The organism is Haemophilus parainfluenzae (genome assembly GCF_036288925.1).
Taxonomy (GTDB): Bacteria; Pseudomonadota; Gammaproteobacteria; order Enterobacterales; family Pasteurellaceae; genus Haemophilus_D.
Map to the genome: position 1 here is coordinate 688,896 of NZ_CP127167.1, position 53,282 is coordinate 742,177.

The 53,282-nt window shown below is 39.5% G+C and carries 74 protein-coding genes (2 of these 74 cut by a window edge); 50 read left to right on the top strand and 24 right to left on the bottom strand.

What is annotated here, in order from left to right; genetic code table 11:
- Nucleotides 1-146, top strand: the final stretch of a protein-coding gene (trkA, locus tag QQS40_RS03460; protein ID WP_289902161.1) for a Trk system potassium transporter TrkA. The gene continues 1,231 nt to the left of window position 1, outside the view; only the last 146 of its 1,377 coding nucleotides appear in the window; its start codon lies off the left edge, out of view; its stop codon occupies nt 144-146.
- 76 nt (nt 147-222) lie between these two features.
- A complete protein-coding gene (gene mscL / locus QQS40_RS03465; RefSeq protein WP_289902160.1) occupies nt 223-606 on the top strand; it encodes a large-conductance mechanosensitive channel protein MscL in 384 nt (127 codons plus the stop codon).
- A gap of 62 nt (nt 607-668) precedes the next feature.
- Here mscL and ispF read toward each other — a convergent pair whose 3' ends face one another.
- Genes ispF through ftsB form a run of 3 tightly spaced genes read right to left on the bottom strand, consistent with a single transcriptional unit; the run spans nt 669 to nt 2,103 of the window.
- Nucleotides 669-1,145 carry a 2-C-methyl-D-erythritol 2,4-cyclodiphosphate synthase gene (gene ispF, locus QQS40_RS03470; protein ID WP_070776266.1) on the bottom strand — a complete coding sequence of 159 codons (477 nt, stop codon included), beginning with the start codon at nt 1,143-1,145 and terminating at the stop codon, nt 669-671.
- On the bottom strand, nt 1,142-1,825 hold the full coding sequence (gene ispD / locus QQS40_RS03475; RefSeq protein ID WP_289902159.1) for a 2-C-methyl-D-erythritol 4-phosphate cytidylyltransferase: 684 nt from the start codon (nt 1,823-1,825) through the stop codon (nt 1,142-1,144). The genes ispF and ispD overlap by 4 nt, the downstream gene beginning before the upstream one ends.
- The gene (gene ftsB, locus QQS40_RS03480) at nt 1,825-2,103 is read right to left on the bottom strand and encodes a cell division protein FtsB (RefSeq protein WP_289902158.1); all 279 of its coding nucleotides are present in this window, start codon (nt 2,101-2,103) and stop codon (nt 1,825-1,827) included. Before ftsB ends, ispD begins: the two co-directional genes overlap by 1 nt.
- A gap of 251 nt (nt 2,104-2,354) precedes the next feature.
- On the opposite strand from ftsB, the gene QQS40_RS03485 reads away from it, so the two are divergent.
- On the top strand, nt 2,355-3,173 hold the full coding sequence (locus tag QQS40_RS03485) for a 5'-nucleotidase, lipoprotein e(P4) family (protein ID WP_128787954.1): 819 nt from the start codon (nt 2,355-2,357) through the stop codon (nt 3,171-3,173).
- A 66-nt stretch (nt 3,174-3,239) separates the two neighbouring features.
- Here QQS40_RS03485 and fabR read toward each other — a convergent pair whose 3' ends face one another.
- Both fabR and oxyR read right to left on the bottom strand, forming a co-directional pair.
- The gene (gene fabR / locus QQS40_RS03490; protein ID WP_128787955.1) at nt 3,240-3,863 is read right to left on the bottom strand and encodes an HTH-type transcriptional repressor FabR; all 624 of its coding nucleotides are present in this window, start codon (nt 3,861-3,863) and stop codon (nt 3,240-3,242) included.
- A 24-nt stretch (nt 3,864-3,887) separates the two neighbouring features.
- A complete protein-coding gene (gene oxyR / locus QQS40_RS03495) occupies nt 3,888-4,793 on the bottom strand; it encodes a DNA-binding transcriptional regulator OxyR (protein WP_289902157.1) in 906 nt (301 codons plus the stop codon).
- Nucleotides 4,794-4,924: 131 nt separating this feature from the next.
- On the opposite strand from oxyR, the gene pgdx reads away from it, so the two are divergent.
- Complete coding sequence (pgdx, locus tag QQS40_RS03500; protein WP_128787957.1) at nt 4,925-5,650, top strand: hybrid peroxiredoxin PGdx; 726 nt, start codon at nt 4,925-4,927, stop codon at nt 5,648-5,650.
- Between the two features lie 105 nt (nt 5,651-5,755).
- Here the strand turns inward: pgdx and QQS40_RS03505 are convergent, their stop codons facing one another.
- Complete coding sequence (locus QQS40_RS03505) at nt 5,756-6,073, bottom strand: DUF5389 domain-containing protein (RefSeq protein WP_128787958.1); 318 nt, start codon at nt 6,071-6,073, stop codon at nt 5,756-5,758.
- A 96-nt stretch (nt 6,074-6,169) separates the two neighbouring features.
- On the opposite strand from QQS40_RS03505, the gene QQS40_RS03510 reads away from it, so the two are divergent.
- Together QQS40_RS03510 and QQS40_RS03515 are read left to right on the top strand one after the other, a co-directional pair.
- Complete coding sequence (locus QQS40_RS03510; RefSeq protein ID WP_172622040.1) at nt 6,170-6,745, top strand: rhomboid family intramembrane serine protease; 576 nt, start codon at nt 6,170-6,172, stop codon at nt 6,743-6,745.
- A 21-nt stretch (nt 6,746-6,766) separates the two neighbouring features.
- Nucleotides 6,767-7,522 (top strand): DeoR/GlpR family transcriptional regulator, encoded by a 756-nt coding sequence (locus tag QQS40_RS03515; RefSeq protein ID WP_049357243.1) that lies wholly within the window; start codon nt 6,767-6,769, stop codon nt 7,520-7,522.
- A 430-nt stretch (nt 7,523-7,952) separates the two neighbouring features.
- Here the strand turns inward: QQS40_RS03515 and trmL are convergent, their stop codons facing one another.
- On the bottom strand, nt 7,953-8,429 hold the full coding sequence (gene trmL / locus QQS40_RS03520) for a tRNA (uridine(34)/cytosine(34)/5-carboxymethylaminomethyluridine(34)-2'-O)-methyltransferase TrmL (RefSeq protein WP_065244056.1): 477 nt from the start codon (nt 8,427-8,429) through the stop codon (nt 7,953-7,955).
- Between the two features lie 9 nt (nt 8,430-8,438).
- Nucleotides 8,439-9,023: a 16S rRNA (guanine(966)-N(2))-methyltransferase RsmD gene (rsmD, locus tag QQS40_RS03525; RefSeq protein WP_297569421.1), complete on the bottom strand. Its 585-nt coding sequence runs from the start codon at nt 9,021-9,023 to the stop codon at nt 8,439-8,441.
- A 98-nt stretch (nt 9,024-9,121) separates the two neighbouring features.
- Here rsmD and ftsY point away from each other — a divergent pair, with 98 nt between their 5' ends.
- The 34 genes from ftsY (at nt 9,122) to rplQ (ending at nt 29,089) form a co-directional block, all read left to right on the top strand.
- A complete protein-coding gene (gene ftsY, locus QQS40_RS03530; protein ID WP_329506137.1) occupies nt 9,122-10,579 on the top strand; it encodes a signal recognition particle-docking protein FtsY in 1,458 nt (485 codons plus the stop codon).
- 14 nt (nt 10,580-10,593) lie between these two features.
- Complete coding sequence (gene ftsE, locus QQS40_RS03535; protein WP_297569427.1) at nt 10,594-11,250, top strand: cell division ATP-binding protein FtsE; 657 nt, start codon at nt 10,594-10,596, stop codon at nt 11,248-11,250.
- 9 nt (nt 11,251-11,259) lie between these two features.
- Entirely contained in the window at nt 11,260-12,192 is a 933-nt protein-coding gene (gene ftsX / locus QQS40_RS03540) for a permease-like cell division protein FtsX (protein WP_329506139.1), read from the top strand.
- Between the two features lie 331 nt (nt 12,193-12,523).
- The gene (rpsJ, locus tag QQS40_RS03545; protein WP_001181005.1) at nt 12,524-12,835 is read left to right on the top strand and encodes a 30S ribosomal protein S10; all 312 of its coding nucleotides are present in this window, start codon (nt 12,524-12,526) and stop codon (nt 12,833-12,835) included.
- A 16-nt stretch (nt 12,836-12,851) separates the two neighbouring features.
- On the top strand, nt 12,852-13,478 hold the full coding sequence (rplC, locus tag QQS40_RS03550) for a 50S ribosomal protein L3 (RefSeq protein WP_005632753.1): 627 nt from the start codon (nt 12,852-12,854) through the stop codon (nt 13,476-13,478).
- A 15-nt stretch (nt 13,479-13,493) separates the two neighbouring features.
- The gene (rplD, locus tag QQS40_RS03555) at nt 13,494-14,096 is read left to right on the top strand and encodes a 50S ribosomal protein L4 (RefSeq protein WP_005695085.1); all 603 of its coding nucleotides are present in this window, start codon (nt 13,494-13,496) and stop codon (nt 14,094-14,096) included.
- Complete coding sequence (gene rplW, locus QQS40_RS03560) at nt 14,093-14,392, top strand: 50S ribosomal protein L23 (protein ID WP_005632756.1); 300 nt, start codon at nt 14,093-14,095, stop codon at nt 14,390-14,392. The genes rplD and rplW overlap by 4 nt, the downstream gene beginning before the upstream one ends.
- A 17-nt stretch (nt 14,393-14,409) precedes the next feature.
- A complete protein-coding gene (gene rplB / locus QQS40_RS03565; protein WP_014064570.1) occupies nt 14,410-15,231 on the top strand; it encodes a 50S ribosomal protein L2 in 822 nt (273 codons plus the stop codon).
- 24 nt (nt 15,232-15,255) lie between these two features.
- Nucleotides 15,256-15,531 carry a 30S ribosomal protein S19 gene (gene rpsS, locus QQS40_RS03570; protein ID WP_005539416.1) on the top strand — a complete coding sequence of 92 codons (276 nt, stop codon included), beginning with the start codon at nt 15,256-15,258 and terminating at the stop codon, nt 15,529-15,531.
- Nucleotides 15,532-15,542: 11 nt separating this feature from the next.
- Complete coding sequence (gene rplV, locus QQS40_RS03575) at nt 15,543-15,875, top strand: 50S ribosomal protein L22 (protein WP_005625897.1); 333 nt, start codon at nt 15,543-15,545, stop codon at nt 15,873-15,875.
- 17 nt (nt 15,876-15,892) lie between these two features.
- On the top strand, nt 15,893-16,600 hold the full coding sequence (gene rpsC, locus QQS40_RS03580) for a 30S ribosomal protein S3 (RefSeq protein ID WP_005640982.1): 708 nt from the start codon (nt 15,893-15,895) through the stop codon (nt 16,598-16,600).
- Between the two features lie 13 nt (nt 16,601-16,613).
- Nucleotides 16,614-17,024 (top strand): 50S ribosomal protein L16, encoded by a 411-nt coding sequence (gene rplP, locus QQS40_RS03585; RefSeq protein ID WP_005695088.1) that lies wholly within the window; start codon nt 16,614-16,616, stop codon nt 17,022-17,024.
- The gene (gene rpmC / locus QQS40_RS03590) at nt 17,024-17,215 is read left to right on the top strand and encodes a 50S ribosomal protein L29 (protein ID WP_014064571.1); all 192 of its coding nucleotides are present in this window, start codon (nt 17,024-17,026) and stop codon (nt 17,213-17,215) included. The genes rplP and rpmC overlap by 1 nt, the downstream gene beginning before the upstream one ends.
- Nucleotides 17,215-17,472, top strand: a complete 258-nt coding sequence (rpsQ, locus tag QQS40_RS03595) for a 30S ribosomal protein S17 (RefSeq protein WP_005695091.1) — start codon at nt 17,215-17,217, stop codon at nt 17,470-17,472. The genes rpmC and rpsQ overlap by 1 nt, the downstream gene beginning before the upstream one ends.
- Before the next feature lie 324 nt (nt 17,473-17,796).
- Nucleotides 17,797-18,891 (top strand): NOC3 family protein, encoded by a 1,095-nt coding sequence (locus QQS40_RS03600; protein ID WP_329506159.1) that lies wholly within the window; start codon nt 17,797-17,799, stop codon nt 18,889-18,891.
- A gap of 74 nt (nt 18,892-18,965) precedes the next feature.
- On the top strand, nt 18,966-19,619 hold the full coding sequence (locus QQS40_RS03605; protein WP_329506161.1) for a hypothetical protein: 654 nt from the start codon (nt 18,966-18,968) through the stop codon (nt 19,617-19,619).
- 11 nt (nt 19,620-19,630) lie between these two features.
- Nucleotides 19,631-20,314, top strand: coding sequence for a hypothetical protein (locus tag QQS40_RS03610; RefSeq protein ID WP_329506163.1), 684 nt, complete (start codon nt 19,631-19,633; stop codon nt 20,312-20,314).
- A gap of 245 nt (nt 20,315-20,559) precedes the next feature.
- Nucleotides 20,560-20,931, top strand: a complete 372-nt coding sequence (gene rplN / locus QQS40_RS03615) for a 50S ribosomal protein L14 (protein ID WP_005619403.1) — start codon at nt 20,560-20,562, stop codon at nt 20,929-20,931.
- Between the two features lie 13 nt (nt 20,932-20,944).
- Complete coding sequence (rplX, locus tag QQS40_RS03620; protein ID WP_005695092.1) at nt 20,945-21,256, top strand: 50S ribosomal protein L24; 312 nt, start codon at nt 20,945-20,947, stop codon at nt 21,254-21,256.
- A 17-nt stretch (nt 21,257-21,273) separates the two neighbouring features.
- A complete protein-coding gene (gene rplE / locus QQS40_RS03625) occupies nt 21,274-21,813 on the top strand; it encodes a 50S ribosomal protein L5 (protein ID WP_005695093.1) in 540 nt (179 codons plus the stop codon).
- A gap of 11 nt (nt 21,814-21,824) precedes the next feature.
- A complete protein-coding gene (gene rpsN, locus QQS40_RS03630) occupies nt 21,825-22,130 on the top strand; it encodes a 30S ribosomal protein S14 (RefSeq protein ID WP_005695094.1) in 306 nt (101 codons plus the stop codon).
- A gap of 36 nt (nt 22,131-22,166) precedes the next feature.
- Nucleotides 22,167-22,559, top strand: coding sequence for a 30S ribosomal protein S8 (gene rpsH / locus QQS40_RS03635; RefSeq protein WP_005625877.1), 393 nt, complete (start codon nt 22,167-22,169; stop codon nt 22,557-22,559).
- 15 nt (nt 22,560-22,574) lie between these two features.
- The gene (gene rplF, locus QQS40_RS03640; RefSeq protein ID WP_005698881.1) at nt 22,575-23,108 is read left to right on the top strand and encodes a 50S ribosomal protein L6; all 534 of its coding nucleotides are present in this window, start codon (nt 22,575-22,577) and stop codon (nt 23,106-23,108) included.
- A gap of 13 nt (nt 23,109-23,121) precedes the next feature.
- A complete protein-coding gene (gene rplR / locus QQS40_RS03645) occupies nt 23,122-23,475 on the top strand; it encodes a 50S ribosomal protein L18 (protein ID WP_005695097.1) in 354 nt (117 codons plus the stop codon).
- Nucleotides 23,476-23,489: 14 nt separating this feature from the next.
- A complete protein-coding gene (gene rpsE / locus QQS40_RS03650) occupies nt 23,490-23,990 on the top strand; it encodes a 30S ribosomal protein S5 (RefSeq protein ID WP_005695098.1) in 501 nt (166 codons plus the stop codon).
- A 6-nt stretch (nt 23,991-23,996) separates the two neighbouring features.
- Nucleotides 23,997-24,176 (top strand): 50S ribosomal protein L30, encoded by a 180-nt coding sequence (gene rpmD, locus QQS40_RS03655; RefSeq protein ID WP_005543631.1) that lies wholly within the window; start codon nt 23,997-23,999, stop codon nt 24,174-24,176.
- Between the two features lie 4 nt (nt 24,177-24,180).
- On the top strand, nt 24,181-24,615 hold the full coding sequence (gene rplO / locus QQS40_RS03660; RefSeq protein WP_005695100.1) for a 50S ribosomal protein L15: 435 nt from the start codon (nt 24,181-24,183) through the stop codon (nt 24,613-24,615).
- Nucleotides 24,616-24,622: 7 nt separating this feature from the next.
- Nucleotides 24,623-25,948, top strand: a complete 1,326-nt coding sequence (secY, locus tag QQS40_RS03665; protein ID WP_005695101.1) for a preprotein translocase subunit SecY — start codon at nt 24,623-24,625, stop codon at nt 25,946-25,948.
- A gap of 28 nt (nt 25,949-25,976) precedes the next feature.
- Entirely contained in the window at nt 25,977-26,090 is a 114-nt protein-coding gene (gene rpmJ, locus QQS40_RS03670) for a 50S ribosomal protein L36 (RefSeq protein ID WP_005625868.1), read from the top strand.
- Between the two features lie 141 nt (nt 26,091-26,231).
- Nucleotides 26,232-26,588 carry a 30S ribosomal protein S13 gene (gene rpsM / locus QQS40_RS03675; RefSeq protein ID WP_005548758.1) on the top strand — a complete coding sequence of 119 codons (357 nt, stop codon included), beginning with the start codon at nt 26,232-26,234 and terminating at the stop codon, nt 26,586-26,588.
- A gap of 16 nt (nt 26,589-26,604) precedes the next feature.
- Nucleotides 26,605-26,994 carry a 30S ribosomal protein S11 gene (gene rpsK, locus QQS40_RS03680; RefSeq protein ID WP_005543603.1) on the top strand — a complete coding sequence of 130 codons (390 nt, stop codon included), beginning with the start codon at nt 26,605-26,607 and terminating at the stop codon, nt 26,992-26,994.
- 29 nt (nt 26,995-27,023) lie between these two features.
- On the top strand, nt 27,024-27,644 hold the full coding sequence (gene rpsD / locus QQS40_RS03685; RefSeq protein ID WP_005625866.1) for a 30S ribosomal protein S4: 621 nt from the start codon (nt 27,024-27,026) through the stop codon (nt 27,642-27,644).
- 31 nt (nt 27,645-27,675) lie between these two features.
- On the top strand, nt 27,676-28,665 hold the full coding sequence (locus QQS40_RS03690) for a DNA-directed RNA polymerase subunit alpha (protein WP_005695102.1): 990 nt from the start codon (nt 27,676-27,678) through the stop codon (nt 28,663-28,665).
- Nucleotides 28,666-28,705: 40 nt separating this feature from the next.
- On the top strand, nt 28,706-29,089 hold the full coding sequence (gene rplQ, locus QQS40_RS03695; RefSeq protein WP_005695104.1) for a 50S ribosomal protein L17: 384 nt from the start codon (nt 28,706-28,708) through the stop codon (nt 29,087-29,089).
- Between the two features lie 58 nt (nt 29,090-29,147).
- Here the strand turns inward: rplQ and rluA are convergent, their stop codons facing one another.
- Together rluA and rapA are read right to left on the bottom strand one after the other, a co-directional pair.
- Nucleotides 29,148-29,807 carry a bifunctional tRNA pseudouridine(32) synthase/23S rRNA pseudouridine(746) synthase RluA gene (rluA, locus tag QQS40_RS03700; RefSeq protein WP_329506171.1) on the bottom strand — a complete coding sequence of 220 codons (660 nt, stop codon included), beginning with the start codon at nt 29,805-29,807 and terminating at the stop codon, nt 29,148-29,150.
- Between the two features lies 1 nt (nt 29,808).
- Complete coding sequence (rapA, locus tag QQS40_RS03705; RefSeq protein ID WP_329506714.1) at nt 29,809-32,571, bottom strand: RNA polymerase-associated protein RapA; 2,763 nt, start codon at nt 32,569-32,571, stop codon at nt 29,809-29,811.
- Nucleotides 32,572-32,770: 199 nt separating this feature from the next.
- Here rapA and pnuC point away from each other — a divergent pair, with 199 nt between their 5' ends.
- Nucleotides 32,771-33,454, top strand: coding sequence for a nicotinamide riboside transporter PnuC (gene pnuC / locus QQS40_RS03710; protein WP_329506173.1), 684 nt, complete (start codon nt 32,771-32,773; stop codon nt 33,452-33,454).
- A gap of 34 nt (nt 33,455-33,488) precedes the next feature.
- On the opposite strand, the gene QQS40_RS03715 is transcribed toward pnuC, so the two are convergent.
- Entirely contained in the window at nt 33,489-34,187 is a 699-nt protein-coding gene (locus QQS40_RS03715) for a tRNA1(Val) (adenine(37)-N6)-methyltransferase (protein ID WP_329506175.1), read from the bottom strand.
- 70 nt (nt 34,188-34,257) lie between these two features.
- Here QQS40_RS03715 and srmB point away from each other — a divergent pair, with 70 nt between their 5' ends.
- Nucleotides 34,258-35,586 (top strand): ATP-dependent RNA helicase SrmB, encoded by a 1,329-nt coding sequence (srmB, locus tag QQS40_RS03720; RefSeq protein WP_329506177.1) that lies wholly within the window; start codon nt 34,258-34,260, stop codon nt 35,584-35,586.
- Between the two features lie 41 nt (nt 35,587-35,627).
- On the opposite strand, the gene QQS40_RS03725 is transcribed toward srmB, so the two are convergent.
- The 10 genes from QQS40_RS03725 to nudE all read right to left on the bottom strand — a co-directional run bounded on the left by QQS40_RS03725 (nt 35,628) and on the right by nudE (nt 44,634).
- Complete coding sequence (locus tag QQS40_RS03725) at nt 35,628-35,798, bottom strand: YMGG-like glycine zipper-containing protein (RefSeq protein WP_521705705.1); 171 nt, start codon at nt 35,796-35,798, stop codon at nt 35,628-35,630.
- 162 nt (nt 35,799-35,960) lie between these two features.
- Entirely contained in the window at nt 35,961-36,281 is a 321-nt protein-coding gene (locus QQS40_RS03730) for a DUF4298 domain-containing protein (protein ID WP_049357286.1), read from the bottom strand.
- A 79-nt stretch (nt 36,282-36,360) separates the two neighbouring features.
- Nucleotides 36,361-37,815, bottom strand: coding sequence for a decarboxylating NADP(+)-dependent phosphogluconate dehydrogenase (gene gnd, locus QQS40_RS03735; protein WP_329506181.1), 1,455 nt, complete (start codon nt 37,813-37,815; stop codon nt 36,361-36,363).
- An 87-nt stretch (nt 37,816-37,902) separates the two neighbouring features.
- On the bottom strand, nt 37,903-38,319 hold the full coding sequence (locus tag QQS40_RS03740; protein WP_289902151.1) for a hypothetical protein: 417 nt from the start codon (nt 38,317-38,319) through the stop codon (nt 37,903-37,905).
- A gap of 26 nt (nt 38,320-38,345) precedes the next feature.
- Nucleotides 38,346-38,738 carry a GNAT family N-acetyltransferase gene (locus QQS40_RS03745; RefSeq protein WP_126470165.1) on the bottom strand — a complete coding sequence of 131 codons (393 nt, stop codon included), beginning with the start codon at nt 38,736-38,738 and terminating at the stop codon, nt 38,346-38,348.
- A gap of 33 nt (nt 38,739-38,771) precedes the next feature.
- Nucleotides 38,772-39,470, bottom strand: a complete 699-nt coding sequence (pgl, locus tag QQS40_RS03750) for a 6-phosphogluconolactonase (RefSeq protein ID WP_329506184.1) — start codon at nt 39,468-39,470, stop codon at nt 38,772-38,774.
- A gap of 88 nt (nt 39,471-39,558) precedes the next feature.
- Nucleotides 39,559-41,040 (bottom strand): glucose-6-phosphate dehydrogenase, encoded by a 1,482-nt coding sequence (gene zwf / locus QQS40_RS03755; protein WP_126470169.1) that lies wholly within the window; start codon nt 41,038-41,040, stop codon nt 39,559-39,561.
- 73 nt (nt 41,041-41,113) lie between these two features.
- Nucleotides 41,114-41,923, bottom strand: a complete 810-nt coding sequence (gene cysQ / locus QQS40_RS03760) for a 3'(2'),5'-bisphosphate nucleotidase CysQ (protein WP_289902169.1) — start codon at nt 41,921-41,923, stop codon at nt 41,114-41,116.
- A gap of 47 nt (nt 41,924-41,970) precedes the next feature.
- The gene (locus QQS40_RS03765) at nt 41,971-43,971 is read right to left on the bottom strand and encodes an OPT family oligopeptide transporter (RefSeq protein ID WP_289902149.1); all 2,001 of its coding nucleotides are present in this window, start codon (nt 43,969-43,971) and stop codon (nt 41,971-41,973) included.
- A 114-nt stretch (nt 43,972-44,085) separates the two neighbouring features.
- Nucleotides 44,086-44,634, bottom strand: a complete 549-nt coding sequence (nudE, locus tag QQS40_RS03770; protein ID WP_128787967.1) for an ADP compounds hydrolase NudE — start codon at nt 44,632-44,634, stop codon at nt 44,086-44,088.
- Between the two features lie 65 nt (nt 44,635-44,699).
- Here nudE and hslR point away from each other — a divergent pair, with 65 nt between their 5' ends.
- The 3 genes from hslR to QQS40_RS03785 all read left to right on the top strand — a co-directional run bounded on the left by hslR (nt 44,700) and on the right by QQS40_RS03785 (nt 47,449).
- A complete protein-coding gene (hslR, locus tag QQS40_RS03775) occupies nt 44,700-45,095 on the top strand; it encodes a ribosome-associated heat shock protein Hsp15 (protein WP_128787968.1) in 396 nt (131 codons plus the stop codon).
- A 116-nt stretch (nt 45,096-45,211) separates the two neighbouring features.
- Nucleotides 45,212-46,822, top strand: coding sequence for a DNA recombination protein RmuC (locus tag QQS40_RS03780; RefSeq protein WP_329506188.1), 1,611 nt, complete (start codon nt 45,212-45,214; stop codon nt 46,820-46,822).
- Nucleotides 46,823-46,891: 69 nt separating this feature from the next.
- A complete protein-coding gene (locus QQS40_RS03785; protein WP_420485559.1) occupies nt 46,892-47,449 on the top strand; it encodes a TIGR00645 family protein in 558 nt (185 codons plus the stop codon).
- Nucleotides 47,450-47,499: 50 nt separating this feature from the next.
- Here the strand turns inward: QQS40_RS03785 and slyD are convergent, their stop codons facing one another.
- From slyD to rraB, 3 genes are all read right to left on the bottom strand, one after another.
- Complete coding sequence (gene slyD, locus QQS40_RS03790) at nt 47,500-48,144, bottom strand: peptidylprolyl isomerase (RefSeq protein WP_289902146.1); 645 nt, start codon at nt 48,142-48,144, stop codon at nt 47,500-47,502.
- Between the two features lie 44 nt (nt 48,145-48,188).
- Nucleotides 48,189-48,902, bottom strand: a complete 714-nt coding sequence (locus tag QQS40_RS03795; protein WP_289902145.1) for an SIMPL domain-containing protein — start codon at nt 48,900-48,902, stop codon at nt 48,189-48,191.
- 62 nt (nt 48,903-48,964) lie between these two features.
- Nucleotides 48,965-49,393 (bottom strand): ribonuclease E inhibitor RraB, encoded by a 429-nt coding sequence (rraB, locus tag QQS40_RS03800; protein WP_049363970.1) that lies wholly within the window; start codon nt 49,391-49,393, stop codon nt 48,965-48,967.
- Between the two features lie 207 nt (nt 49,394-49,600).
- On the opposite strand from rraB, the gene truD reads away from it, so the two are divergent.
- The 5 genes in view from truD to nlpD are tightly spaced (at most 53 nt apart) and all read left to right on the top strand, a layout consistent with a single transcriptional unit that may run on beyond the window.
- Entirely contained in the window at nt 49,601-50,623 is a 1,023-nt protein-coding gene (gene truD / locus QQS40_RS03805; RefSeq protein WP_289902144.1) for a tRNA pseudouridine(13) synthase TruD, read from the top strand.
- Nucleotides 50,623-51,363, top strand: coding sequence for a 5'/3'-nucleotidase SurE (gene surE / locus QQS40_RS03810; protein WP_329506192.1), 741 nt, complete (start codon nt 50,623-50,625; stop codon nt 51,361-51,363). Before truD ends, surE begins: the two co-directional genes overlap by 1 nt.
- Before the next feature lie 53 nt (nt 51,364-51,416).
- Entirely contained in the window at nt 51,417-51,992 is a 576-nt protein-coding gene (locus QQS40_RS03815) for a YqaA family protein (protein WP_297569480.1), read from the top strand.
- A gap of 16 nt (nt 51,993-52,008) precedes the next feature.
- Nucleotides 52,009-52,197 carry a hypothetical protein gene (locus QQS40_RS03820; RefSeq protein ID WP_049357322.1) on the top strand — a complete coding sequence of 63 codons (189 nt, stop codon included), beginning with the start codon at nt 52,009-52,011 and terminating at the stop codon, nt 52,195-52,197.
- A gap of 23 nt (nt 52,198-52,220) precedes the next feature.
- Nucleotides 52,221-53,282, top strand: partial view of a murein hydrolase activator NlpD gene (gene nlpD, locus QQS40_RS03825; RefSeq protein WP_289902141.1) — the 5' portion only. It continues 168 nt past the right edge of the window; 1,062 of the gene's 1,230 nt are visible here — the first part of the coding sequence; the start codon lies at nt 52,221-52,223; its stop codon lies off the right edge, out of view.

Here is a 53,282-nt window from a genome sequence, read left to right on the forward strand (position 1 = left end):
CAGCAATTTTACGTAAAAATGAGGTTATCATTGCACGTCGTCAGGTGACCATTGAAGAAGGTGATAGTGTCATTGTTTATATTAATGACAAGAAATCTGTGTCAGAAATAGAAAAATTATTCCAACCGAGCGCATTTTTTATTTAAATAACAATTTACTTTTTAATCTTAAAACCTATAATACGCATTCTTTTAATTTTTAAACCAATATAAAGGAATATTTATGAGTTTTATTAAAGAATTCCGCGAATTTGCAATGCGCGGCAACGTAGTAGACATGGCAGTCGGTGTGATCATCGGTGGTGCTTTTGGTAAAATCGTAAGTTCACTGGTCGGTGACGTAGCAATGCCTGTATTAGGTATTTTAACTGGTGGCGTAGATTTCAAAGATTTAAAAATCACGTTAGCAGAAGCAGTAGGCGACACTCCAGCAGTAACATTAAACTACGGTGTATTTATTCAAAACGTCTTTGATTTCATCATCATTGCATTCGCAATCTTCATGATGATCAAAGGTATCAACAAAGTGAAAAAACCAGTAGAAAAAGTAAAAGGTCCTTCACAAGAAGAATTACTTACTGAGATTCGCGATTTATTAAAAAAATAATAAGAATTTAATCTAAATAAAGAAAGGTTGGTATTTTACCAACCTTTTCTTTTACTTAAAATTTAAGCTTTGAGTAACAATGCAACGGCTTCGCAAGCAATACCTTCGCTTCTACCTGTAAAGCCAAGTTTTTCTGTTGTGGTTGCTTTCACGTTCACTTGCTCAATATCACAATGTAAATCTTCCGCAATCTTCGCTCGCATTGCATCGATATGAGGACGCATTTTAGGGGCTTGTGCAATAATGGTTACATCCACATTGCCCACCTTATAGCCTTTTGCTTGTACTTGGCGGAATGCTTCTCGTAATAAAACACGGCTATCTGCATTTTTATATTGCATATCGGTATCGGGGAAGAGTTTACCGATATCCCCTAATGCTGCCGCACCTAATAAGGCATCTGTTAAGGCATGTAAGGCAACATCACCGTCAGAATGAGCAATAAATCCAGTATGGTAAGGCACTTCAACGCCACCAATAATTAAAGGGCGATCTTCACCAAAGGCATGAACATCAAACCCATGTCCAATTCGTATCATAGCGTTTTCCTTGTTAAATAAAATTCGGCTAAAGCTAAATCTTCTGGACGCGTGACTTTAATATTATCACTTCGTCCTGCGATTAAGTGTGGTTGAAATCCCGCGAGTTCCATCGCAGAGGCTTCATCTGTAATATTGGCACCTTGAGAGAGCCCCTGTTCAAGCGCATTTCTTAATAGATCGCAACGGAAAAATTGAGGTGTTTGTGCAAGCCAAAGTTCAGTGCGATCTTCTGTTTTAATAATATCTTGTTGTTTATTCGCGCGTTTAATCGTATCGACTGCCGGAATGGCCAAAATAGCACCTTGTTCATCATCGATTTGGAGCAATTTATCTAAATCTTGATGTGTTAAACAAGGTCTAGCCGCATCATGCACTAACACCCATGCTTGGTTATTTTTAATTGCTTTTAGTCCATTTAGAACTGACTCAGCTCGTGCTTCTCCCCCTTCAACGAGGGTGATGTTTTGATGAGGAAATAAAGCCATTTCTGAAAGATAGGGATCATTTTTTCCTACTGCAAGAATAACGTGATTAATTGCAGGGTGGGATAGAATGACAGAGAGTGTATGTTCCAGAATCGTCTTGTCTAAAATTTTCAGATATTGCTTAGGTTTATTTGCTTGCATACGGCTTCCAACACCCGCAGCAGGTATGACGGCAATAATTTCGCGGCTCATTATTTATGCTCTTTGACGATGTGATAGAACACTTCGTTTGGTTTGACCATATCATGGCTCATGCGTGCACGTTCTTCAATAGATTCAAAGCCTTTTGTTAAGCCTTGAATTTCGGCAGAAATCATCTGATTTCTTTGTGAGAGCTTTTCATTTTCAGCTTTATTCTCTTTGATTTGAGCTGCGATATCTTTGTAATCAAAATATCCGTTTTTACCAAACCAAAGATCGTACTGAAATAGCACGAGAACACCCACTAAAATTCCAATGAAAAGACGCATAAATTACCTATTATTTCTGAAAACTTGGGATAGTTTACCGTGAAATACAGCGAAATGCGATGAAAAAGTGCGGTTAAAAATTAGATGATTTTGGAAAATGATTTCATCAGTCTTGTTGGATAACTTAAAAATAAAAAATGTGATCTATCTCACAAATTAGTTATAAAGTTTGATAAAGCCGTAGCCACTGCCTGAATAGGCTTGTTATACTTTTGTCTGTCATTATGACTTTTTAACAGAAGGAACAATCAATGAAAACAACATTAAAACTTACCGCTATTGCAGCGATGTCAGCATTTATTTTAACTGGTTGTGCGACTCAAGATAAGAGTGCAGAAGCGGATGCGCAGCTTCAACAACAAGCGGTATTAGGTCTTAACTGGATTCAACAATCAGGTGAATACCAAGCCCTTTCTTACCAAGCATACAATGCGGCAAAAGTAGCATTTGATCACGCTAAAGTGAAAAAAGGTAAGAAAAAAGCGGTTGTGGTGGATTTAGATGAAACCATGTTAGATAACAGCCCTTATGCTGGCTGGCAAGTGCAAAACAATAAGCCATTTGATGGTAAAGATTGGACTCGTTGGGTAGAAGCTCGTCAATCAGGTGTAGTACCAGGCGCAGTAGAATTCAATAACTATGTAAATACCCACGGCGGTAAAATGTTCTATGTGTCTAACCGCAAAGACAGCAATGAAAAAGCGGGTACGATTGATGACATGAAACGTTTAGGTTTTAATGGTGTTGAAGATTCAGCGTTTTACTTGAAAAAAGATAAATCACCAAAAGCAGCACGTTTTGAAGAAATTGAAAAACAAGGCTATGAAATCGTCGTTTATGTGGGTGATAACCTTGATGACTTCGGTGATGCAATCTATGGTAAACAAAATGCAGAACGTCGTGATTTTGTTGTTCAAAATAAAGCGAAATTTGGTAAAACATTCATCGTATTACCTAACCCGAACTACGGTGGCTTTGAAGGCGGCTTAGCAAAAGATTATTTCAAAGGCGATTCAAGCAGCAAAGTGAAAGCACGTTTAGATGCAGTTAAAGCTTGGGATGGTAAATAATTCCCTTCTTGAGATAAACAAACACCCGCAGAGATGCGGGTGTTTGTTTTAGTCAGAAAGTGCGGTCTATTTTCGCATCATTTTTTCTTTATGAGATGCGAAGTCCGCACCTTTCGCCAGCATACGAAGTTGTAAAATAACACGCTCTTTTAGTAAATCTTGTTCGGCCTTAGTCATATCTAAAGCATTGGAGCCAGCCGTGAATACGATGGTTACCATGCCTTCTGCCTGTACATAAGACACATATTGCGAGTAGTGATTTTTCTTTGCAATATATTCAGTCAATTCATCAATAAAGTGTTTGATTTCACGAGCGGCTGCGGTACGGAAAGCTTGAGAAGTACCCGAACTTTCACGTAAGAGCAAACGGAACACGTTGGTGCTGTGAGTGATAAATTCAAAAAAGGTTTCAACAGAAACACGGATGACACTGCCGCCTGCATCAATACGTTTACGAGCTTGGCGCATTAATTGACGGAGGGTTAAACCTGCTTCATCTACCATTTCTAATCCGAGCTCATCCATATCGCTAAAGTGGCGATAGAAAGAAGTGGGTGCAATGCCCGCTTCACGGGCAACTTCACGCAAGCTTAAATTAGAAAAGCTTTTTTCTGCATTCAATTGATTGAATGCGGCGTCAATTAAAGCTCGACGGGTTTTTTCTTTTTGAATTGCTCGAACACCAGCCATTGGGTTTCCTCAGCTTATGATAAATTATTTTTTATTCGCTAAAATCGATTTAACTCGTTCACTGACCGCACTTGCAACGCGTTCATAGCGATTACGTAATGGTGAACCTGGTCGGTAAACGAGAGCAATAGTACGAGACGGTTCTGGCGAATGACAAGGAATATATTTTACACCTGCACGTGTGCCTTCATTTAATACCGCAAGTTCAGGCATAAAGGTGATACCCGCATTGGCTGCCACCATATTGCGCAACGTTTCAAGGCTAGTGGCTTGGAAGTGAGAATCTTCTTTGGCACCAGCAGTGAAACAATAATCGAGTGCTTGATTACGTAAGCAGTGCCCGTCATCTAGCATGAGCATTTCTTGCCCTTTTAAAGTATTCATAGAAATTTTACTTTCTGAAGCCCAAGGATGTTGGTCGGATACAGCGAGTAACATTTTTTCATCAAAAATAGGCACTTCGATAAACGCTTCAGTTTCGGGTACGCGAGCCACAATCGCACAATCTAATCGACCAGTTTCTAATTGCTCTAATAATTGATGAGTTTGGGCTTCGTAAAGAAATACTTCTAAATCTGGGAAAGTTTCTTTCAATGTTGGTACAATATAAGGAAGTAGGTAAGGGCCAACAGTCGGGATTAATCCAATGTGTAATGGACCTGTCATTTCTTTACCTTGATTGCTGGCCATTTCTTTGAGTAATTTTACTTCGCGTAATACAGTGCGAGCTTGATCGACAAGTAACATACCAGATTGCGTGAAGAGTACTTTACGGCTAGTACGCTCAAGTAAAATAATGCCTAATTCATCTTCTAGTTTGCGAATTTGGCCACTTAAAGTAGGTTGGCTAACATTGCAAAAATCCGCCGCTCGACGGAAATGTTTAAACTCGGAAAGGGCTACTAAGTATTCTAAATCACGAATATTCATAGGGTTCTCACTTTATAGAATATGTCAATTAAAAGGATAGAATTAATTGATTATGACTATATCACAAAACTTTCTATAATGCCTATTAAGTTTTTAGGACTAATTAATTTAACTCACAGAGGAGACACATTATGTCTAATATGGAAGGAAAAAAAGTTCCACAAGTTACATTCCGCACTCGCCAAGGCGATCAATGGGTTGATGTGACTACATCTGAATTATTTGATAACAAAACTGTTGTTGTTTTCTCATTACCGGGGGCGTTCACGCCAACTTGTTCATCTTCTCACTTACCACGTTATAATGAACTTGCACCTGTTTTCAAGCAATATGGTGTGGATGATATTTTAGTGGTGTCAGTAAATGATACTTTCGTTATGAATGCCTGGAAAGAGGCAGAAGAAGCACACAATGTAAAATTCATCCCTGATGGTAATGGTACCTTTACTGAAGGTATGGGGATGTTAGTCGGAAAAGATGATTTAGGTTTTGGTAAACGTTCTTGGCGTTATTCTATGCTCGTGAAAAATGGCGTAGTGGAAAAAATGTTTATTGAACCAAATGAGCCAGGCGATCCATTTAAAGTATCTGATGCTGATACCATGTTGAAATATATTGCACCCGATTTCCAAGTGCAAAAATCAATCACCATTTTCACAAAACCAGGTTGCCCATATTGCGCGAAAGCAAAACAACTTTTACATGATAAAGGCTTAAGCTTTGAAGAAATCGTATTAGGTCATGATGCCACAATCGTGAGTGTGCGTGCAGTTTCTGGCCGAGCCACTGTGCCACAAATCTTTATTGGGGGTAAACACATAGGTGGTAGTGACGATTTAGAAAAATACTTTGCTTAATTGATTGTTAGGTAGGAAATTTTTTATATTTTTGATTATTAGGAACATAAGTTAAAAGGGAGCGAAAGCTCCCTTTTTGTTGTTTGTGATTTTGTTTTTATATTCTTAAGCATTAAAGCCAATGTAGCAAACTGAAACTAAAACAATGTAAAAAATGACCGCACTTAGTAGCAATAATTTTACGGCAAGTTTAGGTTTGTACTGATGTAATTTATAAAGTAAACGTGCAATCAAAACTAAAACAAAGGGATACACCCAAAAGATAATCGAGAAAAGATCGATCTGAAAATCGCTCAGTGTAGGGTTTTTCACAAAAGCAGTGGAAAGCAGAGAGGCCATCGGCCACAGTAAAATGGGTAAACAAAATGCCGCAAGTCCCCAAGCGAAGCCACTAAATCCTGTCGGCATAGTTTGTTTTTTCATAATGAACCTTATATGATTGACAAAAAATAAAAAGGAATATAACAAATGCCGTCTTTATTTGATAGTGAAACTGATGTGTCAGAAGAGAGAAAAGTATTGAAACGCACATTGAGCGCACAAAAAATCACGTTTATTTTGACCGCACTTTGCGCAGTGATTTATCTCTTGCAGAATGTCGGGTTTGAAGAGCCAATGATGGATTTATTCCATTATCCTGCTTATTCTTGGGAAGATCAGGAAATATGGCGTTATTTCACTCATGCTATCGTTCATTTGTCGGTACCCCATATTTTATTTAATCTTTCGTGGTTCTGGTTATTTGGTGGTGCGATTGAACGCCGATTTGGTTCTTTCCATTTTTTATTATTGGTCTTAGTGTCTGCCGCAGTGAGTGGCGCTGCACAGAATTACTTTACCGGTCCCGCCTTTTTCGGATTATCTGGTGTCGTGTATGCGGTGTTAGGTTATGTGTTGGTGGTGGACAAATTGCACCCGCATAGCTTTGACTTACTGGAAGGTTTTTTTACAATGTTACTGGTAGGGCTTGTATTTGGCTTTATTAGTCCGCTTTTTGGTATTAATATAGGCAACGCAGCTCATATTTCAGGCTTTATCTTAGGATTGGTTTGGGGATTTCTGCAGAGTAAAATTAATAGTAGAGCGTTTAGCTAATTCAACTGTATAGACATTTATATGAAACAATCATTACGCCATCAGAAAATTGTTGAGCTTGTGACGCAAAAAGGCTATGCCAGCACAGAAGAGCTGGTTATCGAATTAGAAGTTAGTCCTCAGACAATTCGACGCGATCTGAATATTCTTGCGGAGCAAGATTTAATTCGTCGTCATCATGGTGGTGCGGCACCTTCTTCTACCGCAGAAAATTCAGATTATATTGAGCGTAAACAATTTTTCCCTTCCCAAAAAAGTGCGATTGCCCGCAAAGTGGCGGAATGTATTCCAAATGGCGCCTCCTTATTTATTGATATTGGTACAACACCTGAAGCCGTGGCAAATGCCTTGTTAAATCATGAGCGTTTACGCATTGTGACAAATAATCTCAATGCTGCTCATTTATTACGTCAAAATGAAACCTTTGATATTACGATGGCGGGAGGTTCTTTGCGTAAGGATGGGGGAATTATTGGTGAGGCAACGGTTAATTTTATTTCGCAATTCCGTTTAGATTTCGGGATTCTGGGTATTAGTGCAATCGACCTTGATGGTTCATTATTGGACTATGATTATCATGAAGTCCAAGTGAAACGTGCCATTATAGAAAGTTCTCGTCAAACGTTATTAGCGACCGATCATTCAAAATTTTCTCGACAAGCCATTGTGCGATTAGGGGAGCTCAAAGACGTGGATTATCTTTTTACTGATGATGTGCCAAAACAAATTGAGGATTATTTAGAAAATAGCAATACAAAGTTAGTGATTTGTAAATAGTCTAAATAGGAAGTGCGGTCAAAAAAATAACCGCACTTTTTTGTAAGCATCCCTGCTTAGCCACTGCTGTTTCGACCAATTCAAAATTAACTCTATTCATGTCAACATCCTTATTGATATAAGATAAAGCTAATTTTGCTGCATATTAAATTGTTAAATTTTAGAGATAAAAACGGACGGCAAATCATTTGACTGCCAATTTTTATTTAGGACTACGGGGAAGGTTTGCTTGAAGCGTCAAGAAAGACAAGAGCTTGATAGATCAAGTAGAGCACATCGAGATCCCTCTCTAAATGTAATTTATTTATACTGCTATTTTTAAAAAAAGGGAATATTAAAATTACAAATATGTGATCGAGATCACAATTTAAATGCAAAAAGAAAGCCACTTATTTTGGTTTAGAAAATAAGCGACTATTTTACTGATTTTTTATCGATTTAAATTCACGGCCCCTTCGTAACCTAGCTGTCGCCAAGCTTCATAAATCGTCACTGCGACTGAGTTGGATAAGTTCATACTGCGGCTATTTGCAGTCATTGGGATACGGATTTTTTGCTCCATTGGCATGCTATCTAAAATAGACATGGGAATACCACGAGTTTCAGGGCCAAACATCAAATAATCCCCTAATTCAAATTGCACTTCGCTATGTGCTGGGCTGCCTTTGGTTGTCAGTGCAAAAAGACGTTTCGGTTTTTCACTTTCTAAAAAGGCTTCAAAAGTTTTATGTTTTTTGATTTCGGCAAATTCATGATAATCCAGACCCGAGCGACGTAATTTTTTATCATCCCAGGTAAAGCCAAGTGGCTCGATTAAATGAAGGCGAAAACCAGTGTTCGCACAAAGGCGAATAATATTTCCCGTATTTTGTGGAATTTCAGGTTCGTATAACACAATATCTAACATAATAATTTCCTAATCTTTTTGATACAGGCGATAACTCACCATACCTGTGGTTTTTTCTTTTAGTAATTGCCAATTATCAGGCACGCTAAGCGGTTTGTCTTTTTCTGTTTCAATATAAATCAATGCATGAGGTAACAGCCAATTCTTTTCCTCTAAGAGAGCTATTGCTTGTTCAGCTAAACCAAAATGGAAAGGCGGATCTAAAAATACCACATCAAAGTGCGGTTGATTTTGCGCTTGTTTTAAAAATTCTAAGCTATTTTGATTGATCACTTGAGCTTGTTCAGTTGTTGTTTTTAGCGTTTGCAAATTTTTCTTTAATTGATTCGCGACGGTTTTATCTAACTCTAAAAACGTTACCTGTTTCGCTTGACGAGAAAGAGCCTCAAAACCAAGTGAGCCACTACCCGCAAAGCAATCAAGACAATGGCTATCCACAATGTAAGGTATCAACCAGTTGAATAAGGTTTCTTTTACGCGATCGCCTGTTGGACGCAAACCTTCCGCATTTAAAACCGGTAATTTTCGCCCTCGCCAAAGACCTGCGATGATTCGAACTTCGCCTTTGGCATTTTGAACTTGCATTTTTTTCATAAAGAAACAGATTTGTAGTGAAAATTGTGCTTAGTTTAGACGATTTTTTGTTAGAATAGGCAGTATTTTTTACAGATTTGTGTTTAAGAGAAGAATTTATGTCAGAAGAAAAGAAAAAAGGTGGATTTTGGGCCTCTCTTTTTGGTCGCAATAAAAAGCAAGAAGAACAAAAAATTGAGCCAATTATTGAAGAGCCATCTGTCGAACCTGCCGATGTTTCACCTGAGGAAGAAATTGTTCACGCTGAAGAGGACGTTCAATTAGAACAAGTTGAACAGGACGAATTACAGGAATTAGCTGAACAACTGCAACAAGAGAAAGCAGAAGAGGTGGCAGTTGAGTATCTTGAACCTGTCGTAGAAGAAGTGATTTCACCTGAAAGTGCGGTCAATGTTGAACCTGTTTTAGATACACCGGTGATTGAAACAATTGACGAAGAAACGGTAAAAACAGAAGAAATTTCAACCGCATTTCCTACAGAAGAACCAACAGAAAGCATTATTGAACCAGATAATGTCGTTGAAGCTCTTCCTGTGGTTGAAGCGGAGATTGAGCCTGAAATTGTTGAAGATGTTAAAGACGAATTACGTTCAGATATCAATACCGAAACGCAAGAAAAACCAAGTGAGGGCGGTTTTTTCAGCCGTTTAGTCAAAGGCTTACTCAAAACCAAACAAAATATTGGCGCGGGTTTCCGATCTTTCTTTTTAGGAAAAAAAATTGATGATGATTTGTTTGATGAGTTGGAAGAGCAGCTTTTGATTGCCGATATTGGCGTGCCAACCACTAATAAAATCATTAAGAATTTAACCGAGCACGCCAGTCGCAAACAATTACAAGATGCAGAATTACTTTACCAACAACTTAAAGTTGAAATGGCGGAGATATTAAAGCCTGTCGCGCAGCCGCTAGTTATTGATACGACTAAAAAACCGTATGTTATTTTAATGGTTGGTGTGAATGGTGTAGGTAAAACAACCACAATTGGTAAGTTAGCTCGCAAATTCCAAAATGAAGGTAAATCAGTCATGTTAGCAGCAGGGGATACTTTCCGTGCGGCAGCAGTAGAACAACTTCAAGTATGGGGTGAGCGTAACAATATTCCGGTGGTGGCACAAAGTACGGGCTCAGATTCTGCGTCGGTGATTTTTGATGCGATGCAATCTGCCGCAGCACGTAACATTGATGTTTTAATTGCGGATACGGCAGGCCGTTTACAAAATAAAAATAATCTCATGGATGAATTGAAGAAAATTGTTCGCGTCATGAGAAAATATGATGAAACCGCACCGCACGAAATTATGCTTACTCTTGATGCGGGCACAGGACAAAATGCCATTAGCCAAGCGAAATTATTTAATGAAGCTGTGGGTTTAACAGGGATCTCTCTAACTAAATTAGATGGCACGGCAAAAGGTGGGGTAATTTTCGCCATTGCGGATCAGTTTAATTTACCAATTCGTTATATTGGTGTGGGTGAAAAAATTGAAGATTTACGCGAATTTAATGCAGAAGAATTTATTGAAGCATTGTTTGTTCACGAAAATGAAGAATAAAAAGGAATGATAAAGTGATTCGATTTGCAAATGTCTCTAAAGCTTATCACGGAGCGACTCAGCCGGCCTTGCAGGGCTTGAATTTTCATCTTCCTGTCGGAAGCATGACTTATCTTGTTGGGCATTCTGGCGCAGGTAAAAGTACCTTGCTTAAATTAATTATGGGAATGGAAAAGGCGAATGCCGGTAATATTTGGTTTAATGGTCATGATATTACGCGTTTGTCTAAATATGAAATCCCCTTTTTGCGCCGTCAAATTGGAATGGTTCACCAAGATTATCGTTTGTTAACAGATCGTAGTGTGGTAGAGAATGTGGCATTGCCATTGATCATTGCAGGAATGAACCCAAAAGAAGCGCATACACGAGCATTGGTTGCGCTAGATCGTGTGGGCTTACGTAATAAAGCGAATTATATGCCGTCACAAATCTCAGGTGGTGAGCAACAACGTGTAGATATTGCGCGTGCAATTGTACATAAACCACAACTTTTATTAGCGGATGAGCCGACAGGCAACTTAGATGATGAACTTTCCTTAGGGATTTTTAATCTTTTTGAAGAGTTTAATCGTTTAGGCATGACAGTCTTGATTGCGACACACGATATCAATTTAATTCAACAAAAACCAAAACCATGTCTTGTACTTGAACAAGGCTATTTACGCTATTAAGGATAAAAAATGACAAGACGTATTGATGCTTCTTTTGGCGTGCAAACTGCCTATACTTTGCGTTCGGTTTGGGGCGATTTGGTAAAACGTAAATTTGGTACATTGCTAACAATTTTAGTCATTGCCGTGTCTTTAACGATCCCAACGGTGAGCTATTTGTTATGGAAAAATTTACATTTAGCGACGACTCAATTTTATCCGGAAAGTGAACTCACAATCTACTTACATAAAAATTTAAGTGAAGAAGATGCTAACTTAGTGGTGGAAAAAATCCGTCAACAAGAAGGCGTGGAATCTTTAAATTATGTTTCTCGCCAAGAAAGCTTAAAAGAATTTAAAAGTTGGTCTGGTTTTGGTGAAGAATTAGAGATTTTAGATGATAATCCATTACCGGCAGTCGTGATGGTGAAGCCGTCTAAAGACTTTAATGCATCTGAAAAACGAGCAGAATTACGTACCAATTTAAATAAAATTAAAGGTGTACAAGAAGTTCGTTTAGATAACGAGTGGATGGAAAAATTGACTGCACTTTCGTGGTTATTTGCGCATGTGGCAATTTTCTGCACGGTTTTGATGACTATTGCGGTATTCCTTGTTATCGGAAATAGTATTCGCTCGGATGTATATAGTAGCCGAGCAAGCATTGATGTGATGAAACTATTAGGTGCTACAGATCAATTCATTCTTCGGCCTTATCTTTATACTGGTATGATTTATGCGGTGTTAGGTGGATTTGTCGCAGCCGTATTTAGTAGTCTTATTGTGGGTTACTTTACTTCAGCCGTGAAGTATGTGACAGATATCTTTGCGGTGACATTTGAGCTCAATGGATTAGGCGTTGGTGAGCTAATCTTCTTATTAGTAAGCTGCTTGATTATGGGGTATGTTGGTGCATGGATTGCAGCAACAAGACATATTGCAATGTTAGATAACAAACTATAGATTTCATTTATATTAAAGTGCGGTCATTTTTTGTCGTATTTTCAGCTGAAAAACATTCGGGAAAATGACCGCACTTTTTTGTATGTGGGAATTAATTGAACAAAAAGCTTGCATAATTAGGTGTTTTTGTGTAATATCCATGGGCTTTCAGATATTGAAAGCCGTTTAATGTAATCATTTATTAAACGAGTATTACGATATGTAATACTAACAATGTTTCCGATTTGGAGACTATATAACAGGTAACTTACACCTCCTTTTCTATTTTGAAGTTAGAATTGTGATTGGTGTTAGTTTTTTATTAGCTAAATTTTATTGGAGCTCTGGTCTAATGCAGAACCAAAGAATCCGTATCCGCTTAAAAGCTTTCGATCACCGTTTGATCGATCAATCTACTGCGGAGATCGTAGAAACAGCTAAACGTACTGGTGCACAAGTTCGTGGTCCAATCCCTTTACCAACTCGTAAAGAGCGTTTCACCGTGTTGATTTCTCCACACGTGAACAAAGACGCGCGTGACCAATACGAAATTCGTACACACAAACGTTTAGTAGATATCGTAGAGCCAACAGAAAAAACTGTTGATGCATTAATGCGTTTAGATTTGGCTGCCGGCGTGGACGTGCAGATCAGCCTAGGTTAATTAAGAGGTTATTACAATGATTGGTTTAGTCGGTCGTAAAGTTGGTATGACCCGTATCTTCAATGAAGACGGTGTTTCTGTACCAGTTACCGTTATCGAAATCGAAGCCAACCGCGTAACTCAAGTTAAAACTCTTGAAAACGATGGCTATACTGCAGTTCAAGTTACAACTGGTTCTAAAAAAGCGAATCGTGTAACTAAACCTGAAGCAGGTCATTTCGTGAAAGCAGGTGTTGAAGCTGGTCGCGGTTTATGGGAATTTCGTACTGAAGGTGAAGAATTCACTTTAGGTCAAGAAATCAATGTTGACATCTTTGCAGATGTTAAAAAAGTAGATGTTACTGGTACTTCTAAAGGTAAAGGTTTCCAAGGTGGTGTTAAACGTTGGAACTTCCGTACTCAAGATGCTACACACGGTAACTCTTTATCACATCGTGTACTTGGTTCTATTGGTCAAAACCAAACTCCAGGTCGTGTGTTTAAAGGTAAAAAAATGGCAGGACATTTAGGTGCTGAGCGTGTAACCGTTCAATCACTTGAAGTTGTTCGTGTAGATGCTGAGCGTAAATTGCTATTAGTAAAAGGTTCTGTACCTGGTGCTATCAATGGCGATGTTATCGTTAAGCCGGCAGTTAAAGCATAAGTCTAGGAGATAGAGATGGAATTACAAGTTGTAGGTGCAAACGCACTAACTGTTTCTGAAACTACCTTCGGACGTGAGTTTAACGAAGCTTTGATCCACCAAGTTGTTGTTGCTTATGCAGCAGGTGCTCGTCAAGGTACTCGTGCGCAAAAAACTCGTGCTGAAGTGTCTGGTTCAGGTAAAAAACCTTGGCGTCAAAAAGGTACAGGTCGTGCTCGTTCTGGTGATATCAAATCACCAATCTGGCGTTCTGGTGGTACAACCTTCGCGGCTAAACCACAAGATCACAGCCAAAAAGTGAACAAGAAAATGTACCGTGGTGCTATCAAAAGCATTCTTTCTGAATTAGTTCGTCAAGACCGTTTGGTTGTTGTTGAAAAATTCGAATTAGATGCACCAAAAACTAAAGTTTTAGTACAAAAATTAAAAGATTTAGCAGTTGAAGATGCGTTAATTATCACAGCAAGTTTAGATGAAAATCTATTCTTAGCGGCACGTAACTTATATAAAGTTGATGTACGTGATGTTCAAGGTATCGATCCAGTTAGCTTAATCGCTTTCGATAAAGTGATTGTTACTGTTGACGCTGTGAAACAAATTGAGGAGATCCTAGCATGAGTCAAGAACGTTTGCTAAGCGTGCTACGTGCACCGCACATCTCTGAAAAAGCAACTAACAATGCTGAAAAATCTAACACTGTTGTACTTAAAGTTGCTTTAGATGCGAACAAAGCTGAAATTGCTGCTGCTGTTGCTCAATTATTTGAAGTAAAAGTTGATTCAGTTCGTACTGTGGTTGTTAAAGGTAAAACTAAACGCCGTGGTAACAAAATGGGTCGTCGCAGCGACTGGAAAAAAGCTTATGTAACTTTAGCCGAAGGCCAAAACTTGGACTTCGTGGACAGTGCAGAGTAATCGGAGGAAATTAGAGAATGGCTATCGTTAAATGTAAGCCGACCTCCGCTGGTCGTCGTCACGTTGTTAAAATCGTGAACCCTGAATTACACAAGGGTAAACCTTACGCGCCTCTTCTAGATACTAAATCTAAAACTGGTGGTCGTAACAATTATGGTCGTATTACCACTCGCCACATCGGTGGTGGTCATAAACAACATTACCGTTTAATCGATTTCAAACGTAACAAGTTAGATATCCCAGCGGTTGTTGAACGTTTAGAATATGATCCAAACCGTTCAGCTAACATTGCTTTAGTGCTTTATAAAGATGGTGAACGCCGTTATATCTTAGCACCTAAAGGTTTGTCAGTTGGCGATCAAATCCAATCTGGCGTTAACTCACCTATTAAAGTGGGTAACTCATTACCAATGCGTAATATCCCAGTTGGTTCAACAGTACATAACGTTGAATTAAAACCAGGTAAAGGCGGTCAAATCGCTCGTTCTGCTGGTGCTTATGTACAAATCATCGCTCGTGAAGGCAACTACGTAACCTTACGTTTACGTTCAGGCGAAATGCGTAAAGTATTAGCTGAATGTGTTGCTACAATCGGTGAAGTTGGTAACTCAGAACATATGCTTCGCGTATTGGGTAAAGCTGGTGCTAACCGCTGGAGAGGTATTCGCCCTACAGTTCGTGGTACAGCAATGAACCCAGTAGATCACCCACACGGTGGTGGTGAAGGTCGTAACTTTGGTAAACACCCAGTAACTCCTTGGGGCGTTCAAACTAAAGGTAAGAAAACTCGTCACAACAAACGTACTGATAAATTCATCGTACGTCGTCGTGGCAAATAATTTAAATTAATAAGAGGATAAGCCATGCCACGTTCTCTCAAGAAAGGTCCTTTCCTTGACCTACACTTGTTGAAGAAGGTAGAGAAGGCGGTGGAAAGCGGGGATAAAAAACCAATCAAAACTTGGTCCCGTCGTTCAATGATCATTCCTTCAATGATCGGATTGACCATCGCAGTCCATAATGGTCGTCAGCACGTTCCTGTTTATGTATCTGATGAAATGATCGGCCATAAATTAGGTGAATTTGCACCGACTCGTACATACCGCGGTCACGCGGCAGATAAGAAAGCTAAGAAATAAGAGGTAAATAGATGGAAACTATCGCAAAACATCGTTACGCTCGCACTTCTGCCCAAAAAGCTCGCTTAGTTGCCGATTTAATTCGTGGTAAAAAAGTTGCGCAAGCATTAGAAATCTTAACTTTTACTAACAAAAAAGCTGCGGCTTTAGTGAAAAAAGTATTAGAGTCTGCTATTGCTAACGCAGAGCATAATGATGGTGCAGATATCGATGATCTTAAAGTTGCTAAAATCTTCGTTGATGAAGGTCCTAGCATGAAACGTGTTATGCCACGTGCTAAAGGTCGTGCAGATCGTATTTTAAAACGTACTAGCCACATCACTGTGGTTGTGTCAGATCGTTAATAAGTAGAGGAATAGCAATGGGTCAAAAAGTAAATCCAAATGGTATTCGCCTAGGTATTGTAAAACCTTGGAACTCTACTTGGTTCGCGAATACACAAGATTTCGCCGACAATCTTGACGGTGACTTCAAAGTACGCAAATTCTTAACTAAAGAATTAGCAAACGCTTCGGTTTCACGTATTACTATTGAGCGTCCAGCGAAAAGTATTCGTGTAACAATTCACACAGCTCGCCCTGGTATCGTTATCGGTAAAAAAGGTGAAGATGTTGAAAAATTACGTAACGCAGTATCTCAAATCGCTGGCGTTCCGGCTCAAATCAACATTGCTGAAGTGAAAAAACCGGAATTAGATGCAAAATTAGTTGCAGACAGCATCGCTTCTCAATTAGAACGTCGTGTAATGTTCCGTCGTGCTATGAAACGTGCGGTACAAAGCGCAATGCGTTTAGGTGCCAAAGGTATCAAAGTTGAAGTTAGCGGGCGTTTAGGTGGTGCAGAAATCGCACGTTCTGAATGGTATCGTGAAGGTCGTGTACCTCTACATACTCTTCGTGCGGACATCGATTATAACACTGCAGAAGCTCATACTACATACGGCGTAATCGGCGTTAAAGTATGGATCTTCAAAGGTGAAATTTTGGGTGGAATGGCTGCAGTTGCGCAATCAGAACAACAACCTGCCGACAAGCCTAAAAAGGCTCCGCGTGGCAAAGGTCGTAAGTAAGGAGAAACGCTAAATGTTGCAACCAAAACGTACAAAATTCCGTAAAGTTCACAAAGGCCGTAACCGTGGTATCGCGGGTGGTACTGAAGTTAGCTTCGGTACATTCGGGTTAAAAGCAGTTGGTCGTGGTCGTTTAACCGCTCGTCAAATTGAAGCGGCTCGTCGTGCAATGACACGTGCAGTTAAACGTCAAGGTAAAATCTGGATCCGTGTTTTCCCAGATAAACCAATTACTGAAAAACCATTAGAAGTCCGTATGGGTAAAGGTAAAGGTAACGTTGAGTACTGGGTAGCCTTAATCCAACCGGGTAAAGTACTTTATGAAATGGATGGTGTGTCTGAAGAGATCGCAAGACAAGCATTTGCATTAGCAGCTGCTAAATTGCCAATCAAGACTACCTTCGTAACTAAGACGGTGATGTAATGAAAGCTCAAGATTTACGTACAAAAAGTGTTGAAGAGCTGAATGATGAATTAGTGAACCTTTTAGGTGAACAATTCAAATTGCGTATGCAAACAGCCACCGGTCAGCTTCAACAAACCCATCAGGCTAAACAAGTGCGTCGTGATATCGCACGCGTTAAAACCATTTTAACTGAGAAGGCGGGTGAGTAATGACTGATAAAATTCGTAGCGTACAAGGTAAAGTTGTTAGCGACAAAATGGAAAAATCTTTCGTTGTTGCTATTGAACGTAAGGTAAAACACCCGTTATACGGTAAATTTATCCGTCGTACAACTAAATTACACGTACACGATGAGAACAACGAAGCCAAATTAGGTGATGTAGTAGAGATTCGCGAATGTCGTCCTCTCTCTAAAACCAAATCTTGGACTTTAGTTCGTGTTGTTGAGAAAGCAGTTATTGCTTAATTAACGGTAAAATTTAAAACCCTTTCGTAGTAATATGAAAGGGTTTTTTATTTAAGAGATAAATATTCTAGCCTAATATTTAATTCAAGATATATATTCTCTACAGCAAGTAATAGGAGAATATCATTTATTCTATCTTTTATTTTTCGATAAATCCTAATGTTACAGATGAATTTCTCAGAAAATATTAAAAATTCAAGGTAGTATACTGATTTTAATATTTTATTGACATAATATGTCAGACCAGTATACTCGCTGTAGTTGTGATTGACACAACATCTCAAACAAATATTAAATAAAAAATTGATTAATCGAGGCGTATCAATGAAGAAGATCTCCTTTTTTTTACCTATGTTCCTTTCTTATGTATCAACTGCATTAGCTGATTCAGAACTTGTTCATTTAGAGCTTGAGCCTACCCCAGGTCAAACAGCTTCTTATCTTACAGTGAGAGCATTATCTGATGGTTTAAGGGTTAGTGATCTGACAGTAAATGATGGGAATTGTGAATTGAAATCAAAAGCTCTTCAAACGGCTGGCAACAGTTTTTCTAATATACTTCGTGCTTACAGTATGGGGCAAACAAAGGATGCTGCGTTTAAAAAAGATATAGAGATTCTTTTTATTGTTGCTTGCCAAGTGAGTAATGTTGATAAGGTCATTGTGAAAACGAATAAGGGTATTCAAACAGCTCAATACTCTGAGAGTGCTAAACCACTTATTTCTATTACCTCTCCTAACTCTCCTAAAAAGGATAATATATTTGAAGCTAAATTTGAGACTAAACCATTAAATGAGCTTTATCAGGTATCTATTTATACTTGCTATCAAGATAAAGATGAAGCAGGTGAAGTTGCAGAATATTGTACTCCTTTATTAGTGAATGAACGTAAAGATTTTGATTTGCCGCTTAATCACTCAAGTAATCCTATGAAAGCTCGAGAATATGCAAAAAGGGCGAGATATATTGAATTTCTTGAAACTTTCCCAGAAGAACTACCTGAGTTTGAGAAAAAAACTAGTGCTAGAGGTAGTACAGCTACTCAAAGTATACCTAGAATGGATAGTATTCAAGCATATGATTCATCATTGCTGAGGGCGGTTTCAGATTATGAAAAGAATCTGATTGATTTGATAAAAACAAGGATTAATAAGGCAGCTCTTGAGAAGCAGGTTTTAGTTTTTCAAGAAGACCTTAAAAGAACCCAGAAAGAGTTATCCGAACAGTCAAGAAAAGATTTACGCGATAAAATATATGACTTAGAACTAAGATTATCTTGGAAGTTATCTTCTTTAGAGGATAATATGAAGGACTTATCTAGTAAAGAAAAGTCATTAGAACTCTTTAAAGAAAAGGTTAAAGAAGCAAAAGAGAAGGCAGCCCAAATTCGGCTTCAATATAAAAATAATCAGCAGTAAATATAGGGAACTAAGTATGATTTATTCTGCTTAGTTTATAAAAATTAAAACTGGATAATTTTAGAAAATTCAATATGGAAGAAAATATTAATCAATTATTAACAACACTAAGTGATTCAGCTGTTGGGCAGTGGTGGACAGAACACGGACTTTGGGTTGCTTTACTCGCTCCCCTTGCTTATGTCATTATTTGCTGTATTGCAAGTAATTCATCGGAAAAAAGAGTGTACTTTTATAGTTATCTAGATGTATTTCTTTTATTTATTCCTGTAATTACATTTTTTATTTTACCTTTTTTCGTAGATTCAAAAAAAGATCAGGAGTATTTTGATACCATTGTTAATTGGTCATTGGGTATCGTAACGGTGCTAACCTTGATATTTTCGTGGATCTTCTCTTGGCGAGCTAATCAAGGAAATTTCTTGATGACACTATTCATGTTTATTGGAAAATGGATGTATTTATTCGTGTTTTGGATCATTTTACTTGCCAGCATTGCTTTAGGTTTTCTGTTGTACCGTTTCGCCGACGAGAATATGAAGAGAAAAAAATACCAAAAAAGAGAATCATTTGAAAAGAAAAAAATTAAGATTGGTACAACAAGCGCGGCCGGTGGTGGACTTGCTGTATGCGGTTTAATGCGCTGGGGATGCAGAAACCATGATTTTTCTGTACCACCTAAAATTGCTTACCAAGTGAATACTATACTTGAAGATACTGGGGAATAAAGTGGTAATTTATGAAAAGAAATATTTATGAAGTAATTTCAAAATTTAAGAATGATCAGCAAGATATCCAGCATCGCTATTATAGTTTTGATTTTTGTTATCTTCATTTTCGTTCTTCGAAAGAAAGTGGAAAAGTTGATATTGAAAAAAGTTGTCAAGTATTATGGAGTTATTTGGCAAGCTGGGGAATGCTGAGAGGATCTAGTTTTTTATTATGGAAAAATCCAGCCTATTTAAAAGATCTTGTTGAATGGATTTATGAGCAACCTTTAAATGCATGGAATATTGATGTTGAGAACTATAAAGAAAATGCTCAAATTGTCTTAGATTTATATAATAAAGCGGAAGAATATATTCTTAAAGGAAAAGATCATCAAGCAGTTACTTTAGTTACAAAAGTTTTACTAGGGGTATTTGCTATTATTCCAGCATACGATCGTTTTTTTAGAGATTCATTTAGTGATATTGCAGGGAATGAATGCGGTTTTAGTATACCGAATAAAAAATCTTTGGAAATTATTTATCAATTTTATGTAGAAAATAAAGAAGAAATTGAAAAATTAAGTAATCAAATTAAGGTGTTCGATTTTAATGGACAACCGACAAAATATCATTATTCAAAAGCAAAAATAATTGATATGTACGGTTTTCAGCTAGGATACATGAAATTAGGAAAGGATAACCAATTTAGATAAATTTTAGTTTATATTAATGAATAGAAATAAAGTGAATAGAAACCTCATTGGCTTTTTAATTTATCGAAAGTGCGGTAAATTTTAACTGGGTTATTTAGTAAATAGATCAATCAGAGGAAGGTAAATTATCATTGCCTTTCTCTTTTTCTTTTGATAAAATCCGCCACCTATCCGCCATTCTATCTGAATAGTGTGGATAGGTTCGTCCCGCAAGGGTGTATTATTAACTTAACGGAGCATAAAATATGATCCAAGAACAGACTATGCTGGATGTTGCCGATAACTCTGGTGCTCGCAGCGTAATGTGTATCAAGGTTCTAGGTGGATCGCACCGTCGTTATGCTGCTATTGGTGACATCATCAAAGTTACTGTGAAAGAAGCAATTCCACGCGGTAAAGTTAAAAAAGGTGATGTATTAAAAGCAGTTGTTGTGCGCACCAAGAAGGGTGTTCGTCGCCCAGACGGATCAGTCATTCGCTTCGATGGTAACGCTTGTGTAATTTTAAACAATAACACAGAGCAACCAATCGGTACTCGTATTTTTGGACCGGTGACTCGTGAACTTCGTTCTGAGAAATTCATGAAGATCATTTCTTTGGCACCAGAAGTACTGTAAGGAGAAGTGAGAAATGGCTGCAAAAATTCGTCAAAACGATGAAGTAATCGTACTTGCTGGTAAAGATAAAGGCAAGCGTGGCAAGGTAACTAAAGTGTTACCAAACGGTAAAGTGTTTGTTGAAGGTATCAACATCATCACTAAACATGAAAAACCAGTTCCTGCTTTAGGACAAGCTGGTGGTTTAGTGAAAAAAGAAGCGGCTATCGATGCTTCTAACGTTGCGATTTTCAATCCAAAAACAAACAAAGCTGACCGTGTAGGTTTTAGATTCGAAGACGGCAAAAAAGTACGTTTCTTCAAATCTAACAATGAAATTATCTAACAAACTGGAGTAATGCGATGGCGAAACTGCATGATTACTACAGAGATCAAGTAGTAAACGAGTTAAAAAATAAATTCGGCTACAAATCTGTCATGCAAGTCCCACGAATCGAAAAGATTACCCTGAATATGGGTGTGGGTGAAGCATTGACCGATAAGAAATTGCTAGACAACGCAGTAGCGGACTTAGCAGCAATTAGCGGTCAAAAACCTTTAGTAACTAAAGCTCGTAAATCTGTTGCTGGCTTTAAAATCCGTCAGGGATATCCAATCGGTTGTAAAGTAACACTACGCGGTGAGCGTATGTGGGAGTTCTTTGAACGTTTAATTACAATTGCTGTTCCACGTATTCGCGACTTCCGCGGTTTAAGCGCGAAATCATTTGATGGTCGTGGTAACTACAGCATGGGTGTGCGTGAACAAATCATCTTCCCTGAAATCGATTACGATAAAGTAGATCGTGTACGTGGTTTAGATATCACTATCACAACTACTGCTAAGAATGATGAAGAAGGTCAAGCACTACTTGCTGCCTTTAATTTCCCATTCCGTAAATAAGGCAGGTTATAATGGCAAAACAATCAATGAAAGCACGCGATGTAAAACGCGTTAAATTGGCTGAAAAATTCTTCGCTAAACGTGCAGAATTAAAGAAAATCATTTCTGATGTCAATGCCTCTGACGAAGATCGTTGGAATGCAGTGTTAAAATTACAAACTTTACCACGTGATTCTAGCCCTAGTCGTCAACGTAACCGTTGCCGCCAAACTGGACGTCCTCACGGCGTTTTACGTAAGTTTGGTTTAAGCCGTATTAAGGTTCGTGAAGCTGCTATGCGCGGCGAGATCCCTGGCCTTAGAAAAGCGAGCTGGTAATATACCACTTTATTTTGGAATCGGAGAAAAAGTACAATGAGTATGCAAGATCCAATCGCAGATATGCTGACCCGTATTCGTAACGGTCAAGCTGCGAACAAAGTTGCAATCAATATGCCTTCTTCCAAGCTAAAAGTGGCAATTGCCAACGTATTAGCTGCTGAAGGTTATATCGAAAGCGTTAAAGTTTTAGAAGGTGCAAAACCTGAATTGGAAATTACTTTAAAATATTTCCAAGGCAAACCGGTTGTAGAAAGCATCCAACGTGTAAGCCGTCCAGGCCTTCGTATTTACAAACGTAAAGACGAATTACCAAAAGTTATGGGTGGTTTAGGTGTTGCTGTAATTTCTACATCTAAAGGTGTTATGACTGACCGTGCAGCTCGTCAAGCGGGCTTAGGCGGTGAGATCATCTGTTACGTAGCTTAATAGAGGGGTAGGAAAATGTCTCGTGTTGCAAAGGCACCTGTTAATATTCCTGCCGGCGTTGAAGTTAAACTCGACGGTCAGCTATTAACAGTAAAAGGAAAAAATGGCGAGTTATCTCGCACAATTCATCACTCAGTTGAAGTTAAACAAGATAATGGTCAATTTACTTTCACTCCACGTGAAGGTTTTGTTGAAGCGAATGCTCAATCGGGTACAGCTCGAGCATTAGTTAATGCAATGGTTATCGGTGTTACTGAAGGCTTCACTAAGAAATTACAATTAGTGGGTGTTGGTTACAGAGCTCAAGTTAAAGGCAACGTAGTTGCATTAAGCTTAGGTTTCTCTCACCCTGTGGAGCACACTTTACCAGCAGGTATTACTGCTGAATGCCCTTCACAAACGGAAATCGTTTTAAAAGGTGCTGACAAGCAGTTAATTGGTCAAGTTGCAGCAGATATTCGCGCTTATCGCCGTCCTGAACCTTATAAAGGTAAAGGTGTACGTTACTCTGATGAAGTAGTACGTATGAAAGAGGCTAAGAAGAAATAATTAAGGTAACACTATGGATAAGAAATCAGCTCGTATCCGTCGTGCAGCTCGTGCACGTCATATGATGAGAGAGCAAGGTGTAACTCGTCTAGTTATTCACCGTACTCCGCGTCATATCTATGCACAAGTTATTGCACCAAACGGTTCAGAAGTGCTTGCCGCTGCTTCAACTGTTGAAAAAGCAATTCGTGAGCAAGTTAAATATACCGGTAATAAAGATGCCGCAGCAGTAGTAGGTAAACTTGTTGCTGAGCGCGCATTAGCAAAAGGCGTTAAAGACGTTGCTTTTGACCGTTCCGGTTTTAAATATCATGGTCGTGTCCAAACTTTAGCGGACGCTGCACGTGAAGCTGGTCTACAGTTCTAATGAGGTAAATTGAGATGTCAAACATCGAAAAACAAGCTGGTGAACTGCAAGAGAAGCTAATCGCAGTAAACCGTGTATCAAAAACTGTAAAAGGTGGTCGTATTATGAGCTTTACTGCTTTAACAGTAGTAGGCGATGGTAACGGTCGCGTAGGTTTTGGTTATGGTAAAGCTCGCGAAGTTCCGGCAGCGATCCAAAAAGCGATGGAAAAAGCACGTCGCAATATGATTAATGTCGCTTTAAACGAAGGTACATTACAACACCCAGTTAAAGGTGTTCACACTGGTTCTCGCGTATTTATGCAACCAGCTAGCGAAGGTACAGGTATCATCGCTGGTGGTGCAATGCGTTCAGTGTTAGAAGTTGCTGGTGTACGTAACGTTCTTTCTAAAGCGTATGGTTCAACCAACCCAATCAACGTTGTTCGTGCAACTATTGATGCATTAGCAAATATGAAATCACCAGAAATGGTTGCTGCTAAACGTGGCAAAACCGTTGATGAAATTTTGGGGTAATTGATAATGGCTAAAACTATTAAAGTAACTCAAGTTCGTAGCTCAATTGCTCGTTTACCGAAGCACAAAGCTACCTTGCGTGGTCTTGGTCTTCGCCATATGCACCATACTGTTGAGTTAATCGATACTCCGGCAGTACGTGGTATGATTAACCAAGTTTCATACATGGTTAAAGTGGAGGAGTAAGAGAATGCGTTTAAATACTCTATCTCCGGCTGAAGGTGCTAAGCACAGCGCAAAACGCCTTGGTCGTGGTATTGGTTCAGGTTTAGGAAAAACTGGTGGTCGTGGTCATAAAGGTCAAAAATCTCGTACTGGCGGCGGTGTTCGTCGTGGTTTCGAGGGTGGTCAAATGCCATTATACCGTCGTTTACCAAAATTTGGTTTCACTTCAATGAAATCAGCTGTAACTGCTGAAGTTCGTTTAAACGAATTAACAAAAGTTGAAGGAAATGTTGTCACTTTAGAAGCATTAAAAGCTGCAAACATTTTAACTAAAGATATTCAATTCGCTAAAGTTATCTTAGCTGGTGAAGTGAAATCTGCAGTTACTGTACGTGGTTTACGTGTAACTAAAGGTGCAAAAGCAGCAATCGAAGCTGCTGGCGGTTCAGTTGAGGAATAATTAGCAAATGGCTAAACAACCAGGTTATCAAAGCAGAAGTACTAATAGTGGTACTGGTGAACTAAAAAGCAGATTGCTTTTTGTATTAGGTGCACTTATCGTTTATCGTATTGGTTCTTTTATTCCGCTTCCTGGTATTGATGCCGCCGTGCTAGCTCAATTAGTTGAACAACAAAAAGGCACCATCATTGATATGTTAAACATGTTCTCTGGTGGTGCATTGAGCCGAGCATCAATTTTAGCATTAGGTATTATGCCGTATATCTCGGCATCTATCGTGATGCAATTGCTTGCGACGGTTTCCCCTGCCTTAGCAGAATTGAAAAAAGAAGGCGCAGCAGGACAAAGAAAAATCACCAAGTATACTCGTTATGCAACGGTGGTTTTTGCTACTATCCAAGCTATCGCAATTTCTACCGGTTTACCGAATATGTTGCCACAGTTAGTGCCAAATATCGGTTTTACTTTTTACTTCACTGCAGTAGTGAGTCTTGTAACCGGAACCATGTTCTTAATGTGGTTAGGTGAGCAAATTACTGAAAGAGGTATTGGTAACGGTATCTCAATTCTTGTTTTTGGTGGTATTGTTGCAGGATTGCCGCATGCAATCATCGAAACAGTTGAGCAAGCTCGTCAAGGACAAATGCATCCTTTAGTTCTTCTACTAATCGCTGCTATTGTTTTTGCAGTAACTTATTTTGTTGTCTTCGTAGAACGTGGACAACGTAGAATTCGTGTTGAATATGCTAAGCGTCAACAAGGACGTCAAATTTTAGGTGGTCATTCAACTCACTTACCATTAAAAGTTAATATGGCAAACGTAATGCCAGCAATTTTTGCTTCAAGCATTATTTTATTCCCAGCTACATTGACACAATGGTTTGGTCAGAATGATAAGTTTGAGTGGTTAAATGACTTATCAATGTTGTTGAATCCTGGACAACCTTTATATCTTCTTGTTTATGCGGTAGCGATTATTTTCTTCAGTTTCTTCTATACTGCAATGCAATATAATCCACGTGATACAGCAGATAATCTAAAAAAATCTGGTGCATTTATCCCAGGAATTAGACCAGGTGAACAAACATCACGTTACATTGATAAAGTGATGACTCGCTTAACATTAATTGGCGGTCTTTATGTAACGTTCGTATGTTTAGTCCCTTATATTATGACATCAGCATGGGATGTTAAATTCTACTTCGGTGGTACTTCCTTATTAATCGTTGTTGTTGTAATTATGGATTTTATCGTGCAAGTTCAGAGTCACTTAATGTCGTCTCAATATGAATCTGCGTTAAAAAAAGCAAACCTTAAAGGTTTTGGACAGTAATTGTTCATTTAAGTAAAAAGGATAAGCAATGAAAGTTCGTGCTTCCGTTAAGAAGATGTGTCGTAACTGTAAAATTGTTAAACGTGAAGGTGTTGTTCGCGTATTATGCAGCGACCCTAAACATAAACAACGTCAAGGTTAATTAACATTTCTTCTTGCAAAGAACCGGTTGAGTAGTTATACTACTCAACTCATTTATGTCCTTGGTATTCTGTTTGAGTATCCTGAAAACGGGCTTTTCAAGATCAGAATGCCAAATTAGTTAAAATAATAGGAGTGCATAGTGGCCCGTATTGCAGGCATTAACATTCCTGATCACAAACACGCTGTAATCGCTTTAACTGCAATTTACGGTATCGGTAAAACTCGTTCTAAAAGCATTTGTGCTGCAGCGGGTATTGCTGAAGATGTTAAGATCAGCGAATTGTCTGAAGAGCAGATTGACAAACTGCGTGACGAAGTTGGTAAATTTACCGTTGAAGGTGACTTACGTCGTGAAGTAACACTAAACATCAAACGTCTTTTAGACTTAGGTTGTTACCGTGGTTTACGTCATCGTCGTAGTTTACCGGTACGTGGTCAACGTACTAAAACTAATGCGCGTACCCGTAAGGGTCCACGTAAGCCGATCAAAAAATAGTCGGGGTAAATAAAGAATGGCTAAAACACCAGTTCGTGCACGTAAACGTGTAAAAAAACAAGTTGTAGATGGCGTAGCACACATTCACGCATCTTTCAATAACACAATCGTTACCATTACTGACCGTCAAGGTAATGCTTTAGCTTGGGCTACAGCAGGTGGTTCAGGTTTCCGTGGTTCTCGTAAATCTACCCCGTTCGCTGCACAAGTTGCTGCAGAACGTTGTGCTGAAATCGTTAAAGAATTCGGCTTAAAGAACTTGGAAGTTATGGTTAAAGGTCCGGGTCCGGGTCGTGAATCAACAATCCGTGCATTAAATGCAGCGGGTTTCCGTATCACGAACATCACAGATGTGACTCCGATCCCTCATAACGGTTGTCGTCCACCGAAAAAACGTCGTGTTTAATGGCGTAATAGGATAGTTGGAGAAAGAAAATGGCAAGATATTTGGGCCCTAAACTCAAGCTCAGCCGTCGTGAAGGCACTGATTTATTCCTTAAATCAGGTGTGCGTGCGATTGATTCAAAATGTAAAATTGATACAGCACCAGGTCAACACGGTGCTCGTAAACCGCGTTTGTCTGACTATGGTAGTCAATTACGTGAAAAACAAAAAGTTCGTCGTATCTATGGTATTTTAGAACGTCAATTCCGTAACTACTATAAAGAAGCAAACCGTTTAAAAGGTAATACTGGTGAAAACTTACTAGTATTATTAGAAGGTAGATTGGATAACGTTGTTTATCGCATGGGATTTGCTGCAACTCGCGCAGAAGCTCGTCAATTAGTGAGCCACAAAGCGATTGTCGTAAATGGTCGTGTTGTAAATATCCCATCTTTCCAAGTTTCTGTAAATGATGTCGTTGCTGTTCGTGAGAAATCTAAAAAACAAGCACGTATTAAAGCATCATTAGAATTAGCAGAACAAAGAGAAAAACCAACTTGGTTAGAAGTTGATTCTGCGAAAATGGAAGGTGTGTTCAAACGTGTTCCTGAACGTTCTGATTTATCAGCAGACATTAACGAACATCTGATCGTTGAGCTTTACTCTAAATAATAGTTAAGCTTAAAAGCAAAGAGAGGATAAAATGCAGGGTTCTGTTACAGAATTTTTAAAACCACGCTTAGTAGATATCGAGCAAATTAGCTCTACTCATGCTAAGGTGATCTTAGAACCGTTAGAGCGTGGCTTTGGTCATACTCTAGGGAATGCATTACGTCGTATCCTTCTGTCTTCAATGCCAGGTTGTGCTGTAACTGAAGTGGAAATTGATGGCGTACTGCACGAATATAGTAGTAAAGAAGGTGTTCAGGAAGATATTCTTGAAGTTCTTTTAAACCTTAAAGGTCTAGCGGTTAAAGTACAGAATAAAGATGATGTTATTCTGACATTAAATAAATCTGGAATTGGCCCTGTTGTTGCAGCTGATATCACCCATGACGGTGATGTTGAGATTGTTAATCCATCACATGTAATCTGTCACTTAACAGACGAAAACGCATCTATTAATATGCGTATTCGTGTTCAACGTGGTAGAGGTTATGTACCTGCATCTGCTCGTACTCATTCACAAAATGAAGATCGTCCGATTGGTCGTTTATTAGTAGATGCTTGTTATAGCCCGGTTGACCGTATTGCTTACAATGTTGAAGCAGCACGTGTTGAACAACGTACTGACTTAGATAAACTAGTTATTGAGTTAGAAACTAACGGGACTATTGATCCGGAAGAAGCAATTCGTCGTGCAGCAACAATTTTAGCAGAGCAACTCGATGCATTCGTTGATTTGCGTGATGTTCGTCAACCTGAAGTCAAGGAAGAAAAACCGGAATTTGATCCGATTTTATTACGTCCTGTTGATGACTTAGAGTTGACAGTTCGTTCTGCTAACTGTTTGAAAGCAGAAACAATTCACTATATCGGTGACTTAGTACAACGTACAGAAGTTGAGTTATTAAAAACGCCTAATCTTGGTAAGAAATCTCTTACTGAAATTAAAGACGTTCTCGCTTCACGTGGCTTGTCACTTGGTATGCGCCTTGAGAATTGGCCACCAGCAAGTATTGCTGAAGACTAGTTTGGTCATAGGTTAAGATTTTTCTGAGAAGGATAAGATCATGCGCCATCGTAAGAGTGGTCGTCAACTAAACCGTAATAGCAGCCATCGCCAAGCGATGTTCCGTAACTTAGCAAGTGCTTTAGTTAGTCATGAAATCATCAAGACAACTTTACCAAAAGCTAAAGAATTACGTCGTGTAGTTGAACCGTTAATTACATTAGCAAAAGAAGATAGCGTTGCAAACCGTCGTTTAGCATTCGCTCGTACTCGTAACATCGAAACTGTTGCGAAATTATTCAATGAATTAGGTCCACGTTTTGCTCAACGTGCAGGTGGTTACACCCGTATCTTAAAATGTGGTTTCCGTGCAGGTGACAACGCTCCAATGGCATACATTGAGTTAGTTGATCGTCCAGAAGTTGCAGAAGCAGCAGCGGAATAATAATTTGTTATAAAATAAAAAGGCTCACTGATGTGAGCCTTTTTTATGTCTTGTTTTCCTAAAATTCAGCTTCAGCTCTGAATGTCATTTTTTCACCAGTGATAGGGTGCGTAATCGTAAGTTCTTCTGCATGTAAGCATAAGCGAGGTGACATCGATTTAGCTTGTGGGTGAGAATAAAACTTGTCACCTAAAATGGGATGTCCAAGTGCGAGCGTATGTAAACGAAGTTGATGCGAACGTCCTGTGATTGGTGTCAGTTTCACTCGAGTACAGTTAGTTGGTAACCGTTCTAAAACTTCATAAAAAGTGACCGCTCTTTTGCCAAATACAAAATCAATGCGTTGACGCGGGCGATTTTCCCAATCACAAATCATAGGAAGATTAATTTCCCCATTATCTTGTTCTAAGTGTCCCCATACTAAAGCTTGATAATATTTCTTTGGCTCACGTTCACGGAATTGACGTTTCAATTCTTTATCTGCCACTTTACTTAATGCAAATAGAATAATCCCACTTGTGGCCATATCTAAACGGTGTGCAGGTTCACAAAATCCAAATTTCTCTTTTACTCGGCTCATTGCACTATCGTAGTATTCAGGTTGATTGCCAGGAACTGAAAGTAAACCGCTTGGTTTATTTAACACGCAGATATGATTATCTTGATAGATAATATCTAAATACGGTTCTAAAGGGGGATGGTATTCAATAAGTGCCATATTATTCCTTGTTTGTCACTATTACCCGAAGGCTATCTAATCGCCAGCTTGCTTTACTTAACTCTTCCAGCGAAAGCGCGCGTTGTTTTTCTAATACATCAATTTCCGCCTGGCGAATATTTTTATTTACTGCTTTCAAGGCGATAAGTCGATTGAGTTCATTGCTCAATGTTTGATCGGCTAATCTACTGGCTTCTTGAATTTGAGCTTGTGCGATTTCGGTCATTTTGTGATCGCCTAGTTTAATTAATTGCTCAATATTTGGACGAGCCATTTTGACCATTTTATTCGCAATGTCTTTGCCTAGCGGCTTAAGTTTATTTTGCAATGTATCAAAATTAACTTGTCCGGCGAGATCGTTTCCTTTGCTATCCAGTAATAAGCGAACAGGTGTAGGCGGAAGAAAACGATTCAGTTGCAAACCTTTTGGTGATTGGCTTTCAATCATATAAATCAATTCAACCAGCAGCGTGCCAGCAGGCAGCTGTTTATTAACTAATAATGCCATTGCTGCTTTGCCAATGTCACCAGAAGCAATTAAATCAATGCCTTGGCGTATCATTGGATGATCCCAAGTAAGAAATTCTAATTCCTCACGCGCAAGAGCAAGTTGTCGGTCAAACGTTACTGTGACACCTTCTTCTTTTAGTCCTGGAAAATCAGGAACAAGCATGGTGCCCGTTGGCGTGATAACAATGCTGCTTTCACCTAAATCATCTTGCTCTACGCCAATAATATCAAATAAATTCAGTGCAAAATCGACTAATTGTGGCGAATTATCGGTTTGAGCAATTTCTGACGCAAGTCGTTGTGTCTTTTCTCCACCATTAGAATTTAATTCTAACAAACGATCACGGCCTTTCTCTAAGGCTAAACGCAATGCTTTTGCTTGTTTTTGCGTTTGGAGAATGAGTTGCTCAAAATCTGGGTTATTTTCTGACCGCACTTTTAGTAACGATTCATATTGTTCAAACAATGTCATGCCAATAGGGCAAGTTTGTTCAAAAGCATTTAAGCCCTCATGATACCAACGTGCTAAATCTTGCTGCGCAGAGTTTACGAGGCAGAGTACATAAATTTGTACGTCTCGCATTTGTCCAATACGATCTAAACGGCCAATACATTGCTCAAGTAAGTCAGGATTCTCTGGTAAATCGAAGAGTACGAGATGACAAGCAAATTGGAAGTTTCGTCCTTCAGAACCAATGCTAGAACTCAGTAAAACCTGTGCACCATTTTCGGTATCGGCAAAATAGGCGGCCGCGCGATCTCGTTCAATAATCGACATTTTTTCATGGAAAACGGCACTGCGAATGGCTTCTTTTTCTCGTAAAATTTGCTCAAGTTGAATTGCTGTTTGTGCTGTTTTACAAATGACTAAGATTTTTTCATTTCGGTGTGATTTTAGAAAATCAATTAACCAATGAATTTTTTCATCTGCTTCAGTTGCATCAATCGTTACTTGATGGTAAACCCGATGTGGGAAACCTTTCACCCCTTGGCGTGTATTGCGAAATAAAATACGGCTTGTGCCATGTCTGTCGATGAGGTTTTGAATGAGTTCTTGGCGTGCCGCTTGCTTTTCGTCGTCATTATGACAGTCTAAGGCTTTGAATAATGGTTCGACATCCTGCTCATTGAGTAAATCAGAAATATGATTTTTTTCGACCGCACTTAGCGGCTTCTCTGAGAGTAAAGATTGCACCGCATCCGCAACAGGTTGGTAATTTTCCTGTTCTTTTAGGAAAGCTTGGTAATCATAAAAACGCTCAGGATCAAGCAAGCGCAAGCGTGCGAAATGGCTTTCTAAACCTAGTTGTTCAGGCGTGGCAGTGAGTAATAAAACAGACGGAATACCCTTCGCTAATTGTTCCACCAATAAATAAGCGGTACTTGGTGCATTTTCAGACCAAGCCAAATGATGCGCTTCATCGACAATTAAACAGTCAAATTCAGCTTCAATGGCTTGTTGTACGCGATGAGGATGTGCTTTTAACCAATCTAATGCGCAGATAATTAAGCTTTCCGTGCTAAATGGATTGATGGCTTGTTCGGCAAAATCTTCACAACGTTCTTCATCAAATAATGAAAAATGTAGATTAAAACGACGAAGCATTTCTACAAGCCATTGATGTTGTAAGGTTTCCGGTACAATAATTAACACACGTTGTACTTTTTCAGCAAAAAGCTGGTTTTGCAAAATCATCCCCGCTTCAATGGTTTTGCCTAACCCCACTTCATCCGCTAAGAGTACGCGAGGATTGATACGATTTCCTACCTCTTGCGCAATATGAAGCTGATGAGGAATTAAACCCGCACGATTGCCTCGTAAGCCTCGTAAAGGCGATTGAAATTGAGCTTGTTGATGCAGAAGGGTTTGATAGCGCAACGCAAAATGTTCACTGCGATCAATTTGTGATGAAAAGAGGCGATCTTTCGCTTGGCTAAAAGATATTATCGGAGAAAGTTCTTTTTCATTGACGATAACATCTTCGCCTTGTGCATTTTTGACTAAATAAAATAAGAGACCATTCATTTCTTGAATATCAAGGACTTCACCCTGCCAACCTGCTTGGTGATGAAGTTGTTTCCCTTTATTCAATGCAATTCGGGTTAAGGGTGCTTGCGCTACCGCATAAATTCGGGTTTCATCTGCGGCAGGAAAGTGAAGGGTAACAGTGCGAAAATCTAAGGCAGTAATCATTCCTAATCCAAGGCTATTTTCTGTTTCGCTAATCCAACGTTGACCGATTGCAAATAACATCATGTTTCTCTTAATGAATCTCTTAAAATGGGGCGATATTGTAGTCTGATTATAAGGGAATGCAAGGCGCACACGAGTAAAAGCATGAAAAATAAAGTGTGATTTTTCTCACAATAATTAAATTAAATGTCACCTAAGCTTTACTTTAAAAAAGTGCGGTGTAAAAATGACGTACTTTTTCATAAAACAGGAGTGTTCCATGAATTGGACAGAACGACTTAAAGAAGAATTTTTATCCGGTTGGAAGCCTTTTGAAGTGGCGTGGATAGTTATTTTTCTTGCTGCACAAATTATTGCTTATGTTCTTGCGCCGGATAGCCCATTAGGCATGATTTCGGGGATTGCTGGTATTCTCTGTGTGGTATTGGTGAGTAAAGGGAAAATTAGCAACTATTTCTTTGGGCTTATTTTTGCTTACACCTATTTTTATGTCGCCTGGGGAAACAATTTCCTTGGTGAAATGAATACGGTGCTCTATGTGTATATCCCATCACAATTTATCGGTTATTTTATGTGGAAACAACACATGCAAAACGATAATGGTGGTGAAAGTGTAATTGCAAAAGCCTTAACGCCAAAAGGTTGGGCAATTTTACTCGTGAGTGTTGGGATTGGTACTTTTTGCTTTGTTCAAGCCTTAAAAGCGGCAGGCGGGAGTTCTACAGGATTAGATGGTTTAACCACGATTATTACCGTAGCAGCACAATTATTGATGATTTTGCGTTATCGTGAGCAATGGTTATTGTGGATTGTCTTAAACGTGCTTTCCATTTTGCTTTGGGCAGAACAGCCAGCAATGTACTTAATGTATAGTGCTTACTTACTCAACTCATTATATGGTTATTACAACTGGACGAAACTCGTCAAGACGGAAAACCACTAATCACATCAATAAAAAAGGGCATAGCAATATGCCCTTACATTTTCAAATAAAATGCCTTCGTCAACGCAATAAATTCCTCTGTGTACTGATTGTTTTCATCATAAATTACCAAGCTATCTTTTACCTGTGGTAAATGCTCTCGGCTAAATGTGAGTAACATCCGTTGTGGATCTTTCCCTGTCTTTGTAATGACATCAGTCTGCTTGATGCAATAAAGTGTGGTTGAATTTATCAATATTTTTCCCGCCTCATGAGGCAAGATAAAACTGATATTTCCTTTTTCGGATAAACAACTCGCCGCCCAATTTAACCAATCTAAATGGCTTTGTTGAACATAACGGGCAAGGGCTCGTTCGTCATTTTTACACTCTACACCTTGTGCAAAATAAGGTGGGTTCGCCACAATTAAATCAAATTGATGCGCTGTTTGTTGGCAATAAGCTTGCACATCTTGGCGTGTTAAATGAAGACGATTGTGCCATGGCGAAGCCTTGAAGTTTTCTTGTGCTTGTTGTGCTGCAAGGGGATCAAGTTCAACGGCTTCAATTTGGCAATGCTCATGACTTCGTTGGGCAAGCATTAATGCAACCAAGCCTGTGCCAGTCCCCATATCAAGAATACGCTGACAATCAGACACATCCGCCCAAGCACCCAGTAAAATGCCGTCAGTGCCGACTTTCATTGCACAATGTTGTTGATTAATATGGAATTGTTTGAAGGTAAAGCTGCTCATAAAATCTTGCGGAAAATGACCGCACTTTCAGGTATAATCAGCCCCAATTTTAACAAATTAACGCAAAATAATGAATTTATCCCCATTTGAAGCATTCGATCTTTCTCCCGAATTATTAAAAGCCTTAGAAAAGAAAGGCTACACCCGTCCAACCGCAATCCAATTAGAAGCGATTCCGGCAGCCATGGAAGAACGTGATGTGCTCGGTTCTGCACCAACAGGTACAGGCAAAACAGCTGCATTTTTATTGCCGGCTATTCAGCATTTATTGGATTATCCTCGTCGTAAACCAGGCGCACCTCGCATTTTAATTTTAACGCCAACTCGTGAATTAGCGATGCAGGTTGCAGAGCAAGCGGGAGAGTTAGCGCAGTTCACGCATTTGAAGATTGCAACCATTACCGGCGGTGTGGCGTATCAAAATCATGGGGAAGTATTTAATTCAAATCAGGATATTGTGGTGGCAACACCGGGGCGTTTATTGCAATACATCAAAGAAGAAAACTTTGATTGTCGTGCGGTAGAAATGCTGATTTTTGATGAAGCAGATCGCATGTTGCAAATGGGCTTTGGCCAAGATGCGGAGAAAATTGCCGCTGAAACGCGTTGGCGTAAACAAACGCTCCTTTTCTCTGCCACATTAGAAGGGGAGCTATTAGTTGATTTTGCCGATCGTTTATTAAATGACCCAGTCAAAATTGATGCTGAGCCAAGTCGTCGTGAACGCAAGAAAATCAACCAGTGGTATTATCACGCCGATAGCAATGAACATAAAATTAAGTTGCTTTCGCGTTTTATCGAAACCGAGAACGTGAGTCGCGGCATTGTGTTTGTCCGTCGTCGCGAAGATGTGCGTGAGCTTTCTGAAACTTTGCGTAAACGTGGCATTCGTTCTACTTATTTAGAAGGCGATATGGCACAAACTCAACGTAATAATGCTATTGATAAACTGAAATCGGGAGTGGTTACTGTGTTAGTGGCCACTGATGTGGCTGCTCGCGGGATTGATATCGATGATGTGACACATGTCATGAACTTCGATTTGCCTTACAGCGCAGATACGTATTTACATCGTATTGGTCGTACGGCTCGTGCAGGGAAAAAGGGTACTGCTGTTTCTTTTGTGGAGGCTCATGATTATAAATTGCTCGGTAAAATTAAGCGCTACACGGAAGAACTGTTGAAAGCACGTATTTTAGAAGGATTAGAGCCTCGCACTAAACCACCGAAAGATGGGGAAGTAAAATCCATGTCTAAAAAGCAAAAAGCGCGTATTAAAGAAAAGCGTGAAGAAAAGAAAAAATCAGAGGTGAAGAAGAAAGCCAAACTTCGTCATAAAGATACGAAAAACATTGGTAAACGTCGTAAACCAAGCGCAGAAAAAACAGCCGAGGAATAATAAAAAACAACCGCACTCATTAAGTGCGGTTATTTTTTTGACTATTTATTGACTTGACTACCGATTACGCCACCTAATGCGGCACCGCCTAATGTGGTTGCGGTATTACCACCAAGCATATAGCCTGCTGCGCCACCGATAGCTGCGCCAGTTGTTGTATTTTTTTGAGTACGACTCATATTTCCACATGCTGCAAGGGAAATAACAGTCATCGCGATAACAAATGATTTTCCAATTAATTTCATAGGATCTCTCCGTGTTTAACATATAAAACTATCCATTGTGATAGTAATCCATAAGACAAATAGAGATGAGTGAAAGTTCAGAAATATGCGTTTTTCGATGTTTTTCTGAACAATTAAATATCTTGAATATTAATCTTTAGCTTGATCTAATACTTTCGCAACCACTTTCAAATATTCAATCGCCAAACTATGATGCCCTGTACTCGCATTAAACACTAAATCTTCACTTAATACGCCACAAGGCATATCCTCTGGGATTTTACCGTCCTCATAAGCTTGATAATCTTCTCGCCAGTCACCATCAAAATAATAGTGTTCTAAGGTTTTCATTTTGGGTAAGAAGGCTTGCCATTTTTCAAGAAATTGTTCCGCGTCAGCTAAGAAACTCTCCGCTTCATTGAGAAGGTTTTCCATTTCTGAAATTTTATCTAAGCGTGATTGAGGTAACATAGCTTTCTCCAAAATAAGGTAAAAATAAACCGCACTTTATGCGAACAAAGTGCGGTAAGTTTATCATACGTTTTTAGACTTACACATCATAAGTCGTTGATGCGGTATTACCGCCACGACCGGTCCAGTTGGTGTGGAAGAATTCGCCACGTGGTTTGTCAGTACGCTCGTAAGTGTGCGCTCCAAAGTAGTCACGCTGAGCTTGCAGAAGATTTGCTGGTAAGCGAGCTGACGTGTAGCCGTCTAAGAAGGTAATCGCAGACGCCATACATGGCATTGGAATACCCACTTCGATAGATTTTGCCACCACTTTACGCCAGTCACTTAATGCGTTTTCTAAAATGCCTTTGAAGTAACTATCTGAACCTAAGAAGATTAAATCTGGATTTGCTTCATATGCATCACGAATGTTACCTAAGAAACGGCTACGAATGATACAACCTTCACGCCATAATAACGCCGTTGCACCGTAGTTAATATCCCAACCAAATTGTTCAGAGGCTTCACGAATAAGCATAAAACCTTGTGCGTAAGAAATGATTTTTGAAGCCAATAATGCTTTACGCACCGCTTCAATCCAAACTTTTTTGTCACCTTCAACTGGAGTAATAGTTTTATTGAATAATTGATTTGCTGCAACACGTTGATCTTTAAATGAAGAAACACAGCGTGCAAAGACGGATTCAGTGATTAAGGTTAATGGAATACCGAAATCTAAGGCGTTGATACCCGTCCATTTACCTGTCCCTTTTTGGCCAGCTGTATCTAAGATTTTTTCTACTAACGGCTCACCGTCGGCATCTTTATACCCAAGAATGTCAGTGGTGATATCGATTAGATAACTATCAAGTTCAGTTTTTTTCCATTCTGAGAAGATGGCTTGCATTTCGTCATAACTTAAGCCTAAACCTTCTTTTAAGAATTGGTAAGCTTCACAGATTAATTGCATATCGCCATATTCGATACCGTTGTGAACCATTTTCACAAAGTGGCCAGAGCCTTCACCGCCAACCCAGTCACAGCAAGGCTCACCTTGTTCGGTTTTAGCAGAGATTGCTTGGAAGATAGGTTTAACATATTGCCATGCTTCTTGATTACCGCCTGGCATGATGGATGGTCCATGACGCGCACCTTCTTCACCGCCAGAAACACCCGAACCGATAAAGCGGATGCCTTTTTTAGCCAATGCTTTTACACGACGGTTGGTATCTGGGTAGTTTGAGTTACCGCCATCAATAATGATGTCGCCTTCTTCTAAGTGCGGTAATAATGCCTCAATGAATTGATCCACCACATCACCCGCGCGCACCATTAACATCACTTTACGTGGTTTTTCTAATTTAGAAGCTAAATCTTCTAATGAGTATGCGCCGATAATGTTGGTGCCTTTTGCCGCACCTTGCAAAAATTCATCCACTTTTGACGTGGTACGGTTATATGCCACAACTTTAAAGCCATGATCGTTCATATTTAAAATGAGGTTTTGCCCCATTACGGCTAAGCCGATAACACCGATGTCGCCTTTTACTGACATTGTTTTCTCCTGTTGATAAGAGGAATCGCCTACTGTAATTTGTTATGATGTTACTGGTAGGCTAATCCTATATTGTGTTTAATTTGATTATTTTTGCATAATGTAATGCATTTCTACATTTTTCGCTTTTGCTGCTTTTCCTAGATCTGCTTTATCGCTTTCACTATCTCCAACAAGGTATAAAGATACATCTTTGCCGACCTTTTCTGCATTATTTAGTCCATACATAGCAACTGCTTTATTCACAGATTGACTGTTCCCTGCAATTCCGATATGTAAATTATCTGTAGCTAAAAGAGATACGAGTCGTTTTCCTGAAGTACCACCTGCGGTTCTAATCGTTGCTACAAGCATTCCATTTGAAACTGGGTTTCCTGCTTCTGGAACTTGAAGCATTACTGAGCGATTATCTTTTGGCATTTGTGCCGCTAACTGATTTAAAGATGGCCCAGATGAACAAGCAAATAACAAAGTTGAAGTAAGTAGTACAAACAATTTTTTCATTTTTGTCTCCATATCATTCTAATAAATTAACTCTTCATCCACGCACTCATGTGTTGCGTAAACCCAATATGCGGATAGTAATCCACCGCTTGCGGAGCAGATAAAAGCACAATTTTTGCTTGAGGATGTAAGGCTTGTTTAGTATGTTCAATTAACTGTAAACCGATACCTTGTTTTTGATATTGTTCATCAACTGCTAAATCAGATAAATAACAGCAATAGGCAAAATCCGTCACCGAACGCGCCACACCCACTAATCGTTCACCATCCCAAGCGGTGACTAATAAATCCGCATGATGCAACATCGCTGCGATGCGTTTTTCATCCTCTAACGGACGGCGTGCCCCTAGCGTTGTTTTATTTAGCAGTGCAATAAATTGTTTAACTGAAATCGGTTCATTCACTTTGTAGTCTATCATTTTGCAAGCCTGTAATATTTGATACTCAACTTGTTATAGCAATTTAGCTGCTACTTTATCCAAATACCATTCCGTCACCCCATTTTTTGATTTAATTTTGGCAGCAGGGTAAGGCAGATTTTCTGCAGGAGTCGTTTGGATTTCTTTTAAAATATCCGCTTTGCTTTCGCCGGTAACCAAATAGGTAATGCGTTTGGCTTGTTCAATGAGTTTGGCTGTTTTAGAAATGCGAATTTGACCACTTTCAGGGTGTTTTGCAATGACAGCTAGATTTTCATCATCAAAATTGGTTTGATGTGGGAAGAGAGACGCGGTATGACCGTCTGTTCCCATACCTAAAATAATCCAATCAAAAACACCGTTTGGAATGACCGCACTTAATTCTTCTTCGAAACGTTTTAGCTCAAAGTGCGGTTCATTTTCACCACGAATTCGATGAATATTTTCTGCTGGAATTTGAATGTGATCAAATAAAAGTTTTTGCACTTCACCATAGTTACTTTCAGGATCAGATGGCGGAACCATACGATCATCTCCCCACCAAAAATGCAGATTTTTCCAGTTAATTTGTTCTACATAAGGCGCTTTGGCTAAGGTTTTGAATAACAACTTAGGCGTTGAACCACCAGAAAGGGAAATATGCACAGGGTGAGTTAATTGGCTATAAATCACAAATTCTTGTGCAATTTTATCGACTGCGTGTTGAGCTGTTGGGAAGCTGATAGAGTTCATTGATTTTCCGTAAGATGGGCTTTAGCCCACAATTTATTATATTCTATATTAACAGAGGTGGGCTTTAACCCACCCTACATTAGATTAATTAAACTTTTTTCTTCATTAAACCTGTCGGTTTACGCCACACTTTGCCTTGTTTTGCAATTAATTTATCGGCTGCCACAGGGCCCCAAGTACCCGCTTCATATTCGTGAATACGCCCACCATTCGCTTTGTAATCTAAAATCGGTTGCACAAATTTCCATGCGGCATGCACAGCATCAGTACGAGCAAACAAGGTTGCATCGCCTTTCATCGCATCTAACAATAAGCGTTCATAAGCGGTTAATACTTGCGCGCCTGCTAAATCTGCATAACGGAAATCCATTGATACTTCTTTCGCTTCAAAACCTGCGCCTGGTTTTTTCAAACCAAAACGCATTGAAATCGCTTCATCAGGTTGAATACGAATAATCAATTTATTCTCTGGTGCATTTTGGCTGAATACAGGATGTGGTGTAGTTTTAAAATGAATCACAATCTCTGTCACACGTGCCGGCAAGCGCTTACCTGTACGTACATAGAAAGGTACACCTGCCCAACGCCAGTTTTCGATTTCACAACGTAAGGCCATAAAGGTTTCAGTGCGAGAGTTAGCTGGTACGCCTTTTTCTTGTAAATAGCCTTTGACTTCTTTGCCATCAATTTCGGCTGCGGTGTATTGACCAAGCACTAAGTTGTGTTCAACATCATCTTGCGTTAATGGGCGTAAAGAATGCATGACTTTGGCTACTTCATCACGCATTGAGTTCGCATTGATGATTGCAGGAGGTTCCATGGCAACCATGGCTAAAACTTGTAATAAGTGGTTTTGGAACATATCACGCATTGCACCGGATCCATCATAATAACCACCACGCTCTTCTACACCCATTGATTCAGCACCGGTAATTTCCACATAATCAATGAAATTACGGTTCCAAAGAGGCTCAAACCACCCATTTGAGAAACGTAAAACAAGTAAGTTTTGTACAGTTTCTTTACCAAGATAATGATCAATACGATAGATTTGATGCTCTTCAAAGAAACGATGAATTTGAACGTCGAGTTCTTGCGCTGTTTTTTCATCGTAACCAAAAGGTTTTTCGACAATAATGCGCTTCCAACCCTCTTTTTCTGTATTTAAACCGTGAGCTGCAAGGCATTCTGGAATCACACCATATAAGCTTGGTGGCGTTGACATATAGTAAAGGGTATTGCCATTCGTTTGATATTTAGTATGTAATTCTTCTAAACGAGGTACTAATTTACCGTAATCAGCCGCATCAGATGTATTTATGGCTTGATAATAGAGATGGCTACAAAAAGCGTCTAGCGTTTCTGGCGTAGTTTCTTCTGTTTTAAGTAGCGCTTCACGCATTTTTTCACGGAAAGTGTCATTGTTTAATTCTGAGCGCGCGACACCCAATACAGAAAATTGGTTCAGGCGACCAAATTTGAAAAGATTGTAAAGTGCTGGAATGAGTTTACGGTGGGTTAAATCACCAGAAGCACCAAAAATCACGATACAGTTATTATTCGTTTGCATATTATTCCTTATTGTTCCGAGTCGGTTATTTTAAATAATGTAATATATTACTGCACTTTACCAATCGAACCAATCAATTAAATTGAAAGACAGATGCCCAATTTTGTGTATTATCTGACACCATCACAAAGTTTGGATTAATTAAACTTTCACGCTGGTTATAGGTAAGTGGCTGAAATTGTGGATCGAAAATTCTACCATTGATTTCAGCTAATAAAATTTCAGCGCCTGCAGTGTCCCATTCGCCGGTTTTGCCGAGGCGAATATAGCAATCAACCGCTCCTTCTGCGACTAAGCCACTTTTTAAACTACTTGAACCGACCACCGTAAATTCGCATGACAAATTCTTCGCTAAAATTGACCGCACTTTTTCTTGCGAAGTAGTTGCGCCTACGGCGATTTTTAAAGGTTTTGTGAGATCAATTTTTCGTGGTTGTAAGGCTTTTATCTCTTTGTCGGTTTGTTTAAAAGCCCCGAAACTTTTCATGGCGTAATAAGTGATATTTAGAATAGGAAAGTGAATGACGCCAAGTATAGGTTGGTGGTTTTGCACGAGTGTAATTAAGACCGAAAATTGATCCGTGCGATTAATAAATTGCTGAGTGCCATCAAGGGGATCGATCAACCAATAGGTTTGCCAAGTTTGACGTTGTTCAAACGGAATATTGCAATTTTCTTCTGAGAGAACAGGAATATCAGGGAAAAGAGCGGTTAGTTTTTCGATTAAAAACTGGCTGACAAATAAATCTGCTTCTGTCACAGGTGTGTTATCCGATTTAGTTTGTATTGCCACATTCTGTTGATAAAAACGAGCCAAATGTTTTCCCGCTTCATTGGCGAGCGAGCGAACTTGATCGAGAAGAGATTGAGATAATTGCATAATTTTCTCTTATAAAAATAGGCTATCGGAAGATAGCCTATGGTGATTGATTATTGGGCTTTTTTCGCTCGTAGCACACGAGAAGCGAAAATGACGATACCAAAGATAAATACGGCAAGACCGAGTAATTCACCCATATTATCCCAGTTTTCTAACGCTAAGGCTAATGGCGCTTCAGAACCGCCAGATGTCACAGAAGCCGCGATAATGAAGGCTAAGATAACACCCATTAAGCTTTCGCCCACGATTAAACCGGCAGCGAAAAGTGTACCAAAACGTTCAGCTTTTTTCTCCACTTCAGTATTGTGAGTTCGTTTTGCATAGTTCTTAATATGACGAGAAATAAGCCATGCCATCACGGCACCAACTACAACTGGCATATTAATTGATGGTGGAAGATAAATACCAATACCTACTGCTAAAACAGGTAAGGCAAAGCGACCGTTGCTGGTTTTACGCATAAATGCATCAACAATGATTAACACCACACCCAAACCTACACCACTTAAAATGTAAGTCCACTCTAATTGGTTGGTGAAAATACCTTTTGAAATAGTGGTCATAATGGTTGCTTGTGGTGCAGAAAGTGCTTGTGTTGGATCCATATCTGGACGAGGTAATGCACCCGTGAAACCATAAGCGTGGTATAAAATCTCTAATACCGGCGCAATCACTAATGCACCAACAAAACAACCAATAATCAATGCAACCTGTTGTCTCCAAGGGGTGGCTTCAACTAAAAGACCGGTTTTTAAGTCTTGTAAGTTATCGTTTGAAATGGTTGCTGTGGTTAATACGATAGATGCGGTGAATAAGGTCAATGCGGTTAAGAATTTTTGACCGTCTGCCGTTTCAAATAAACCACTGCTTTTACCAATTGTCACTAAAACAAGTGAAATCACGATAACGGAAATAATTCCGATACCTGAAATTGGGCTAGAAGATGAACCAACTAATCCCGCCATATAACCCGATGCCGCTGCGACGAAGAAGCCAATTAGCACCGCAAGTACAGTACAAACTACCACTAATAACACGGCAAGTTCAGCAGAGATTGGTGCGGCTGCAACGAAGTGATATAAGGAAATCACGATTAATACGACAGTCGCCAACAAAATATAAATAATGGTTTTTGGTGATAAGTCGATATCAATACGATGTTCGGATTGTGCTTGTGAGCCTTTTAACATACGGAAAGAATGAATCATTCCCTCAATCATTGGTTTGAGAAGGATTAATAATGTCCAGATTGCAGCAATACCGATAGTGCCTACACCAATAAAGCGAACTTTGGTTTTCCATTCCGTCATCGCATAACTTACAATAGAAGCATCGGTTGGCATATCACCTGTCGCCGTGAAATAAGGTACAGCTACACCCCAAGCGAGAAATGTTCCAAATAACATTGCAAGACCGCCTACAATACCAATTAAATAGCCGGCACCAACTAATGCGAGAGAGAAGCCCATCGGTAGTTGAAAAGCCGCCTTACCATTGGAAAACCAGGCACTTGCGCTATCAGACATGACACGTAATGCGTTTGTTAAGAATGCAACAACACTTGCAAAAATACCGCCGTAAGCGATATCTTTTACACCGCTATCGTTTTCATTATTGTTACCTGCTTTTAAAATTTCAGCTGCTGCCACACCTTCAGGATAAGGCAGGTCACTGTTCACCACCATTGCACGACGTAATGGAATGGTAAATAGTACGCCTAAGGTGCCCCCAGAGGCGCAGATAAGCACAGTTTGCCAGAATGGGAATTCCTGCCAGTAACCCATCATTAACAGGCCTGGAAGAACGAAAATAACAGAAGACAAGGTCCCCGCTGATGAAGCTTGGGTTTGCACCATGTTATTTTCTAAGATACTGGAATCCTTGAAGAATTTTAAAATTGCCATAGAGATTACGGCAGCTGGGATGGAGGAGGCAAATGTCATCCCTACTTTAAGACCTAAATAAACGTTAGAGGCAGTGAAAATCACTGTGATTAACGCACCGAGGAATATTCCTCGAAAGGTCAATTCTTTTAAATTATCATGCAACATAGATTGTCCTATTTATTTTGAAAAATGACTATACATTCTCAAAAAAAGAATATTTATTCAAGTTTTATTTAAAGTTAATTACTTATGATTAGAATTTATCTAAATTTCTTCGAGTTATTTACGTTTTTTTAAATAATCTAGCAAGGTATAAAGTGCGGTTAAGTTTCTTGCTTCATTAAATTCGTCACTCACCAATAATGTGTCAAGTTGAGATAAAGGGTAACGCACGATTTCTAATGGCTCTGGTTCATCTCCTTCTAGTTGATTTGGATATAAATCTTCACCCAATAAAACGTGCATTTTATGACCCATGATTTGTGGATTGATCTTCATCGTGCGTAAAAATGTCCATGTTTTTGCCCCAAAGCCAATTTCTTCCTGCAATTCGCGATTAGCACTTTGTTCGGGCGTTTCTCCCGTATCCATTCCACCTTTTACAAAACCTAATTCATATTGTTCCGTTCCAACAGCATATTCGCGAATCAGGAGAAGATCCTCTCCATCAATGGCAATCACCATCACGGAATCTCGATTGAAAGGGCGAAAACGTTCGTAAGTGCGGTCAATTCCATTGGAGAATTTGAGATCAACAGCTTGAATTTCAAACAGGCGAGATTTTGCCACGGTGGAAATGGAAAGAATATATGGAAGTTGTTTTTTCATGATATTAGCCCTATTATCTTAATTATTGGCTCATCATACGCAAAGTGAGAGAAATAGGAAGAGTTATGGCAGAAAATAACGAAGTACGATTAGATAAATGGCTTTGGGCAGCACGTTTTTACAAAACTCGTAGCATTGCGAAAGCGATGATTGAAGGGGGCAAAGTCCATTACAATGGTCAACGAGCCAAAGTAAGTAAAAATGTAGAAATCGGTGCCATGATTAAGTTACGTCAAGGCAGTGATGAAAAAGAAATTGAAGTGATTGCCTTGAGTGACCAGCGCCGAGGCGCCCCTGAAGCTCAATTGCTTTACCAAGAAACGGCACAGAGTGTGAAAAAACGCGAAGAAATGGCATGGGCGAGAAAAAATAATGCACTTTCGATGCCACATCCTGATCGTCGTCCAAACAAAAAAGAACGTCGAGATTTATTGAAATTTAAACACCAAGATGAATACTAGAAAATAAAAATGCAGATCAAGGTGATTTGCACTTTTTTTATCTGTCTGAAACCATTTTAATTTTTAAAAAGCTCCTGGGAATATGCTAAAATTTTTCTGTTTCCAGGAGCTTATTTATGTCAGAACTCACCTCTAATCAATATTTAATCATCATTGCCGTGCTGGTGTTTATCAGCATTGTGATGCTTTTTCTATTAAGCCGCAGCAAACGAGATACGCAAGAATTACAACAAGACCTCAATAAAACCATCGGCGATTACAATCAATTAGCTGAGCGTTTTGACTCCTTAAGCGGAATCAAAAATCAATTAGAACAACAAGCCGTGAAAGCGCAAACGCATGCGGAAGGCTTGCAAACTCGTCTTAATGAACGTGATGAAAAAATCCAATATTTAGAAAAAGAATTGGATGAAGAACAGCGCCGACACGATCAAATTGGCGGGCAAATCACCGCATTAAAAGAACGCTTTGGGATCGCATCCGCACAAGCCGAAAGCTTACAAGGTCAATTACAACAAGCGCAAGAAAATGTACTTAGAAAAGAACAAGAGCAGCAAAAAACGCAGGAAAAATTGACCGCACTTTCACAAGAATTAACGGAGTTGAAAACCACCCTTTCCGAAAAAGAAAAGCATTTTGCCGAACAGCAACAGCATATTGAACAATCCAAACAACAACTAGGCGTAGAATTCCAAAATCTGGCCAACCGCATTTTGGAAGAAAAAAGCCAATCCTTTAATCAAACCAATCAAACGGCATTGGAAACCTTGTTGAAGCCTTTCCGAGAACAAATCGAAGGCTTTCAAAAACGGGTCAATGAAATCCATTCGGAATCGGTGAAAGGTAATGCGGGCTTAGAAGCAGAAATCAAAAAGGTGTTGGAAATTGGCTTAAATATGTCGCAAGAAGCCAATAATTTAACTTCTGCGCTAAAAGGGGAAAAGAAAACCTTAGGCAACTGGGGAGAAGTGCAACTTGAACGCGCACTTCAACTTGCGGGACTCATTGAAAACGTGCATTACAGTGCGCAGGCCCATTTTAAAGATGAACAAGGCGGTCGAAACTATCCTGATTTTGTGCTTAATCTGCCCGATGAGAAAAACATCATCATTGATAGCAAAATGTCATTGAATGCTTACGAAAGTGCGGTCAATTCTGAGGATGAATTTGAACGTGAGCGTTTACTAAGGGAGCATATTAAAGCCCTGAAAAATCACATTGATGACTTGCATCGCAAGGATTACAGCAATTTGATTGGCATGCGCAGTCCTAATTTTGTCTTGATGTTCATTGCAGTGGAACCCGCTTATATTGAAGCCTTAAAATTAGATCCAAATCTATTTAATTATGGCTACGAGAAAAATGTGATTATGGTTTCACACACGACTCTCATGCCAATTTTACGCACAGTGGCGAATTTATGGCGTATCGAACGCGGCAACGCCGAAGCAAAAGAAATCGCAGAAAAAGCAGGTGAAATTTACAACCAGATTTGCTTGGTGGCAGAACGTTTAAACAAACTGGGTAACACCCTTTCTACCGTGAGCAATCAATACAACAGCACCGTCACCGCCCTTGTGGGGCAACAAGGTTTAGTGGGGAAAGTGGAACGCTTTAAAGATTTGTCAGCGAAGGCTAACAAGAGCATGCCAAACGTTGAATTACTCAATAATGACGTAGATTTAACACGTCTATCTCTTATCACTAACGAGAACGGGGTAAAATAAAGCATACCTGTTGAATTTTTCTTTAAAAGCGGCTATTTTCTTGCCGCTTTTTTATTTATGGAGAATTTTATGGCGATAGAACAAAAAGAAATCACGGATCCATGTGCAAAATATAACGAACAAACCAGTTTTCTAAGCAAAACAATTTTTGCGAGTCGTTGGCTACAAGTGCCTATTTACTTAGGTTTAATTGTCGTGCAAGGCATCTATGCCTACAAGTTTATGAAAAACTTGTGGTATCTCATCACCAATGTTAATGAAATGGATGCAGACACCATTATGCTCGCCGTACTCAATCTCATTGATGTAGTAATGATTGCTAACTTATTGGTGATGGTGACATTAGGCGGTTATGAGATTTTCGTCTCAAAACTACGCACGAAAAATCATCCAGATCAACCTGAATGGATGAGCCATGTGAATACGACCGTGCTGAAAGTTAAACTTTCCATGTCAATTATCAGTATTTCGTCTATTCACTTATTGCAAACCTTTGTGAATGCCTCAAAAATTCCTGAAAAAACAATTATGTGGGAAGTAATTATTCATTTTGCTTTCTTGATTTCAGCAATTGCGATGGCTTATACCGACAAAATTCTGTACAGTACAAGCCATAAAAATCATTAATAAAAAAGTGCGATCAAACTTGATCGCACTTTTTTGTCTCTAGATTAAGATTAGTGACCGCCGCAACCACAGCCGCCATGACCGTGTCCGTGATCATGATCGTGTTTATGACCGCCGCCACAGCAACCGCCGTGTCCATGATCGTGATCATGGTCATGGTGGTGATGACCGTGACCGCCGCAACCACAACTGTGACCATCTTCGTCATCGTGATGGTGGTGATGATCGTGTGCACCATGTACGTGACCGTGAGCAATTTCTTCTAATGTTGCTTCACGAGTGCCAACAACTTCAACAGTGAAGTGTAATTCTTGACCCGCTAACATATGGTTACCATCAACTACCACTTCATCGCCATCCACTTCAGTGATCACAACAGGAACTGGGCCGATGTCTGTATCTGCTAAGAAACGCATACCAACCACCACTTCATCAACGCCTTGGAATACCTCTTTTGGTACACGTTGAACCATGTTTTCATTGTATTCGCCGTAGCCTTCTTCAGGTTGAACACGCACTTCAAATTTGTCGCCAACGTCTTTACCTTCTAAGGCATTTTCAAGGCCAATGATTAAGTTATTGTGGCCTTGTAAATATTCTAATGGTTGATTTGCAGGTGCTTCATCAACTAATACACCGTCTTGAGTACGTACTTGGTAAGCGATACTCACAACCGTATTTTTTGCTACTTTCATCTTGTTTTCCTTATTAAAAAAATCGTCGTTCATTGTATAGAAAATTATTCTTTAAGCAATGCAATTCGTGCATTCACACTGACTTTAATTTTCTCTTTGCCACTTTGAGTGTAAGTTTCATCTTTTTCATCCGAGTAAGAGAAACTTTTTGCTATCATTGCCCCTGCAGCATAAGGGCGAAAATCATTCGCAGAATCATTGGCAGAAGACACCTCAAGGCTTTGTGTATGATAACCTTTCATCTGCAAAGATTCTTGAATTAATAGGGCTTTATCTTTAACTTTCGCTAAAGCTTCTTTGGTTAATTCTTTTTCTAAGCTATTTAATTTCTCACGTGAAACAGATGCGCTTATGCGATCAATGGCTAATACGCCATCTAATTCCTGCACTAAGGTTGATAATACTTGAGAATCTTTACTTTCTAAGGTTAATTCTGCACGCGCAATCCAGCCTTGTTGTTTGCCTTTATTATCATAGCGAATCCAGGTATTACGAGAATTGTCCTTAATTTCAACCGCACTTTGTGCTTTTGCTAACTCAATGGCTTTATTCATTTTTTCTGCCATGGTTTTATTGAGTGTGGATAAATCATTGCCTTCCGCTTGGTAAAAAAGGGAGACTTGCAATAAATCACGTTCTACTTCTTTTTCTGCTTCAACACTAAAGCTGACATCCGTTGGCTGATGAGATACGGGTTCTGTTGCAAAAGAAGTGATAGGTAAGGCAAGTAATGCTAAAGAAAGCGCTTTGAGTTTCATTGTTTCATTCCTATTTGGCTAAGATAAAAATTAAGGGCGGTTTAACACGCCCTTTGTTATTATTAATGTAAACGTTCGTTGTCGTCTTCGACATCTTCATCGTCAAAAAATTCGCCGTCATCGCCGTATTCATCATCCTCGGCATTTGGATCTTCAAAATACGTGCCCCAGCCATCATAAATGCCTTTGTATTTTTCCACTAATGGCAAAATTTCTTTTTGTTGTGCATCGATAATTTCGGGTTTTAATTCCACTTCACTGATGATGTCAAAACAGAAAATGACCTTGCCATTTTCATCTTCAAATTCTTCTGCTTCTGACACTTCATAGCCTGCTTTGAAAGCATCCACGGCAATTTTTTCTAAGGTATCAAAATCATAATGGGCGATGTGATGTTCGATAATATAAAGGGCATCCGGATCGCTGCCGTCATTTAATAAATCCGTAATGATTTCACGGGTTTCTTCTTGAAGTTCGTTAAAGTTCGTCATAAGGCATTCCTTTTGTCAGAAAAAGTGCGGTCATTGTAGGGGATAAAGATGAAAATGTCGCTAAAAATTTATTCTCATTTCAGTTTGCCTTGAAGGGGCGGAAAGGTTAAAATTCTGCGCGAATAAATTGTGCTTAATATGCCCAGCTGATCACGCTATTTATTGCAGCGAAAAAAGTTGGGCTTTCTTATTTTAGAACGAAAAAAAATGGTCAAACATCTCCCCTATTTCACCTTAAAAACACCGCCAAAAACAACCGCACTTTTAAAGCAGGAGTTCGCTGATTTTATTGTGAAAGAAGATCTGGGCTATGAAATGTCAGGCGAAGGCGAATTCGTGGCGGTAAAAATCCGTAAAACAGATTGCAATACATTGTTTGTGGGCGAAAAACTTGCCAAGTTTGCGGGTATTTCTGATCGAAATATGGGTTATGCCGGTTTGAAAGATCGTCATGGTATTACAGAACAATGGTTTTGTTTACAAATGCCAGGGAAAGAAACGCCTGATTTTAGCCAATTTCAATTGGAAGGTGTCGAGATTTTAGAAGTGACTCGCCACAATCGTAAAATTCGCACGGGCAGTCTTCAAGGAAATGCTTTTGAGATTTTATTGCGCGGTGCAAAAGAAAGTGATGAGTTAAATGAACGTTTAAATTTTGTGGCGAAATACGGTTTTCCTAACTATTTCACCGAACAACGTTTTGGGCGTGATGGTCATAATCTGACTCAAGCGATTCGTTGGGCGAAAGGAGAGATTAAGGTCAAAGATCGTAAAAAACGCAGTTTTTACCTTTCTGCAGCTCGCAGTGAAATTTTTAATTTAGTTGTGGCAGAACGAATTGAACAAAATGTGGCAGATCAGGTTCTAAGAGACGATATTGTACAATTAAACGGATCGCACAGTTGGTTTAAGGCCGATGAAAATGAAGATTTAGCGGTTTTACAGCAACGTTTGAACGAGCAAGATATTTTGCTCACCGCGCCTTTAATTGGCGAGGAAAATTTATCCGCAAGTGCGGTCGAAAATCAAGTGGTTTTGGAACATCAAGTTTTCCAAGAATTAATGAAACAAGAAAGAATGAAAGCCACTCGCCGCCCTTTATTAATGCAGGCAAAAGATTTCCATTGGACGTTTGTTGAAGAAGGCTTAAAACTCTCGTTTTATTTGCCGGCAGGGAGTTATGCCACTGCATTGGTGCGAGAGTTAGTGAATATTAAGGAAGAAGAATAATGCGAATTTTAGTCAGCAATGATGACGGTTTTCACGCCGAAGGGATTCAAGTTTTAGCAAAAGAATTACGAAAAATTGCCGATGTGGTGATCGTCGCGCCCGATCGTAATCGCAGCGCAGCATCAAGCTCATTAACGCTTGTTGAGCCGCTTCGCCCTCGTCATTTAGATTGCGGTGATTATTGTGTGAATGGCACCCCCGCAGATTGTGTGCATTTGGCCTTAAATGGTTTTTTATCTGGACAAGTTGATCTTGTCGTATCGGGTATTAATGCAGGTTGTAACATGGGTGATGATACCTTGTATTCAGGCACCTTGGCGGCCGCATTAGAAGGGCGTCATTTAGGATTGCCAGCCATTGCCGTCTCTTTAGATGGTCGTCTGCATTATGAAACAGCGGCTCGCGTGGTGTGTGATTTGATCCCTAAATTACATCCTCAATTATTGAATAAACGCGAAGTGATCAATATCAATGTGCCAGATTTACCTTACGAAGAACTCAAAGGTATTAAGGTGTGTCATTTAGGCTATCGCACCTCTGCAGCGGAAGTGATTAAACAAGAAGATCCTCGTGGCGAAAATATCTATTGGATTGGTCCACCAGGCTTGCCGGAATATGATGGGGAAGGGACAGATTTCCATGCGGTAAAAAATGGGTATGTTGCCATTACGCCAATTCAAGCCGATCTTACTGCTCATCAGTCAATTGCTGCTTTACAAGATTGGCTGGAAAGTGAATAATGTGCCATTTTGAAATGTATTTTTCCCTTGTTGAACCCATAAAGGATAAATGAATGAATATTTTTGGTGCGATGTATGATAAAACAATGCAATGGTCAAAACATCGCTTTGCCGTGTTTTGGTTATCCTTTGTAAGTTTTATTGAGGCCATTTTCTTTCCAATTCCACCCGATGTGATGTTGATTCCAATGTCAATGTCAAAACCGAAAAGTGCATTTCGTTTTGCACTTTATACTACGATTGCTTCGGTTGTCGGTGGAATGATTGGTTATGCTATTGGTTACTATGCCTTTGATTGGGTTCAAGGTTATATTCAACAATGGGGCTACCAAGCTGCTTGGGAACAAGCTATGGCGTGGTTTAAAGAATGGGGCGTGTTAGTGGTCTTTGTCGCTGGTTTTAGCCCAATTCCTTATAAAGTTTTCACCATTTGCGCAGGCGTGATGCAAATGGCGTTTATCCCGTTTGTGATTACCGCGTTTGTGTCGCGTTTTGCTCGTTTTATTTTAGTGGCAAAACTCGCCGCATGGGGCGGAGAAAAATTTGCCGCGAAATTACGTAAATCTATTGAAGTCATTGGTTGGAGTGTCGTTGCTCTGGCTGTGATTGCTTATCTTATTTTAAAATAACAGGATGACCTTTTTTATGAATAAATTACGCTTTATTATCTCGAGTGCATTGCTGATCTCAGCTTGTACAGGAGAACCACAAAAACAAGATCCTGACGCATTGCCAGATGGTATTATGCAACCCGTAGAAGGAACGGGAGCGGTTGCTGGTGGTAGCTTTATGCCGGAAATTGAAAAGAATTCGATGCCAAATCAAATGAAATAAATTTAATATCAAAGGAAGAATAAATGAAAAAATCGTTTTTATTGCTCCCTGTGAGTATCGCTATTTTAACCGCTTGTAGTTCAAATAGTCCTGCACCAATCGAAAATGTGGATGGCACCCTTTCTCCAGGGGTAATGCAGCCGGTTGATAATAATTCGAGCGGTACATGGCAGCCAGAAATCCAACAAAATACGATGCCAAATACCATGGGCAATAGCGTGCCAACGGGAACTCAAACACCACAGCCACGTTTCCAACCGACTTATCAACCGGTACAACAACCTGCTGCAGCACAGCCTAAACCAACGCCTGCTCCAGCTCCGGTTCAACCACAAACTAAAACAGTAACTAAAACGGTTTCTGATTGTACTAGCTCAGGTGCAATTAACGTGCCGCGTAATCCAAATACCAACGCACCAGATTACAGCCAAATTCAAAAAGGTTCATACAAAGGAAATACCTATAAAGTCAACAAAGGCGATACCATGTTCTTAATCGCTTACTTGACGGGTATGGACGTGAAAGATTTGGCAAGCATGAACAATATGAAAGAGCCTTATAGCTTAAGTGTAGGCCAAACGTTAAAAATTTCAAATTGTTCAACTAAAACGGTTACTACGACTGTACCCGTGAAAACGACGGCACCAGCTGCACCGGCAGCCCCAACTGAGCCAGAAGTGACTTATACACCAGGTGCGAACGGTACACAAATTGGTTCTGATGGTACGGTGATTGGTCCAATTAAATCCGGCGTAGGTAGTGCAGCTTCAGCACCCGTTTATACCAATACACCGAGTATGCCGGCAACGACGACTACCACACAAGTGGCGACCACAGATAATATGCCTGTTAATGCGAATGTTGTCGCACCTATTGCGTCGAATATTGCATGGCAATGGCCAACCCAAGGTAACGTGATCCAAGGTTTCTCTAATACCGATGGTGGTAATAAAGGGGTTGATATCAGCGGTTCTCGCGGTCAAGCAGTTAAAGCCGCAGCGAACGGTCGTGTTGTGTATGCGGGTAATGCGTTACGTGGCTATGGTAATTTAATCATCATCAAACATAACGATGATTTCTTAAGT

Excerpts from the sequence above, each read along its gene's own strand:
- rsmD (WP_297569421.1), bottom strand. The coding sequence starts at position 9,023 with ATGAAAAAAATGCAAGTTCAAAATGCCAAAGGCGAAGTTCGAATCATC.
- rplN (WP_005619403.1), top strand. The coding sequence starts at position 20,560 with ATGATCCAAGAACAGACTATGCTGGATGTTGCCGATAACTCTGGTGCT.
- pnuC (WP_329506173.1), top strand. The coding sequence starts at position 32,771 with ATGAATTGGACAGAACGACTTAAAGAAGAATTTTTATCCGGTTGGAAG.
- ispD (WP_289902159.1), bottom strand. The coding sequence starts at position 1,825 with ATGAGCCGCGAAATTATTGCCGTCATACCTGCTGCGGGTGTTGGAAGC.
- slyD (WP_289902146.1), bottom strand. The coding sequence starts at position 48,144 with ATGAAAGTAGCAAAAAATACGGTTGTGAGTATCGCTTACCAAGTACGT.
- rpmD (WP_005543631.1), top strand. The coding sequence starts at position 23,997 with ATGGCTAAAACTATTAAAGTAACTCAAGTTCGTAGCTCAATTGCTCGT.
- QQS40_RS03610 (WP_329506163.1), top strand. The coding sequence starts at position 19,631 with ATGAAAAGAAATATTTATGAAGTAATTTCAAAATTTAAGAATGATCAG.
- rplB (WP_014064570.1), top strand. The coding sequence starts at position 14,410 with ATGGCTATCGTTAAATGTAAGCCGACCTCCGCTGGTCGTCGTCACGTT.
- pgdx (WP_128787957.1), top strand. The coding sequence starts at position 4,925 with ATGTCTAATATGGAAGGAAAAAAAGTTCCACAAGTTACATTCCGCACT.
- QQS40_RS03690 (WP_005695102.1), top strand. The coding sequence starts at position 27,676 with ATGCAGGGTTCTGTTACAGAATTTTTAAAACCACGCTTAGTAGATATC.
- oxyR (WP_289902157.1), bottom strand. The coding sequence starts at position 4,793 with ATGAATATTCGTGATTTAGAATACTTAGTAGCCCTTTCCGAGTTTAAA.
- rpmC (WP_014064571.1), top strand. The coding sequence starts at position 17,024 with ATGAAAGCTCAAGATTTACGTACAAAAAGTGTTGAAGAGCTGAATGAT.
- QQS40_RS03515 (WP_049357243.1), top strand. The coding sequence starts at position 6,767 with ATGAAACAATCATTACGCCATCAGAAAATTGTTGAGCTTGTGACGCAA.
- rraB (WP_049363970.1), bottom strand. The coding sequence starts at position 49,393 with ATGACGAACTTTAACGAACTTCAAGAAGAAACCCGTGAAATCATTACG.
- rplF (WP_005698881.1), top strand. The coding sequence starts at position 22,575 with ATGTCTCGTGTTGCAAAGGCACCTGTTAATATTCCTGCCGGCGTTGAA.
- rpsK (WP_005543603.1), top strand. The coding sequence starts at position 26,605 with ATGGCTAAAACACCAGTTCGTGCACGTAAACGTGTAAAAAAACAAGTT.
- rpsN (WP_005695094.1), top strand. The coding sequence starts at position 21,825 with ATGGCAAAACAATCAATGAAAGCACGCGATGTAAAACGCGTTAAATTG.
- rpsQ (WP_005695091.1), top strand. The coding sequence starts at position 17,215 with ATGACTGATAAAATTCGTAGCGTACAAGGTAAAGTTGTTAGCGACAAA.
- rpsS (WP_005539416.1), top strand. The coding sequence starts at position 15,256 with ATGCCACGTTCTCTCAAGAAAGGTCCTTTCCTTGACCTACACTTGTTG.
- trmL (WP_065244056.1), bottom strand. The coding sequence starts at position 8,429 with ATGTTAGATATTGTGTTATACGAACCTGAAATTCCACAAAATACGGGA.
- rplO (WP_005695100.1), top strand. The coding sequence starts at position 24,181 with ATGCGTTTAAATACTCTATCTCCGGCTGAAGGTGCTAAGCACAGCGCA.
- ftsX (WP_329506139.1), top strand. The coding sequence starts at position 11,260 with ATGACAAGACGTATTGATGCTTCTTTTGGCGTGCAAACTGCCTATACT.
- QQS40_RS03725 (WP_521705705.1), bottom strand. The coding sequence starts at position 35,798 with ATGACTGTTATTTCCCTTGCAGCATGTGGAAATATGAGTCGTACTCAA.
- rpsH (WP_005625877.1), top strand. The coding sequence starts at position 22,167 with ATGAGTATGCAAGATCCAATCGCAGATATGCTGACCCGTATTCGTAAC.
- rplW (WP_005632756.1), top strand. The coding sequence starts at position 14,093 with ATGAGTCAAGAACGTTTGCTAAGCGTGCTACGTGCACCGCACATCTCT.
- nudE (WP_128787967.1), bottom strand. The coding sequence starts at position 44,634 with ATGAAAAAACAACTTCCATATATTCTTTCCATTTCCACCGTGGCAAAA.
- QQS40_RS03605 (WP_329506161.1), top strand. The coding sequence starts at position 18,966 with ATGGAAGAAAATATTAATCAATTATTAACAACACTAAGTGATTCAGCT.
- gnd (WP_329506181.1), bottom strand. The coding sequence starts at position 37,815 with ATGTCAGTAAAAGGCGACATCGGTGTTATCGGCTTAGCCGTAATGGGG.
- rpsC (WP_005640982.1), top strand. The coding sequence starts at position 15,893 with ATGGGTCAAAAAGTAAATCCAAATGGTATTCGCCTAGGTATTGTAAAA.
- rplQ (WP_005695104.1), top strand. The coding sequence starts at position 28,706 with ATGCGCCATCGTAAGAGTGGTCGTCAACTAAACCGTAATAGCAGCCAT.
- QQS40_RS03765 (WP_289902149.1), bottom strand. The coding sequence starts at position 43,971 with ATGTTGCATGATAATTTAAAAGAATTGACCTTTCGAGGAATATTCCTC.
- rpsE (WP_005695098.1), top strand. The coding sequence starts at position 23,490 with ATGTCAAACATCGAAAAACAAGCTGGTGAACTGCAAGAGAAGCTAATC.
- QQS40_RS03505 (WP_128787958.1), bottom strand. The coding sequence starts at position 6,073 with ATGAAAAAACAAACTATGCCGACAGGATTTAGTGGCTTCGCTTGGGGA.
- pgl (WP_329506184.1), bottom strand. The coding sequence starts at position 39,470 with ATGAACTCTATCAGCTTCCCAACAGCTCAACACGCAGTCGATAAAATT.
- rplC (WP_005632753.1), top strand. The coding sequence starts at position 12,852 with ATGATTGGTTTAGTCGGTCGTAAAGTTGGTATGACCCGTATCTTCAAT.
- QQS40_RS03780 (WP_329506188.1), top strand. The coding sequence starts at position 45,212 with ATGTCAGAACTCACCTCTAATCAATATTTAATCATCATTGCCGTGCTG.
- rplX (WP_005695092.1), top strand. The coding sequence starts at position 20,945 with ATGGCTGCAAAAATTCGTCAAAACGATGAAGTAATCGTACTTGCTGGT.
- zwf (WP_126470169.1), bottom strand. The coding sequence starts at position 41,040 with ATGCAAACGAATAATAACTGTATCGTGATTTTTGGTGCTTCTGGTGAT.
- rplP (WP_005695088.1), top strand. The coding sequence starts at position 16,614 with ATGTTGCAACCAAAACGTACAAAATTCCGTAAAGTTCACAAAGGCCGT.
- QQS40_RS03815 (WP_297569480.1), top strand. The coding sequence starts at position 51,417 with ATGAATATTTTTGGTGCGATGTATGATAAAACAATGCAATGGTCAAAA.
- QQS40_RS03485 (WP_128787954.1), top strand. The coding sequence starts at position 2,355 with ATGAAAACAACATTAAAACTTACCGCTATTGCAGCGATGTCAGCATTT.
- surE (WP_329506192.1), top strand. The coding sequence starts at position 50,623 with ATGCGAATTTTAGTCAGCAATGATGACGGTTTTCACGCCGAAGGGATT.
- rplD (WP_005695085.1), top strand. The coding sequence starts at position 13,494 with ATGGAATTACAAGTTGTAGGTGCAAACGCACTAACTGTTTCTGAAACT.
- QQS40_RS03730 (WP_049357286.1), bottom strand. The coding sequence starts at position 36,281 with ATGTTACCTCAATCACGCTTAGATAAAATTTCAGAAATGGAAAACCTT.
- ftsB (WP_289902158.1), bottom strand. The coding sequence starts at position 2,103 with ATGCGTCTTTTCATTGGAATTTTAGTGGGTGTTCTCGTGCTATTTCAG.
- QQS40_RS03785 (WP_420485559.1), top strand. The coding sequence starts at position 46,892 with ATGGCGATAGAACAAAAAGAAATCACGGATCCATGTGCAAAATATAAC.
- rpsD (WP_005625866.1), top strand. The coding sequence starts at position 27,024 with ATGGCAAGATATTTGGGCCCTAAACTCAAGCTCAGCCGTCGTGAAGGC.
- rpmJ (WP_005625868.1), top strand. The coding sequence starts at position 25,977 with ATGAAAGTTCGTGCTTCCGTTAAGAAGATGTGTCGTAACTGTAAAATT.
- QQS40_RS03745 (WP_126470165.1), bottom strand. The coding sequence starts at position 38,738 with ATGATAGACTACAAAGTGAATGAACCGATTTCAGTTAAACAATTTATT.
- secY (WP_005695101.1), top strand. The coding sequence starts at position 24,623 with ATGGCTAAACAACCAGGTTATCAAAGCAGAAGTACTAATAGTGGTACT.
- rplE (WP_005695093.1), top strand. The coding sequence starts at position 21,274 with ATGGCGAAACTGCATGATTACTACAGAGATCAAGTAGTAAACGAGTTA.
- QQS40_RS03600 (WP_329506159.1), top strand. The coding sequence starts at position 17,797 with ATGAAGAAGATCTCCTTTTTTTTACCTATGTTCCTTTCTTATGTATCA.
- truD (WP_289902144.1), top strand. The coding sequence starts at position 49,601 with ATGGTCAAACATCTCCCCTATTTCACCTTAAAAACACCGCCAAAAACA.
- rplV (WP_005625897.1), top strand. The coding sequence starts at position 15,543 with ATGGAAACTATCGCAAAACATCGTTACGCTCGCACTTCTGCCCAAAAA.
- rapA (WP_329506714.1), bottom strand. The coding sequence starts at position 32,571 with ATGTTATTTGCAATCGGTCAACGTTGGATTAGCGAAACAGAAAATAGC.
- rplR (WP_005695097.1), top strand. The coding sequence starts at position 23,122 with ATGGATAAGAAATCAGCTCGTATCCGTCGTGCAGCTCGTGCACGTCAT.
- ispF (WP_070776266.1), bottom strand. The coding sequence starts at position 1,145 with ATGATACGAATTGGACATGGGTTTGATGTTCATGCCTTTGGTGAAGAT.
- QQS40_RS03740 (WP_289902151.1), bottom strand. The coding sequence starts at position 38,319 with ATGAAAAAATTGTTTGTACTACTTACTTCAACTTTGTTATTTGCTTGT.
- rluA (WP_329506171.1), bottom strand. The coding sequence starts at position 29,807 with ATGGCACTTATTGAATACCATCCCCCTTTAGAACCGTATTTAGATATT.
- mscL (WP_289902160.1), top strand. The coding sequence starts at position 223 with ATGAGTTTTATTAAAGAATTCCGCGAATTTGCAATGCGCGGCAACGTA.
- fabR (WP_128787955.1), bottom strand. The coding sequence starts at position 3,863 with ATGGCTGGTGTTCGAGCAATTCAAAAAGAAAAAACCCGTCGAGCTTTA.
- srmB (WP_329506177.1), top strand. The coding sequence starts at position 34,258 with ATGAATTTATCCCCATTTGAAGCATTCGATCTTTCTCCCGAATTATTA.
- rpsJ (WP_001181005.1), top strand. The coding sequence starts at position 12,524 with ATGCAGAACCAAAGAATCCGTATCCGCTTAAAAGCTTTCGATCACCGT.
- hslR (WP_128787968.1), top strand. The coding sequence starts at position 44,700 with ATGGCAGAAAATAACGAAGTACGATTAGATAAATGGCTTTGGGCAGCA.
- QQS40_RS03820 (WP_049357322.1), top strand. The coding sequence starts at position 52,009 with ATGAATAAATTACGCTTTATTATCTCGAGTGCATTGCTGATCTCAGCT.
- QQS40_RS03795 (WP_289902145.1), bottom strand. The coding sequence starts at position 48,902 with ATGAAACTCAAAGCGCTTTCTTTAGCATTACTTGCCTTACCTATCACT.
- ftsY (WP_329506137.1), top strand. The coding sequence starts at position 9,122 with ATGTCAGAAGAAAAGAAAAAAGGTGGATTTTGGGCCTCTCTTTTTGGT.
- QQS40_RS03715 (WP_329506175.1), bottom strand. The coding sequence starts at position 34,187 with ATGAGCAGCTTTACCTTCAAACAATTCCATATTAATCAACAACATTGT.